The organism is Qipengyuania sp. CAU 1752 (genome assembly GCF_054482615.1).
Map to the genome: position 1 here is coordinate 1,744,141 of NZ_JBTLRE010000001.1, position 56,038 is coordinate 1,800,178.

The 56,038-nt window shown below is 61.2% G+C and carries 50 protein-coding genes, 3 tRNA genes and 1 other RNA gene (2 of these 54 running past the window's edge); 22 read left to right on the top strand and 32 right to left on the bottom strand.

What is annotated here, in order from left to right; all coding sequences use genetic code 11:
* Positions 1-409, bottom strand: the 5' portion of a protein-coding gene (gene efp, locus ACXYL9_RS08505) for an elongation factor P (RefSeq protein ID WP_459039148.1). Its footprint begins 155 nt before the window's first position; 409 of the gene's 564 nt are visible here — the first part of the coding sequence; it begins with the start codon at positions 407-409; its stop codon lies off the left edge, out of view.
* 156 nt (positions 410-565) lie between these two features.
* Between efp and ACXYL9_RS08510 the strand changes: the two genes are divergently transcribed.
* Positions 566-937: an elongation factor P gene (locus ACXYL9_RS08510; RefSeq protein WP_459039149.1), complete on the top strand. Its 372-nt coding sequence runs from the start codon at positions 566-568 to the stop codon at positions 935-937.
* A gap of 3 nt (positions 938-940) precedes the next feature.
* Here the strand turns inward: ACXYL9_RS08510 and ACXYL9_RS08515 are convergent, their stop codons facing one another.
* Both ACXYL9_RS08515 and thiE read right to left on the bottom strand, forming a co-directional pair.
* Complete coding sequence (locus ACXYL9_RS08515; RefSeq protein ID WP_459039150.1) at positions 941-1,642, bottom strand: M23 family metallopeptidase; 702 nt, start codon at positions 1,640-1,642, stop codon at positions 941-943.
* Positions 1,643-1,658: 16 nt separating this feature from the next.
* Positions 1,659-2,276, bottom strand: coding sequence for a thiamine phosphate synthase (gene thiE, locus ACXYL9_RS08520; RefSeq protein ID WP_459039151.1), 618 nt, complete (start codon positions 2,274-2,276; stop codon positions 1,659-1,661).
* A gap of 81 nt (positions 2,277-2,357) precedes the next feature.
* Here thiE and ACXYL9_RS08525 point away from each other — a divergent pair, with 81 nt between their 5' ends.
* Both ACXYL9_RS08525 and ACXYL9_RS08530 read left to right on the top strand, forming a co-directional pair.
* The gene (locus ACXYL9_RS08525) at positions 2,358-2,762 is read left to right on the top strand and encodes a hypothetical protein (protein ID WP_459039152.1); all 405 of its coding nucleotides are present in this window, start codon (positions 2,358-2,360) and stop codon (positions 2,760-2,762) included.
* Between the two features lie 106 nt (positions 2,763-2,868).
* Positions 2,869-3,237 carry a hypothetical protein gene (locus tag ACXYL9_RS08530; protein WP_459039153.1) on the top strand — a complete coding sequence of 123 codons (369 nt, stop codon included), beginning with the start codon at positions 2,869-2,871 and terminating at the stop codon, positions 3,235-3,237.
* A 6-nt stretch (positions 3,238-3,243) separates the two neighbouring features.
* Here ACXYL9_RS08530 and ACXYL9_RS08535 read toward each other — a convergent pair whose 3' ends face one another.
* The gene (locus tag ACXYL9_RS08535) at positions 3,244-4,137 is read right to left on the bottom strand and encodes a fructose bisphosphate aldolase (protein WP_459039154.1); all 894 of its coding nucleotides are present in this window, start codon (positions 4,135-4,137) and stop codon (positions 3,244-3,246) included.
* Positions 4,138-4,291: 154 nt separating this feature from the next.
* Between ACXYL9_RS08535 and ACXYL9_RS08540 the strand changes: the two genes are divergently transcribed.
* Positions 4,292-5,050: a flavodoxin family protein gene (locus ACXYL9_RS08540; RefSeq protein WP_459039155.1), complete on the top strand. Its 759-nt coding sequence runs from the start codon at positions 4,292-4,294 to the stop codon at positions 5,048-5,050.
* Between the two features lie 17 nt (positions 5,051-5,067).
* Here the strand turns inward: ACXYL9_RS08540 and ACXYL9_RS08545 are convergent, their stop codons facing one another.
* The 5 genes from ACXYL9_RS08545 to tkt are packed head-to-tail and all read right to left on the bottom strand — an operon-like array spanning position 5,068 to position 10,391.
* Positions 5,068-5,706 (bottom strand): 2OG-Fe(II) oxygenase family protein, encoded by a 639-nt coding sequence (locus ACXYL9_RS08545; protein WP_459039156.1) that lies wholly within the window; start codon positions 5,704-5,706, stop codon positions 5,068-5,070.
* Between the two features lie 2 nt (positions 5,707-5,708).
* Positions 5,709-6,170, bottom strand: coding sequence for a PaaI family thioesterase (locus tag ACXYL9_RS08550; RefSeq protein ID WP_459039157.1), 462 nt, complete (start codon positions 6,168-6,170; stop codon positions 5,709-5,711).
* Entirely contained in the window at positions 6,167-7,378 is a 1,212-nt protein-coding gene (locus ACXYL9_RS08555) for a phosphoglycerate kinase (protein WP_459039158.1), read from the bottom strand. The genes ACXYL9_RS08550 and ACXYL9_RS08555 overlap by 4 nt, the downstream gene beginning before the upstream one ends.
* Positions 7,379-7,388: 10 nt before the next feature.
* A complete protein-coding gene (gene gap, locus ACXYL9_RS08560; protein ID WP_459039159.1) occupies positions 7,389-8,396 on the bottom strand; it encodes a type I glyceraldehyde-3-phosphate dehydrogenase in 1,008 nt (335 codons plus the stop codon).
* A 15-nt stretch (positions 8,397-8,411) separates the two neighbouring features.
* Positions 8,412-10,391: a transketolase gene (gene tkt / locus ACXYL9_RS08565; protein WP_459039160.1), complete on the bottom strand. Its 1,980-nt coding sequence runs from the start codon at positions 10,389-10,391 to the stop codon at positions 8,412-8,414.
* Positions 10,392-10,613: 222 nt separating this feature from the next.
* Between tkt and ACXYL9_RS08570 the strand changes: the two genes are divergently transcribed.
* The 6 genes from ACXYL9_RS08570 (at position 10,614) to ACXYL9_RS08595 (ending at position 13,958) form a co-directional block, all read left to right on the top strand.
* Complete coding sequence (locus tag ACXYL9_RS08570; RefSeq protein WP_459039161.1) at positions 10,614-10,835, top strand: hypothetical protein; 222 nt, start codon at positions 10,614-10,616, stop codon at positions 10,833-10,835.
* Positions 10,832-11,470 (top strand): cell division protein ZapA, encoded by a 639-nt coding sequence (locus ACXYL9_RS08575; protein ID WP_459039162.1) that lies wholly within the window; start codon positions 10,832-10,834, stop codon positions 11,468-11,470. The genes ACXYL9_RS08570 and ACXYL9_RS08575 overlap by 4 nt, the downstream gene beginning before the upstream one ends.
* A 10-nt stretch (positions 11,471-11,480) precedes the next feature.
* A non-coding RNA gene (gene ssrS / locus ACXYL9_RS08580) (6S RNA) lies at positions 11,481-11,649 on the top strand.
* Between the two features lie 24 nt (positions 11,650-11,673).
* Entirely contained in the window at positions 11,674-12,249 is a 576-nt protein-coding gene (locus tag ACXYL9_RS08585) for a 5-formyltetrahydrofolate cyclo-ligase (RefSeq protein WP_459039163.1), read from the top strand.
* Positions 12,246-12,461, top strand: coding sequence for a DUF2842 domain-containing protein (locus tag ACXYL9_RS08590; protein WP_459039164.1), 216 nt, complete (start codon positions 12,246-12,248; stop codon positions 12,459-12,461). Before ACXYL9_RS08585 ends, ACXYL9_RS08590 begins: the two co-directional genes overlap by 4 nt.
* 15 nt (positions 12,462-12,476) lie before the next feature.
* Positions 12,477-13,958, top strand: a complete 1,482-nt coding sequence (locus ACXYL9_RS08595; RefSeq protein ID WP_459039165.1) for an MFS transporter — start codon at positions 12,477-12,479, stop codon at positions 13,956-13,958.
* On the opposite strand, the gene ACXYL9_RS08600 is transcribed toward ACXYL9_RS08595, so the two are convergent.
* Positions 13,955-14,929 (bottom strand): NAD(P)H-dependent flavin oxidoreductase, encoded by a 975-nt coding sequence (locus tag ACXYL9_RS08600; protein ID WP_459039166.1) that lies wholly within the window; start codon positions 14,927-14,929, stop codon positions 13,955-13,957. The two genes, ACXYL9_RS08595 and ACXYL9_RS08600, sit on opposite strands and share 4 nt — an antisense overlap.
* Before the next feature lie 101 nt (positions 14,930-15,030).
* Positions 15,031-15,107, bottom strand: a tRNA-Asp gene (locus ACXYL9_RS08605).
* Positions 15,108-15,282: 175 nt separating this feature from the next.
* Between ACXYL9_RS08605 and ACXYL9_RS08610 the strand changes: the two genes are divergently transcribed.
* Positions 15,283-15,732, top strand: a complete 450-nt coding sequence (locus tag ACXYL9_RS08610) for a hypothetical protein (protein WP_459039167.1) — start codon at positions 15,283-15,285, stop codon at positions 15,730-15,732.
* Positions 15,733-15,744: 12 nt separating this feature from the next.
* On the opposite strand, the gene ACXYL9_RS08615 is transcribed toward ACXYL9_RS08610, so the two are convergent.
* The 5 genes from ACXYL9_RS08615 to thyA form a co-directional block, all read right to left on the bottom strand.
* Entirely contained in the window at positions 15,745-16,317 is a 573-nt protein-coding gene (locus ACXYL9_RS08615) for a DUF1801 domain-containing protein (protein WP_459039168.1), read from the bottom strand.
* Positions 16,318-16,336: 19 nt separating this feature from the next.
* A complete protein-coding gene (locus ACXYL9_RS08620; protein ID WP_459039169.1) occupies positions 16,337-17,659 on the bottom strand; it encodes a dihydrolipoamide acetyltransferase family protein in 1,323 nt (440 codons plus the stop codon).
* 5 nt (positions 17,660-17,664) lie between these two features.
* The gene (locus tag ACXYL9_RS08625; protein WP_459039170.1) at positions 17,665-18,738 is read right to left on the bottom strand and encodes an alpha-ketoacid dehydrogenase subunit beta; all 1,074 of its coding nucleotides are present in this window, start codon (positions 18,736-18,738) and stop codon (positions 17,665-17,667) included.
* Positions 18,735-20,024 carry a thiamine pyrophosphate-dependent enzyme gene (locus ACXYL9_RS08630; protein WP_459039171.1) on the bottom strand — a complete coding sequence of 430 codons (1,290 nt, stop codon included), beginning with the start codon at positions 20,022-20,024 and terminating at the stop codon, positions 18,735-18,737. The genes ACXYL9_RS08625 and ACXYL9_RS08630 overlap by 4 nt, the downstream gene beginning before the upstream one ends.
* 102 nt (positions 20,025-20,126) lie before the next feature.
* Positions 20,127-21,074 carry a thymidylate synthase gene (thyA, locus tag ACXYL9_RS08635; RefSeq protein WP_459039172.1) on the bottom strand — a complete coding sequence of 316 codons (948 nt, stop codon included), beginning with the start codon at positions 21,072-21,074 and terminating at the stop codon, positions 20,127-20,129.
* A 110-nt stretch (positions 21,075-21,184) separates the two neighbouring features.
* Between thyA and ACXYL9_RS08640 the strand changes: the two genes are divergently transcribed.
* A tRNA-Pro gene (locus tag ACXYL9_RS08640) sits at positions 21,185-21,261 on the top strand.
* An 82-nt stretch (positions 21,262-21,343) separates the two neighbouring features.
* On the opposite strand, the gene ACXYL9_RS08645 is transcribed toward ACXYL9_RS08640, so the two are convergent.
* Positions 21,344-23,101 carry a DUF885 domain-containing protein gene (locus ACXYL9_RS08645; RefSeq protein ID WP_459039173.1) on the bottom strand — a complete coding sequence of 586 codons (1,758 nt, stop codon included), beginning with the start codon at positions 23,099-23,101 and terminating at the stop codon, positions 21,344-21,346.
* 65 nt (positions 23,102-23,166) lie between these two features.
* Between ACXYL9_RS08645 and ACXYL9_RS08650 the strand changes: the two genes are divergently transcribed.
* Together ACXYL9_RS08650 and ACXYL9_RS08655 are read left to right on the top strand one after the other, a co-directional pair.
* On the top strand, positions 23,167-23,640 hold the full coding sequence (locus ACXYL9_RS08650) for a low molecular weight protein-tyrosine-phosphatase (protein ID WP_459039174.1): 474 nt from the start codon (positions 23,167-23,169) through the stop codon (positions 23,638-23,640).
* A gap of 280 nt (positions 23,641-23,920) precedes the next feature.
* Positions 23,921-25,030 (top strand): GGDEF domain-containing protein, encoded by a 1,110-nt coding sequence (locus ACXYL9_RS08655; RefSeq protein ID WP_459039175.1) that lies wholly within the window; start codon positions 23,921-23,923, stop codon positions 25,028-25,030.
* Here the strand turns inward: ACXYL9_RS08655 and recG are convergent.
* Positions 25,027-27,090: an ATP-dependent DNA helicase RecG gene (recG, locus tag ACXYL9_RS08660; RefSeq protein ID WP_459039176.1), complete on the bottom strand. Its 2,064-nt coding sequence runs from the start codon at positions 27,088-27,090 to the stop codon at positions 25,027-25,029. The genes ACXYL9_RS08655 and recG overlap by 4 nt on opposite strands.
* 54 nt (positions 27,091-27,144) lie before the next feature.
* Between recG and ACXYL9_RS08665 the strand changes: the two genes are divergently transcribed.
* Positions 27,145-27,426: an FAD assembly factor SdhE gene (locus ACXYL9_RS08665; protein WP_459039177.1), complete on the top strand. Its 282-nt coding sequence runs from the start codon at positions 27,145-27,147 to the stop codon at positions 27,424-27,426.
* 129 nt (positions 27,427-27,555) lie between these two features.
* The gene (mfd, locus tag ACXYL9_RS08670; protein ID WP_459039178.1) at positions 27,556-31,044 is read left to right on the top strand and encodes a transcription-repair coupling factor; all 3,489 of its coding nucleotides are present in this window, start codon (positions 27,556-27,558) and stop codon (positions 31,042-31,044) included.
* Here mfd and ACXYL9_RS08675 read toward each other — a convergent pair.
* The gene (locus ACXYL9_RS08675) at positions 31,029-31,829 is read right to left on the bottom strand and encodes an EAL domain-containing protein (protein ID WP_459039179.1); all 801 of its coding nucleotides are present in this window, start codon (positions 31,827-31,829) and stop codon (positions 31,029-31,031) included. The genes mfd and ACXYL9_RS08675 overlap by 16 nt on opposite strands.
* A gap of 114 nt (positions 31,830-31,943) precedes the next feature.
* On the opposite strand from ACXYL9_RS08675, the gene ACXYL9_RS08680 reads away from it, so the two are divergent.
* Together ACXYL9_RS08680 and ACXYL9_RS08685 are read left to right on the top strand one after the other, a co-directional pair.
* On the top strand, positions 31,944-32,732 hold the full coding sequence (locus ACXYL9_RS08680; protein WP_459039180.1) for an NAD kinase: 789 nt from the start codon (positions 31,944-31,946) through the stop codon (positions 32,730-32,732).
* A 107-nt stretch (positions 32,733-32,839) separates the two neighbouring features.
* A tRNA-Asn gene (locus ACXYL9_RS08685) sits at positions 32,840-32,914 on the top strand.
* A gap of 6 nt (positions 32,915-32,920) precedes the next feature.
* Here ACXYL9_RS08685 and ACXYL9_RS08690 read toward each other — a convergent pair.
* From ACXYL9_RS08690 to ACXYL9_RS08700, 3 genes are all read right to left on the bottom strand, one after another.
* Positions 32,921-33,664 (bottom strand): sulfite exporter TauE/SafE family protein, encoded by a 744-nt coding sequence (locus ACXYL9_RS08690; RefSeq protein ID WP_459039181.1) that lies wholly within the window; start codon positions 33,662-33,664, stop codon positions 32,921-32,923.
* 26 nt (positions 33,665-33,690) lie between these two features.
* A complete protein-coding gene (gene secA, locus ACXYL9_RS08695) occupies positions 33,691-36,447 on the bottom strand; it encodes a preprotein translocase subunit SecA (protein ID WP_459039182.1) in 2,757 nt (918 codons plus the stop codon).
* An 89-nt stretch (positions 36,448-36,536) separates the two neighbouring features.
* Positions 36,537-36,809 carry a hypothetical protein gene (locus ACXYL9_RS08700; protein ID WP_459039183.1) on the bottom strand — a complete coding sequence of 91 codons (273 nt, stop codon included), beginning with the start codon at positions 36,807-36,809 and terminating at the stop codon, positions 36,537-36,539.
* Between the two features lie 76 nt (positions 36,810-36,885).
* Between ACXYL9_RS08700 and argJ the strand changes: the two genes are divergently transcribed.
* Positions 36,886-38,112 carry a bifunctional glutamate N-acetyltransferase/amino-acid acetyltransferase ArgJ gene (gene argJ, locus ACXYL9_RS08705; protein WP_459039184.1) on the top strand — a complete coding sequence of 409 codons (1,227 nt, stop codon included), beginning with the start codon at positions 36,886-36,888 and terminating at the stop codon, positions 38,110-38,112.
* 4 nt (positions 38,113-38,116) lie between these two features.
* The gene (locus tag ACXYL9_RS08710) at positions 38,117-38,923 is read left to right on the top strand and encodes an inositol monophosphatase family protein (protein WP_459039185.1); all 807 of its coding nucleotides are present in this window, start codon (positions 38,117-38,119) and stop codon (positions 38,921-38,923) included.
* Between the two features lie 14 nt (positions 38,924-38,937).
* On the opposite strand, the gene trxA is transcribed toward ACXYL9_RS08710, so the two are convergent.
* The 8 genes from trxA to ahcY form a co-directional block, all read right to left on the bottom strand.
* The gene (gene trxA / locus ACXYL9_RS08715; RefSeq protein ID WP_459039186.1) at positions 38,938-39,258 is read right to left on the bottom strand and encodes a thioredoxin; all 321 of its coding nucleotides are present in this window, start codon (positions 39,256-39,258) and stop codon (positions 38,938-38,940) included.
* A gap of 79 nt (positions 39,259-39,337) precedes the next feature.
* Positions 39,338-42,781, bottom strand: a complete 3,444-nt coding sequence (addA, locus tag ACXYL9_RS08720; RefSeq protein WP_459039187.1) for a double-strand break repair helicase AddA — start codon at positions 42,779-42,781, stop codon at positions 39,338-39,340.
* The gene (locus ACXYL9_RS08725; RefSeq protein WP_459039188.1) at positions 42,778-45,762 is read right to left on the bottom strand and encodes a PD-(D/E)XK nuclease family protein; all 2,985 of its coding nucleotides are present in this window, start codon (positions 45,760-45,762) and stop codon (positions 42,778-42,780) included. The genes addA and ACXYL9_RS08725 overlap by 4 nt, the downstream gene beginning before the upstream one ends.
* Positions 45,755-46,444: a nucleotidyltransferase family protein gene (locus ACXYL9_RS08730; RefSeq protein ID WP_459039883.1), complete on the bottom strand. Its 690-nt coding sequence runs from the start codon at positions 46,442-46,444 to the stop codon at positions 45,755-45,757. Before ACXYL9_RS08730 ends, ACXYL9_RS08725 begins: the two co-directional genes overlap by 8 nt.
* A gap of 23 nt (positions 46,445-46,467) precedes the next feature.
* Entirely contained in the window at positions 46,468-47,469 is a 1,002-nt protein-coding gene (locus ACXYL9_RS08735; RefSeq protein WP_459039189.1) for an aminoglycoside phosphotransferase family protein, read from the bottom strand.
* On the bottom strand, positions 47,466-47,903 hold the full coding sequence (gene tsaE, locus ACXYL9_RS08740; protein ID WP_459039190.1) for a tRNA (adenosine(37)-N6)-threonylcarbamoyltransferase complex ATPase subunit type 1 TsaE: 438 nt from the start codon (positions 47,901-47,903) through the stop codon (positions 47,466-47,468). The genes ACXYL9_RS08735 and tsaE overlap by 4 nt, the downstream gene beginning before the upstream one ends.
* Positions 47,900-50,242, bottom strand: a complete 2,343-nt coding sequence (locus ACXYL9_RS08745; protein WP_459039191.1) for a PAS domain-containing sensor histidine kinase — start codon at positions 50,240-50,242, stop codon at positions 47,900-47,902. The genes tsaE and ACXYL9_RS08745 overlap by 4 nt, the downstream gene beginning before the upstream one ends.
* Positions 50,243-50,345: 103 nt before the next feature.
* Positions 50,346-51,764, bottom strand: coding sequence for an adenosylhomocysteinase (gene ahcY / locus ACXYL9_RS08750; RefSeq protein ID WP_459039192.1), 1,419 nt, complete (start codon positions 51,762-51,764; stop codon positions 50,346-50,348).
* Positions 51,765-52,016: 252 nt separating this feature from the next.
* On the opposite strand from ahcY, the gene ACXYL9_RS08755 reads away from it, so the two are divergent.
* The gene (locus tag ACXYL9_RS08755; protein WP_459039193.1) at positions 52,017-52,496 is read left to right on the top strand and encodes a redoxin family protein; all 480 of its coding nucleotides are present in this window, start codon (positions 52,017-52,019) and stop codon (positions 52,494-52,496) included.
* 75 nt (positions 52,497-52,571) lie between these two features.
* On the opposite strand, the gene ACXYL9_RS08760 is transcribed toward ACXYL9_RS08755, so the two are convergent.
* On the bottom strand, positions 52,572-54,920 hold the full coding sequence (locus ACXYL9_RS08760) for a TonB-dependent receptor (RefSeq protein WP_459039194.1): 2,349 nt from the start codon (positions 54,918-54,920) through the stop codon (positions 52,572-52,574).
* A 100-nt stretch (positions 54,921-55,020) separates the two neighbouring features.
* Between ACXYL9_RS08760 and ACXYL9_RS08765 the strand changes: the two genes are divergently transcribed.
* Positions 55,021-55,641, top strand: coding sequence for a TetR/AcrR family transcriptional regulator (locus tag ACXYL9_RS08765; RefSeq protein ID WP_459039195.1), 621 nt, complete (start codon positions 55,021-55,023; stop codon positions 55,639-55,641).
* A 15-nt stretch (positions 55,642-55,656) separates the two neighbouring features.
* On the opposite strand, the gene folE is transcribed toward ACXYL9_RS08765, so the two are convergent.
* A protein-coding gene (gene folE / locus ACXYL9_RS08770) for a GTP cyclohydrolase I FolE (RefSeq protein WP_459039196.1) crosses the window boundary here: on the bottom strand, positions 55,657-56,038 show its 3' portion. It continues 230 nt past the right edge of the window; the window shows 382 of its 612 coding nt (coding positions 231-612); its start codon lies off the right edge, out of view; its stop codon occupies positions 55,657-55,659.

A 56,038-nucleotide genomic window follows, 5' to 3' on the forward strand; every position in this document is an offset into this window, starting at 1 on the left:
CTTCGACGATATCGGCTTCGATCTGCGACGGCAGCTGCACGCTGATGGGCTTTTCTTCCCACAGTTCGAGCTGCACCTGCATCCCGTCCTGGAGGAACGGGCGCGCATCGCCAAGAAGGTCGGACGGGAGCGTGATCTGCTCGTAGGTTTCCTGATCCATGAAAACCAGCATATCGCCGTCTTCATAAAGAAACTGGAATTCCGTGGTGTCGAGCCGCACCTTCTCGACCGTGTCGGCGCTGCGGAAGCGGACGTTGGTCTTGCGGCCATCCTGCAAGTTCTTCATCTCGACCTGCATGTAGGCCCCGCCCTTGCCGGGCTGGGTATGCTGGATCTTGGCGACCTTCCAGATGCCGCCTTCGTATTCGAGGATATTGCCGGGACGGATGTCCACGCCGCTGATTTTCATGTCGAAAGAGCCCTGCAGGTTGATATCGTTTATGGTTGGCGCCAAGCCGCCACAATAGGGTGCCGCGCCCGGATGCCTGTCTTCGCAGCGGCCTTTAGCTCGCCAGTCAGGTCCGGGCAAGGTCGGTGGAGCTAACCGGTCTGCCATGGTAGGGGCATGAAGGTGAAATACTCGGCAATCATACTGGCGGCTGGTGTGGGTGCGCTCATGGCGTCGCTGGCTGCGCATGCCGCGGGACCACTCAGCACCCTGCCGGTCGGTCGCTACGAATGCTCGTTGCCCGGGGATGCCGGTGGCGCCCCATGGATTCCCCTCGAGGACAAGAGGTTCTCGATAAAGAACGCCTCGCGCTACCTCAGCGCCGAAGGATCGGGGACCTACCTCCTCTCGGGTGATGATCTTGTATTCACGCGCGGACCGATGAAGGACGAGCGATACAGGCGGGTCGGGACGACCATGCTGCGTAGGTTGAACCCTGATGGTTCGCTTGACCGGATGCGTTGTGTCCGCACCGGTCCCCTGCAATAATATCTAGCGCTTAACTCCAGTCAGAAGCGGATAGGGATTGATCGCATTGGCCGGCTCCCACCACTCCGCGTCTGTAGTCGTTCGGAGTATGGCAAAATGCAGATGCGGCGAATCTGCGCTGGCATTGCCGGTGCTCCCGACAGAGCCGAGACGCTGCCCGCGCCGAACGCGCTGGCCTTCCCGCAGTCCCTCGGCATATTCGGACAAATGGGCGTAATAGTGGATTGTCCGCCGGTCAGGAGAGCGGACATAAATGGTCGTCCCTCCAGCGCCTGACTGAAACAGTTTCTCGATGGTCCCGGGCGCGGCTGCCCGCACCGTAGTGCCCTCGGGTGCCATGATATCGATCGCCTCATGCAGTTGCGAACTGCTGTCGCGCGAGGAAGTGAAGGTATCTGTCAGGTCGGCAGCCCTCACGTTGAGGACCGGGATAATGAGATTGGCTGAATCCTCTCCGCTAGGCTGCGAGGCGGTGTCGGTATCGAGCGCGCTGGCGACCTCGGTCGGCATTTCGGCAAGCGTTGCCGGAATTTCGCCTGGTGCCGCTTCAGGCTCGGGACTGGGTGCCGCGTCTGCCGGACGGACAATGTCGCGCTGGCTGTCGCTGGAAGCCATGTCCATCAGGCTGCCCCCGGCGACGATCCAGACCATTGAAGTCAATGTCGCTGTAACAACAATGGTCAGAAGGCGATCAAAGAATTTCATGAATTGTCCCTAGCACTTATCGTAAGACTTGCGCGAACTTCTTGATCGCTTCCACTTCGTCTCCACCCCATACCGATCCCGAGACTGCGAGGAAGTCAGCTCCGGCTTCGACCAGCGGCGTGCAGTTTTCCGGCGTGATTCCGCCAATGGCGACGCAGGGCAGTTCGAACAATGGCGCCCACCATTCGAGCAAATCCAGGCCAGCACGGTGCTCCGTTTCCTTGGTCGGCGAATCGAAGAAGGCACCGAAGGCGACGTAGTCAGCGCCAGCCTCCCCCGCAGCCATTGCCAAGTGACGCGAGGCCTTGCAGGTGACGCCGATCTGGGCCTCGCGGCCAAGCCGCTCGCGCGCCTCGGCAACAGTTCCATCTTCCTGGCCCAGATGGACACCATCGGCCTTCAGCCTGTCGGCTAGCGCAATGTCGTCATTCACGATGAAGCCGACCTCGCGCTCTGCACAGATGCTCTGCAGGGGGGCGGCGAGCTTGGCAGCCTCGTGCTGGTCGACATCCTTGACCCTGAACTGGAACGCAGTGGCAAGGCCCGGCCCGGCATCGAGTGCCCGGACGAGACGGTCGGGAAAGTCTCCGCCCACGTCGAGCGGCGATATGAGATAAAGTTGGCAATCAGTCATCGGCGCGCTTGGTAGTGCCAAACGAACCTCCCGTCGATATTCAGATTGCCGCAATCTACCGACGCGCTATTTTCGGGAACGATGATCCAAAGATTTCGCTTTATCGCCGCCATGCCCCTAGTCACGTTTGCCCTTGCCGGCTGCGCCGTCGTTCCTGATGCGCCCAATGTCGAAGGCACGCCGCGCACCGAGCTGACGCCGGTGGCGCTGGGCCAGCCCGTTTACGCCGGATCCGTCGTCGTCACTCCTCGGCGGGTCGTCGAAGACAGCCGATGCCCCATCAACGCTCGATGTGTCTGGGCAGGTCGATTGATCGTCGAAACACGGATCGACGGCGGCGGTTGGCGCAATACGGCGAATATCACGCTTGGCGAAACCTACGGCACACACGGACATGTCATTGCACTGACCGCGTCCTCGCCTGAAAAAACCACTCAAGACGACATCCAGCCTAGCCAATACCGCTTCGTCTACGAGGCTCGGTAAGACGCAATCACCAACCAAGGGGCCAGTGTCTGTAGTTGGGACAATGCGAACAGCCCGGATGCGGCGAACTGCTTTTCAGAACATAATGGCTTGAAGGAGTCATGCCATGTCATTCGCCCTGTTCCTCGCAAGCGCCATTGCCGGCGCTTCTCCACCGTTCACCACGGTCGAAGACGTTCCGATTTTTCGGCGAGTCCAGGTTACCCCCGAAATCAGCGTCGTAGCTTTCGGCGTCATCAAGGATTCGCGTTGCACAGACCCGACATTCTGTTTTCGCGACGACTCGCTGCGGGTCGCCGCGATAGTCTCATATCGCGGGAGGGAGCGTGAAATCGTACTCGACTGGGATAGCCCGGTCCAGGTGGGGACGGGCGAACTTTATCTGATGTCGGCGGGTACGCCTGCCAATCCGAACGGGGCAATCCGGCTCGAGAAATACCGCCTCAAGCTCGGATATCGCCCGTTCGTCTCATAGCGCGGTTCAGCCCGCCATCGAAGCAGCAAAAATACGGTCGATCGCCTTGCCGAGGACGGCATCGAACTCGGCATCGCTCTGGCTCTTGCGCAGGTCTTGCAACAATCCACGGCTGAAGCTGGCAATCATACCCTTGTTCTTAGCCAGTTCCTCGCACGCTTCGCCGGTCGAATAACCGCCCGAAAGCGCCACTACGCGCAAGACCCTGGGGTGCTCGATTAGTGGAAGGTAGAGATTGGCCTCAACCGGAATCGTCAGCTTCCAGATTACCTTCTGGCCTTCGGGCACCCGCTCAAGCTGTTCGAGGGCATTTGCGAGCAGCATTTTCTCGGCCTCCGCGCGCGAACCGCTTTTGAGGCTCGCTTCGGGCTCGAGGATCGGTACGAGTCCGTTGCCAAGTATCTGCAGGCCGAAATCCATCTGTTGCGAGACGTTCTGGGCCACGCCCTTTTCGTTGGCTTCGTGGATCACAGAGCGCATCTTGGTGCCGAAAACGCCCAATTCCTTCGCCCGTGCGCATGTCGCGTCGAGTTCGGGCATGTCTTTCATCAACTGAACGCCATCGGCTTGATCATGCATGCCCTTGTCGACCTTCAGGAATGGCACAACGCCCTTGGAGCGCAGCCGCTCCGGGATCGGCATCCCGTCCGGGTTGCAGCCCTCCATGGTCTTTTCGAACAGGATTGCGCCGACGATCTTGTCGCCGTTGAAGGCAGGGCTTTCGACGATGCGGCAACGCATGTCGTGGATCATGGCGAACATTTCATCGTCGCCTGACCACTCGCTGTCTTCGACACCATAGCCTTGCAGAGCCTTGGGGGTCGAACCGCCCGACTGGTCCAGCGCGGCAATGAAGCCGTCAGCGTTGGCGATCTTGGCGGTCATCTCGTCAAAGTTCATGGGTGTTCTCGTCCTGTCGTCATGGATGCAGCGTGCATACGAATGCAGGCGCACTTACCGAGCACTGCGGCAGCTCGCAACATCGCATCGGTCCCGTTTGCCGGTTTCACGTGTTGAACTCGTACTATGCCCAGCAAATCCCGAAGGCGGCCTCATGCTAGATGAAACCCAAGAACGACTTTGCAGCGACAACACAACGGACTTCAGCGATTTGAAGGTGGTGACAGTCAACTGTACGCTCAAACCTTCACCACAGGGTTCTCACACGGACAAGCTGCTCGGGATTGTCGAGGCGATCATGGTTCGCAACGGCGTGTCACTCGACCAGATTAGGCTAGTCGATCACACCATCGCGCCTGGCGTATATCCGGACATGACCGAGCATGGCTTTGACCGCGATGATTGGCCGCAATTATGGCCGCGTATCCGCGATGCCGATATCCTGGTGGTCGGAACGCCGATCTGGCTGGGCGAGAAAAGCTCGGTCTGCCAGGCGCTGATCGAGAAGCTCTATGCGCATTCTGGCGAGACCAACGACAAGGGACAATACATTTTCTACGGCAAGGTCGGCGGTGTCATTGTCACCGGCAACGAGGATGGCATCAAGCATGTCGCCATGGGCACGCTCTATTCGCTGCAGCATGTCGGTTACACCATTCCGCCACAGGCCGATGCTGGCTGGATCGGCGAGGCAGGCCCGGGTCCAAGCTATGGCGATGCCAAGGAAGACGGCAGCGGATATGTCGGCTTCGACAATAATTTCACCCGCCGCAACACCACGTTCGCGACCTGGAACATGCTGCACTTCGCGCGCATGCTGAAGGACGCGGGGGGAATTCCCTCGCATGGCAATTCCAAGGACTTGTGGAACAAGGGGCATCGCTTCGATGCGCCCAATCCGGACTACCGCTAGCCGCTAGCCGCTAGCCGCTAACTCGACTTGAGCGCGGCCACCAAGTTGATGGCGATGGAAATGCGCGTGCCGCTGCCATGGAATGGGCGCACCGCGTGTTGTAACCAGCTTGGGAAGATCACAATCATGCCGGTCCTGGGGCGAACCGAGATCTCGTTCTGCTGCTGTTGGCCATCCCGATCAAGCATTCGCAAGTCGGGGGCAGTCATGCGCACCATTGGCATTCGCGGGTCGAGCAGTTGCAATTCCCCGCCAAGCGACGCGTCCTCGCTGCCGTCATAACCATCATCGATATAGGCGACGGCCGACCAGAAACTGCCAGGATGGAAGTGATACTGGTTGGCACTGCCGACTTGGGAAACATTGGCCCACATCTCGGGCACCCAGCCAAAGCGGCTTGCCTGCGGGCTCTTCGAATCGACCGTCAGCGCGTCTGCCATCTGCATCGCCTTGAAGGCGAGAGCGCGAGCGGCCTCCCCACCCCAGTCGAGCATCTGCGTGTTCGAGTGCCATCCACCGATATTGGAAATCGTAACGCCCTGCACGTCGCGCGCGTGCTCTGCCTCGATCGCTGTACGCAGCGCAGCGATGCCGGCGGCGCTTTGCAGGATTTCGGTGGCAAAAGGCGTCGCGAACAGGTGGCGCGTCTCGGCCATGATTAGCTTTTCCTTGGTCCGACCTTGCGGATAATGCCGGTGAAACTGAGCACCGGCTGGCCATCGGCAGTGACGATCCCCCGCACATAGATGGTCTTGCCGCCACCGCGAGTGACCTCCCCGCGTGCTTCGATCATTTGCCCTTCGCGCGCTGCGTCGAGAAAATCCCCCGACAGGTTCATGGTAACACCATGCGCCCCGGCCATTTCATCGGACGCGATGGTGAAGATCGCACTGTCGGCGAATGTCATCAGGCACCCGCCATGCATGAATCCTGCGCCATTCATGTGCCGCGCTTCGGCCCGGAAGGCGGTTACCCGCCTGCCATCTTCCCCACGCTTTTCATAGAATGGCCCGGCACGCTGTTCGAAAGCGTCGCCACGCCATGTCGACCATCCGGCCCACTCGCCCTCGGTGACTGCAACCAGCCCGCCGCTCGAGCCTACGGCTTCGTCCTCGCTCATGCGGAGAGCGCCTTGACCCCCGGAAGGTCCTTGCCTTCCATCCACTCGAGGAACGCGCCCCCGGCGGTGGAGACATAGGTCACGTCCTTGGTGACCCCGGCATGGGCGAGCGCGGCGACGGTATCCCCGCCCCCGGCGACCGACACCAACGAGCCATCCTGGGTCAGCGCGGCAGCCGTGCGGGCCAGCGATACCGTCGCCTGGTCGAACGGTTCGATTTCGAACGCGCCGAGCGGGCCGTTCCAGACAAGTGTGCGACAGGTCTTGAGCACATCGGCCAATGCCTCGACCGCCTGCGGGCCGATATCGAGGATCATCTCGTCGGCGCGCACTTCGTGGACATTGCAAGTCCGCACGCTGGGCGGATTGGCTGCAAACTCGGTCGCCACGACGACGTCATAGGGCAGATGCACCGTGCAGCCGGCATGGTCGGCCTCGTCCATGATCGCATTAGCGGTATCGGTCAGATCGTGCTCGCACAGGCTCTTGCCGACATCGACCCCGCGCGCGGCAAGGAAGGTGTTGGCCATGCCGCCGCCGATGATCAGGTGCTGCACCCGCCCGACAAGGTTCTTGAGCACGTCGAGCTTGGTCGAGACCTTGGCCCCGCCGACGACTGCCGCCACCGGCGTCTCCGGCTTACCAAGCGCGGCGTCAAGAGCCTTCAGCTCCTTCTCCATCGCCCGGCCCGCATAGGCTGGCAATTGGTGCGCCAGCCCTTCGGTAGAGGCGTGGGCGCGGTGCGCTGCGGAGAAGGCATCGTTGACGTAGAAATCGCCGTGCGCAGCGATCCCGGCGGCAAATTCCGGGTCGTTGGCTTCTTCGCCCGGCCAGAAACGAACATTGTCGAGCAGGCCGATATCGCCATTGCCGAGAATGCCGATCGACTGTTCCACCACCGGGCCCATGACCTCCGGGATGAACATGATTTCCTTGCCCAGGACCTCTTCAACGTCGCCTTGGACGAAGCTGGTGCTCATGGTGGAATGGCGCTGACCATTGGGACGGCCATAATGCGCAAGCAGCAATACTTTCGCACCGCGTTCCGTCAGTTCCAGGATCGTCGGCTTGACCGCTTCGACACGCGTCAGGTCAGTCGCCGACCCGCCTTTCATCGGCAGGTTCAGGTCGACGCGAACCAACGCGATCTTACCGGTGATGTCGCCAAAATCGGCGCTCAGATCGTCAAGGGTCTTGAACTGCGCCACGATGTTTTCCTCAGAGCAATCCCGCGACCACACCCGAAGTGTCGATCATGCGGTTGGAGAAGCCCCATTCATTGTCATACCAGCTGACCACGCGGGCCAGCTTGCCTTCCATCACGGCGGTTTCGAGGCTGTCGACCGTCGAGCTGGCGGGGTGGTGATTGAAATCGCTGCTGACGAGCGGCTGGTCGGTATAGTCGAGCACGCCCTTCATCACGCCATCGGAGGCTGCCTTGAGCGCGGCATTGAGTTCATCGACCGAGGTGTCCCGGCCCGGCTGGAACACCAGGTCGACGAGGCTGACATTGGGGGTCGGTACGCGAACCGACGAACCGTCGAGCTTGCCGTTGAGTTCGGGCAGAACCAGGCCGACAGCACGTGCGGCGCCGGTGGTGGTCGGGATCATGTTCTGCGCACCGCCACGGGCACGACGCATGTCGCCATGCATCTGGTCGAGCATCCGCTGGTCGTTGGTGTAGCTGTGGATCGTGGTCATGAAGCCACGCTCGATGCCGACAGTATCGTTGAGTACCTTGGCCACCGGTGCGAGGCAGTTGGTGGTGCAGCTGGCGTTGGAGATGATGTCATCATCCGCCGTCAGCGTGTCGTGATTGACGCCATACACGATGGTCTTCGACACGCCCTTCGCCGGGGCCGAGATGACGACGCGCTTGGCGCCAGCTGTAATGTGCGGCCGGGCAGCCTCGTCGCTCTGGAAAAAACCGGTGCATTCGAGCACGATTTCCACGCCCATCTCGCCATGCGGCAGATTGCCGGGATCGCGCTCGCTGGTGACCTTGATGGCTTTGCCGTTCACCGTGATGGTGTCGCCATCGACCTCGACCGTGCCAGGGAAGCGGCCGTGGGTGGAATCATACTGAAACAGCAGGGCGTTGGACTTGGCATCAGCGAGATCGTTGATCGCCACCAGGTCGAGATCGTGATCATCACGTTCGAGAAGTGCGCGCGCGACAAGACGGCCGATGCGCCCGAAACCGTTGATTGCAACTTTCGTCGCCATGAAACTACTCCTGCCTTAAGCTTTGAGGGTATCGAGGATTTGCGGAACGATAGCATCCGCAGTGAAACCGAACTTTTCGAACAATTTTTCTGCCGGGGCCGAAGCGCCGAAGCGGTCGAGGCCGATTTTCAGACCGTCGGAACCGACATAGCGATCCCACCCGAAGGTAGTGCCAGCCTCGATCGAGACCTTGAGCGCATCAGTTGGCAGCAGGTCGTCGCGATAGGCCGCATCCTGCTCATCAAAAAGTTCGGTGCAGACCATCGATACAACATCGGCACCGATGCCCTGCTCTTCAAGCCTGGCGGCGCATTCGGCCGCGACGTGCAATTCCGAACCGGTTGCTACCAGCACAACTTCGCGTCGACCGTTGGCTGCCTTAACCCGATATGCGCCGTTGGCGCTGGCATTGCCGTCGGTAGCCTGCAAGCGCATCTGCGGTAGGCCCTGGCGGCTCAGTGCAAGAACCGTGGGACGGTCGGTCTGGCGCAGCGCAATTTCCCAGCATTCGGCGGTTTCGACGGTATCGGCCGGTCGCATGACCAGCAAGTTGGGCATCGCCCGCAGCGAAGCCAGATGCTCTATCGGCTGGTGGGTCGGCCCATCTTCCCCCAGCCCTATGCTGTCATGGGTCATGACGTAAATAACGCGCGCTTGCTGCAATGCCGAGACGCGGATGGCGCCACGGGCATAGTCGGTGAAAACGAGGAAGGTGCCGCCATAGGGGATGATCCCCCCATGCAGCGCCATGCCGTTCATCGCCGCCGCCATTCCGAATTCGCGGATACCGTAATAGACGTAGCGCCCGCCGTAATTGTCGGCGGTCAGTGCTTCGATCCCGCCGGCCTTGGTGTTGTTCGAACCGGTCAAATCGGCACTGCCGCCGATGGTTTCGGGCAGCTGCGCGTTGATCGTACCCAGTGCCAACTCGCTCGACTTGCGAGTGGCGACCTTGGCCGGTTCGGCCAGCGCCTGGGCGATAAAATCATCGAGCGACCAATTTGCGGGTAACTCGCCTGCCATCCGGCGCTCGAACTCCGCCCGCTGATCGCTGCCGTTAAGTCGGCTCGACCAGGCACCATGCGCGTCGCTGCCTGCGGCGCCGGTGGCACGCCAGTTCGCCAGGATTTCATCTGGAATTACAAAAGGTTCAGCAGTCCACCCCAGTTCCTGTCGAGCGGCGGCGATTTCTTCAAGTCCAAGCGGGGCGCCATGAGTGGCGCTGGTACCCTGCTTGGTCGGGGCACCCTTGCCGATGATCGTCTTGCAGGCAATCAGCGAAGGGCGCTCATCGGCCTGAGCCTCGTCGATTGCGCGGGCGATATCGGCATAATCGTGCCCGTCGCATTCGGTCACGTGCCATCCGGTCGCCTCGTAGCGGGCGCGGATATTCTCACTTGTCGATAGGTCGGTCGGCCCGTCGATGGTGATGGCGTTATCGTCCCATAGAACATTGAGACGACCGAGCTTGAGATGACCGGCGAGCCCGATCGCTTCGTGGTTGATACCCTCCATCAGGCATCCGTCGCCCGCTATCGCCCAGGTACTGTGGTCGACCAACCCGTCGCCGAACTCGGCGTTTAGGTGGCGCTCGGCCATGGCCATGCCGACTGCCATCGCCAGTCCCTGACCCAGCGGGCCGGTGGTGCATTCGACCGCATCAAGCAGGAAGTTTTCCGGATGGCCGGCACACGGGCTGCCGAGCTGGCGAAAATTGCGGATGTCTTCGATGGTCGGTCGAGCATAGCCCGATAGGTGCAGCAGGCTGTAGATCAGCATCGAGCCATGACCCGCGCTGAGTATGAAGCGGTCACGGTCGGCCCAATCAGGAGCGGCAGGATCAAACTTAAGATACTGCGACCACAGCACGGTTGCCACGTCCGCCATTCCCATCGGCATCCCGGGATGACCAGAGTTCGCCACTTGAACCGCGTCCATGGAGAGCGCCCTGATGGCATTGGCCATCGGGGTAAGGCGGACGGGATCGACGCTCATGGGCAACAGGCTCCGGCAGGACGTAAAAGGGGGCGATTCGTAAGGCATCGAACCCTTCGCGGAGCGACCCCATAAGGTCAAGACAGCCCATGCCTTCTCCACCGCAGCCATATTCCACGCGAGCAGTTCCGAGCAGTTATCAACAGCCCCCGCCAAGGCTTTGCCCGATCAAGGCAATCGTTCTAGATTGGGATCAGTCAAACGTGCTGTTGGAAAGCGCCCATGAAAGACCAGCGTATCGAAATGGCTGTCCAGCGTATCGAAGGCGCGCTGTCGCGCATCGCCGAGATCGCCGAACGCGAACCAGCCCCCGCCACCCATGGCGCGCCGAACATGGCTGCGACCAATGTCTCGCAACTGGTGGTCCGACACGAGGAGATGCGCGAAACCGTGCTCGCCGAGATCAAGCGGCTCGACGCCATAATCGAAAGGCTGGAGAAATGAGCCAGATCTCCATCAAGATCGGCGGGCGCAGTTTTGCCATTGCCTGCCAGCCCGGTGACGAAGAGCATGTTCACAAGCTCGCAGAGTGGATAGACGCGAAATTTCAGAATCTTGCGCCGCGCTATTCGCAGAACCTGCTGTTCGCCACTTTGCAGGTTGCTGATGATTTACACCGGGCGCGCGAAGACGCAGCCAATGCGCGCGACGAAGCGGACAAGACGCGACAGAGTGTCGAAGACAGCAATCGCGAGGCCGAACTCGCTCGCGGACAGCGGGAACAGCTTCAGGCGCGAATTCGCGAGCTGGAAGAAGAGCTCGATAGCCTGCGGACATTCGTCCAACAGGATAGCAACAAGAATGACGAGCTTCTCGCCGACAACGAGCGCTTCAAGGCGGCGGCGATGGAAGCCGACAACGAAAACACGCGCTTGAAGGGCGAGTTGACCGCCATGCGTCGCGAACGTGATGCTTTCGAGCACCAGTTGAACGAATCCCAGACAAAACTAGACCAGGCCAGCTTTGTCGATCCATCGGCCTCGCCATCTGATCCGGACCTTGCCCCGTCACTGGAGCGATTCGCCGACCTGCTGGAAAATTGCGTGAACAAGCTTGAGGGTGCGACGACAAGTTCCTAGATAAGTCACGGCGGGACTGCCCGGCACGAGCCGACGAATATCCCTGAGGCTATAAGCAATCCTAGGGAGCTGTCCCTGCCCCGGTTAACGGGTTCGTCCTGGGGACCAGGGCATACGGCGCCCACCTGACGTTTTGGCGTCAGTGGATTTCACTGGCACCGACCCATGGTGGTTCCGTCACTTGATAAAATGAAGTGTGAGACGTGCAGGAAAAGGCCGAACTGAGAAAGACGCTTCGAGCCGCCCGCCGCGAGCATGTTGCCGCGCAGTCTCCCTCGATCCGCTCCCTGTTGTTCAATCGCCCCCCGGCGCCGCTGCTCGACATGGTCGATGCCGGTGCGGTCATTGGACTGTATCACGCCACCGGCAACGAAGCGCCGACTACATCCTATGCCAAGTTTTTCTACGAGCGCGGCCACCGCGTCGCCCTCCCTCGTTTCGCAACTTCCAAAAGCGCGATGAGCTTCGCAGAGTTCACCGATCCATTTGGCGAAAGCGACCTTGTAGATGGCGCATTTGGCATGAAGCAGCCTGACATCAGCGCAGAGGCGCTGGTGCCTGACGTTCTCTTCGTTCCCTTGATCGGCTTTACCGCCTGTGGAGATCGCCTGGGACAGGGCGGCGGCCATTACGACCGGTGGTTGACCGAGCATGCTGGCAAGACCGCCATCGGTCTCGCCTGGGACGTGCAACTGGTGGAAGACCTGCCGGAAGAGGGGCACGATCATCCCCTGAACGCCGTGGTTACGCCGACCAGGCTTTACGGACCCTTCGCATGAACCATCAGCCCAATTGGCGGATACCTTTCGGCATCCTGCTCCTGCTCATTGTGCTGACCGCATATGCCCTGATCATTGCCCGTTACCTTCCTGAAATTATAGGCGAATGGCACATCTTGGTGCAAACCTTGATCTATCTCCTGCTTGGCGTGGCATGGCTGCCACCGCTGCGACGATTCCTCATCTGGATGGAGGCCGGGCGTGGCAAGTGATTGACGCGAGGCGGCATGCGTCTAACCCTTGGAAAGGGGAGAGAACTGCTGGCAACATCATCGACACCCGCACCCACGGCGCCGGTCTCGCCGCCAGGGGTCGGCACCCGGCTAGCCTACGGGTTCGGTTCGGTGGCGTTCGGGGTGAAGGACGGCGGCTTCAACTACTTCTTGCTGTTGTTCTACGGTACGGTGGTTGGGTTGGAACCGGGGTTGGTCGGCCTGGCCATACTTTTCGCTCTGGTGCTCGATGCCATCAGCGATCCGCTGGTCGGGTATTGGTCTGACAATCTGCGCTCGCGCTGGGGCCGTCGGCATCCTTTCATGTACGCAGCAGCCGTGCCTGTGGCAGCGAGCTATTACCTGCTGTGGAATCCGCCAGACTGGAGCCAGCCTGCGCTGTTTGCCTATCTGATCGGGCTGGCGGTGCTGATCCGCACCTTCATCACCTTCTACGAAACGCCCAGTTCCGCACTGCTGCCCGAACTGAGCGAAGATTATGAAAAGCGTACCAAGCTGCAAGCCTATCGCCTGTTTTTTGGCTGGAGCGGCGGCAATGCGATGACGGTGCTGATGTTCGGCGTGCTGCTCGTTCCGACAGCGAGCTATTCGACCGGCATCCTGAATCGCGAAGGCTATGCCACCTACGGAATTATCGCTTCGCTGCTTATGTTCGCTGCGATCATGATTTCTTCGCTGGCGACGCACCACCGGATACCCACTTTGCGAGAGCCCCCTGCAAAACGCGCCTTTTCGCTGCGAATGCTGTTCTCGGAAATGTTCGACACCCTGCGCGAGAAGAGCTTTCTTTCGCTGTTCTGGGCCACCATTTTCGGCTCGGTCGCCTCGGGCCTTGCGGCGGCACTTGCCTTCGTCATGCTGACTTACTTCTGGGGCTTTTCGAGTTTCCAGCAGTTCCTGTGGACCGCGCTGGTGTTTTTCTCGGCGCTGTTTGGTTTCCTGATTGCACCGTTTGCTGTGCGGCGTCTGGGCAAGAAAAAGGCCGTGGTCGTTCTCGGCTTGATTGCCTTCACCATGGCACCCATGCCGGTGATCCTGCGCCTGTTCGGCCTGATGCCCGAGAACGGCGATCCGATACTGTTTCCGCTGGTCGCGGCTATCAATACGGTAGACCTGTCGCTGATCATCGCACTGCAAGCCGTGCTCTATTCGATGATTGCCGACCTGGTCGAAAGCAGCGAATTGCGGACCGGTCGACGGTCGGAGGGCGTTTTCTATGCCGCGGTCACCTTTACCCGCAAATGCACCGTCGGGCTCGGATCGCTCGCGGCCGGCATCATCCTGTCGGTAATCGCCTTTCCACAAGGAGCCGATTCGGCCGCTGTCGCCGATGAAACCCTGTGGCGCCTCGGCGCATTCTACGCCCCCAGCCTATTGGCACTATGGATGGCGATGATCTTTGCGATCAGCCGCTATCGGATCGGCAAGGGCGAGCACGAGGCGAACCTCGCCCGGCTCGCCGCCACGCGGCTTTAGCCCGCCTGCATCCTGTTCATCCGGGCAAGGATTTCCTCGGCCTGCTGCATCGTCCGATCGATCAGCTCCTTGCAGGTGGGAATATCATCAATCAGTCCGGCGACCATGCCGCAGCTCCAGGCGCCGGCATCCATGTCGCCTTCCATCATGATCCTGGGATAAACCCCGGCCACTTCCTCGACGATGTCCTCAAACTTGAGATCGTCGCCTAGCTCGCGTTCCTTCTCGAGCAGGCGCTCGACAGCTGCGTTGGTCATCACCCGCTCGGTATTACGAAGTGGACGCATGACGAGACGGGTGTCGAGTTCGCTGGCGGCGACGATCGCCTTCTTCACGTTCTCGTGGACCGGCGCTTCCCTGGTGGCGATGAAGCGTGTGCCCATGTTCATGCCCTCTGCACCCATCGCGAGGCTGGCGACGAGGCTACGGCCATCAGCCATGCCGCCGGACGAGACGAACGGTATATCAAGCTCATCCGCCGCCCGGGGGAGCAGGATGAAATTGGGAATATCGTCCTCGCCGGGGTGCCCGCCACATTCGAATCCATCGACCGACACCGCATCACAACCGATGTCCTGCGCTTTCAGCGAATGGCGCACGCTGGTGCACTTGTGGATGACCTTGATCCCGGCACCTTTGAGTGCCGGCAGGACCTGTTGCGGATTGCGCCCCGCAGTTTCGACCACCTTGACCCCGGCCTTGATAATGACTTCGACCAGGCCCGGGTAATCGGGCGGCGTCAGGCTGGGCAGGAAAGTCAGGTTTACGCCGAACGGCTTGTCGGTCATGTCCTTGCAGCGGTCGATTTCGTTGGCCAACTTCTCCGGTGTACCCAGGGTCAGGCCGGTGATGATGCCAAGCCCGCCAGCGTTGGAAACTGCAGCCGCCATTTCGGCAAACCCGACAAAGTGCATGCCCCCCTGGATGATGGGATGCTTGATGCCGAACATTTCGGTGATGGCGGTTTTCATAATGGCAGTCTCCCTGTCGAATATGCGCGTGACCCTTGCCGCGCGAACGGCAAAGCTCAACCGATTTTTCCTTGGGGAGGATGCCGCTTCCATAAAGGAAGTGGCGCGAGTGACGGGACTCGAACCCGCGACCTCCGGCGTGACAGGCCGGCGCTCTAACCAACTGAGCTACACCCGCACAAACACAGCAGTGCTGCGTGGGAGCGGCGCAGTTAGGGCAGGCTCGGAAGGCTGTCAATAACAGTTGAACGCAAATTTCACGCAGCCGAAACATCTTGCCGCGTTAACCATATTTTCGGAGCTTTCGGCCAAGTCTGCAAGCGATGAAAATCGCTCGCGATGGGAGGGGCGTCATGCGTTCAATGGGTATCCTAGCCAGCCTGACGCTGTTGTGCACAGCCAGCCTTGCGGCACAGTCTGCGCCGTCTATCGCCATCGAACGATCGGTTTATATCGAGCGCATCGAACGCATCGGCGGACGCGTTGTCCGCGAGTTGCAGCCCGCCGCTGAATTGCGCCGCGGCGATTCGGTCGTACTGATGCTGGAATGGAATGCACCGGGGGCCGGCAACGGCTTCGTAGTTTCGAGCCGGATCCCCAATGACCTCGCCTATCAGAAAAGCGGCGCGCACATCCCCCTCGTATCCGTAGATGGCGCGCGGACCTGGGGCCTCCTCGCCGACTTGCGCATCGGAGCGAGGCGAGCAAGTCCGGAAGATGTAACGCATTTGCGCTGGCAAGTTGACGAAGACCGCGCAGCGCGCGGAAGAGGGCTGCTCAGCTACAGCGCGATCGTACGCTGATCCTGGCCGGCCTCAGCACTTCTCGTATTTCCAGTTTCGCTTCTTGCCCTCGCCAATCCATTCGGTGGCAGTGGCGATGCGTTTCTCACGCGTCTCCTCGCGCTTGGCGCTGATGATCCATTCGAGGTAGTCGCGCCGCTGGGCATCGGTGAACCGGTCGAAAAAAGACTGCGCTGCGGAGGACGCCGCCAGCGATGCTGCAAAATCGTCCGGCATCGGGATCGCGAGCTTCGAACTTGGCTTCGGCGGCTTTTCGACCCGGCCCTGTGCCGCCTCAGCCGAGTTCTGAATCCTGACGATCAGTTCGTTTTCATCTGGCAAGTCATCGAGGCTGGTGATCTTGCCGAAATTCCCCATCCCCTCACCCGCGGAAATGTCGCTGCAAAGAGTGACTGCGGCGTGTTTTTTGAAGGCCGCCATGCCGACCGCATTCTTACCGTTCACCACGAAATATGGCATGCCCCACTTGATCGCTTCCTCAACACCGGGAAGCGCGCGATGGACCAGTCGGCGCACGTGGCGCAGGATCGGTCGCGCAAAGGGCTGCGCCTTGTTGATATAGGCGTCGACCCTGTCTGCGCTCATCCTGCTACTCCCGCTGAATTCAGTCGGAAAGTAGCAGAACCGGTGTCTCGATCAATTTCTTGAGAGCCTGGACAAAACTGGCCGCATCGTAGCCGTCGACTACGCGGTGATCACAGCTGATCGAGATGTTCATCAGCTTGCGCTTCTCGATCCTTTCGCCGCCCTGCCCATCGGGCACGAACATCGGCCGTTCGATGATGCGGTTGGGACCGATGATGGCGACTTCGGGGCGATTGATCACCGGTGTGGTTGCCACCCCGCCGAGCGGGCCAAGCGAAGTCACCGTCAGTGTGCCGCCCGACAGTTCTTCGGACTTGGCCTTGCCCGTCCGGGCGGCCTCGGCAAGGCGACCGATCTCGTTGGCAAGTTGCCACAGGTTCTTCGACTGCGCGTTGCGGATTACGGGGACCATCAGGCCGGCATCGGTCTGGGTCGCCATGCCCAGGTGCACAGCACCGTGGCGGGTCACCACACCACCCTGCCCGTTGTCGTCATCATAGCGAGCGTTTATCATGGGGAAATCGGGCAACGTCTTGCAGATCGCCGTGATCAGCAACGGCAAAATGGTCAGCTTGGGCCGGTCGCCCCTGCTGGTGTTAAGCTGGGCACGCATGGTTTCCAGATCGGTGACATCGATTTCCTCGACATAGGAGAAGTGCGGGATATTGCGCTTGGAAGCAGCCATGTTCTCGGCGATGCGCCGGCGCATGCCGATGACTTTGCGTTCTTCGTCGTCACGCGTCTTCGCCGCGGCCGCAAAGCCGCCGGTATAGGAAAGATACGCGTCGAGATCGCCGTGCCGGATGCGACCATCCTCGGCAGCTTTGACGTCGGCCAGGTCTATCCCGAGTTCCCTGGCACGGCTCCGGACCGCCGGGCTGGCAAGCACCTTGGACTTTTCGGTCGGTGCCGGGGCAGGTTCGCTCGGCTGAGCAGGTGCCGGCTCAGGATCAGCCGCCATTGCGTCATCGGCGTCGGACGCATCGGGGTTTTCTACCTCGATCCGTTCCTCGACCACGTCGGCCTTGGGAGCAGTAGCCATGTCAGCCGAGGCATCGGTGCCGGTATCGCCTTCTTCCTCGATATCGTCGGCCACTTCGCCTTCGACCTCGATCACCAAGAGCATGGCTCCGACCGAAACAATGTCGCCGGGCTCGCCTGCGATTTCGAGGACTTTGCCGTCGACCGGGCTTTCGATGTCGATCGTCGCCTTGTCGGTCATGACGTCGACCAGGTGCTGGTCTTCCTTGACCGTGTCGCCGACCTTGATGTGCCAGTCGACGATTTCCGCTTCGGCAACGCCTTCGCCTACGTCGGGCATGTTGAACGTGAACTTGGCCATGGGTCTTACTCGCTCAAAAGTCGGTCGATTGCCTCACCGAGGCGGACAGGGCCGGGGAAATAGGCCCATTCGAGGCTGTGCGGATAGGGTGTGTCGAAGCCGGTCACGCGTTCGATCGGGGCTTCGAGATGATAGAAACAGCGTTCCTGTACCAGCGCGGAAAGCTCCGCCCCGAATCCGGACGTGCGGGTCGCCTCGTGGACGATCATGCACTTGCCGGTTTTCTTGATCGATTCCTCGATCGCTTCGATATCGAGCGGAACGATGGTGCGCAGGTCGAGGATGTCAGCCTCGACGCCTTTTTCACGGCACACGGCTTCGGCGACATGAACCATCGTGCCATAGGCCAGAACGGTCAGCTGCTCGCCTTCGGTGACATGGCGCGCCTTGCCCAGCGGGATCTTGTAATAGCCCTCCGGCACCACCGAATCCTTGTGCTTCTTCCAAGGTTCGACCGGCTTGTCGTAATAGCCCGAAAACGGACCGTTATAGATTCGCTTCGGCTCGAAGAAGATGACCGGGTCATTGTCCTCGATACAGCTGATCAGCAGCCCCTTGGCATCATGGGGGGTAGAGGGAATGACCGTCTTGAGGCCGGAGACATGGCTAAAGATTGCCTCCGGGCTCTGGCTATGGGTCTGTCCGCCGAAGATGCCGCCGCCGAAGGGCGAGCGGACCGTCATCGGGGCGATGTAGTCGCAAGCCGAACGATAGCGCAGCCGCGCGGCTTCCGAGATAAGCTGGTCGAGGCCGGGATAGATATAATCCGCAAACTGGATTTCGGGCACCGGACGCAGGCCATAGGCGCCCATGCCCACGGCCACGCCGATAATGCCGCACTCGCTGATCGGAGTGTCGAATACCCTCGTCCGGCCATGCTTTTCCTGCAGCCCCGCGGTGCAACGAAACACACCGCCAAAATAGCCGACATCCTCGCCCATGATGATCACATCGGGATCGCGTTCGAGCATGATGTCGAGCGCTTCGTTGATCGCTTCGATCATATTGATGCGGCGTTCGACCTGGCCCTCGCCCGCTTTCTCGCCTTCGGGAGCGGATTTCAATGTGCTCTCGCTCATTTGCTTGGCCTCCCTTCGGGCCACTTGATCTTGCGCTCTCGTGTCGCCTGCTCGGCCTGCTCTTCCAGGTGCCAGGGCAGTTCCTCGAACACATCTTCGAACATGGTGTGGAAGGGATGATGCAGGCCGTGGCCCAGGATCCCATTTTTCTCGGCCTCCTTGGTGGTCGCCTTCACCTTCTCGGCCGCATCAAGGTCCATCTTCTCCTGCCGCTCCTCGTCCCACTCGCCTAGCGCGATGAGATGGTTCTTGAGCCGCATGACCGGATCACCCAGCGGCCATTCCTCGCGCTCCTGCGCGCTGCGATAGCCACTCGGGTCATCGGATGTGGAATGCCCTTCTGCACGGTAGGTGAAGAACTCGATTAGTGTCGGCCCCATGTTCGCGCGGGCGCGGTTGGCGGCCCACTGCTCGGCAGCGTAAACAGCGAGCGGATCGTTGCCATCCACCCGAAGGCCGGCAAGGCCATACCCCAGCGCGCGCGCGGCGAAGGTCGTACGCTCCGCCCCGGCGAAGCCCGAGAAGCTGGAAATCGCCCACTGGTTGTTGACAACATTGAGGATAACCGGGGCATTGTAGACCGCCGCAAAGGTGCAGGCGCTGTGGAAATCGCCCTCTGCTGTCGAACCTTCCCCAACCCAGGTAGCCGCGATACGGCTGTCGTTCTTGATCGCGCTGGCCATAGCCCAGCCCACCGCTTGCGGCGTTTGCGTAGCGAGGTTGCCCGAGATCGAGAAGAAGCTGTGCTCGCGGCTCGAGTACATGATCGGCAGCTGGCGACCCTTCAGCTTGTCCCCTTTGTTCGAATAGATCTGGTTGATCATCTCGATCATAGGGTATCCCCGCGCGAGGAGAATGCCCTGCTGGCGATAGCTGGGGAACACCATATCGTCGCTAGCCAGCGCCATGGCGGCGGAGATGCTGGTCGCCTCTTCGCCGGTGCATTTCATGTAAAAGCTGGTCTTGCCCTGCCGCTGGCCACGAAACATGCGTTCGTCAAAGGCGCGAACCTGAGCGAAATGGCTCAGCATGGTGCGCAAAGTGTCGGGATCGAGCTTGGGGTCCCAGGGACCATGTGCCTTGTTGTCCTCACCCAGGACACGGATCAAATCGTAGCAGAGCGGCAAGGTGTCCTTGGCTCCGCAAGCCTCGTCAGGACGCGCCTGCGCTCCGGCTTCCCCAATTTCGATATGCGAAAAATCGGCTTGGTCGCCCGGACGGAACTTGGGTTCCGGGACGTGTAGCTCGAGGCTCGGCTTGTTATGCCCTTTTGGCCGGTCGGCCATACAGCGCTCTCCCCTGCTGCCGAACGTGGCAGTTGCAATCTTACAATCTCGCGCACGTTTATTGCGCTAGCCTCGTCCGGTCAAGCCACGGCACACGAGGGTCTATACGGCCACCGGCGCCTTGATCGCCCCCAGCGGCGAGTAATCGTGCACCACGAAGTCCTCGATCCGGTAATCGAAGATGCTTGGCGGACACCTTACCATCTCAAGGCGCGGGTGTCCCTGTGGTTCCCGCTGCAACTGTTCCTCGATCAGGTGCGCGTGGTTGAGATAAAGATGCGTATCACCACCGGTCCATACCAGCTCGCCCGCCTCCAGCCCGGTCTGTTGGGCCATCATGCGCTGTAACAGCGCCGCCGACCACAGGTTGAACGGCAGGCCCAGCGCCACATCGCAGCTGCGCTGGTATAGAAGGCAGTTGAGACGCCCCTCGGCGACATGGAACTGGTAGGTCTTGTGACAGGGCGGCAGCGCCATCCGGTCGAGTTCTGCGACATTCCAGCCCTCGATGATATGGCGCCGACTTCCGGGGTTGTGCTTGAGGCTCGCGACCACTTCGGCCACCTGGTTGATCCCGTCGCCGCGCTCGAAAAGCCCGTCCTTGCGATAGCGATACGTGGGCCAGTCGACCCATTGCTTGCCGTACACCGGCCCCAGATCACCCCAGCGCTCTGCGAAATCGGCCTCCTCGGCGATACGCTCGACAAATGCCTCCAGCGCGATATCGTCGCCGGTTTCCTGCACGTAACGGGCATGCGGCCACTCGTTCCAGATTTTGACACCCTGCAACACCAGCGGTCGGATATTTGTATCCCCGGTCAGAAACCACAGCATCTCGCGCGTGGCGGTCTTCCAATAGACGCGCTTGGTAGTCAGCAGCGGCATTGCACCACCAGACAGATCGAACCGCAACTGCGCCCCGAATACCGAGCGCGTGCCGATCCCGGTGCGGTCGACCCGTTCGTCGCCAAACTCCCAGACGTGACGCATCAGGTCGAGGTACTGCTGCTCGGGATGGTGAGAATCGCTTGATGTAGGGGCTGTAGCCATGCGAATTTCCTAGCCGCGCAATTGCCCGCTTGCCACCCCGCCTGTCGACACCTATAGGGCGCGCCTTGCCTCGACCCGCCTCAGGCTTCTGCCCGGCGGGACGACACGGTCGGGGAGTAGCTCAGCCTGGTAGAGCACTGTCTTCGGGAGGCAGGGGCCGGAGGTTCGAATCCTCTCTCCCCGACCAATTTCTAGCCATTAGCGGCACGTAGCACTCGCCAATACGGTTGGCATGCCTCGCGGGCATTGAGAGTGCCCGCGAGGAGCGCTTAGCCTTCGCCTGCCTTCTCAATCCAGCGGTCGATATGGGCTTCGAGCACGTCGAGCGGTACCGCGCCGTTTTCCAGCACGGCATCGTGGAATGCTCGCAGGTCGAAATCGGCTCCCAATGCGTCACTTGCGCGCTGGCGCAACTCTCGAATCTTGAGCTCGCCGATCTTGTACGCCAAAGCTTGGCCTGGCCGGGTGATGTAGCGATTGACCTCGGCATCGATATTGGCCTCGGTCAGGGCGGTGTTATCGAGCATGTAGTCGACCGCGCGCTGCTTGCTCCACCCCTTGGCATGAAGGCCCGTGTCGACGACCAAACGCGTGGCACGCCACATCTCGTAGCTTAACCGTCCCATCTGCTTGGCGGGCGTATCGTACAATCCCATTTCGATGCCGAGCCGTTCGGAATAGAGTCCCCAGCCCTCGACGAAAGCAGTGAAAAAGGTGCCGTTGGCGCGCAGCGGATGGATGTCCAATTCCTGTTGCAAGGCAATCTGGTGGTGGTGCCCTGGCACCGCCTCATGCACCCCCAGTGCGGGCAGTTCCCACAAGGGACGCTGGTCGAGCGCAGTTGTGTTGACGCGGTATATGCCCGGTTGGCCGGTTTCGAGCGAGCCACGCTCGTAATAGGCGGTGGTGTTGCCCGGCGCGAGCGCCGCGGGGATTGGCGAAACCGTATAGGGCTGGCGCGGCAGCGTGCCGAACAGCTTGGGCATCCAGCCATCGATCTGCTTGGCCAACGCGCTGGCGGCATTGATGAGTTCCTCTGGCGTTTCGGCATAGTATTTCGGATTGGTCCGCAAGTCCTCGATGAACGCTTCACGGCTTTCGAAGCCGGCTTCGCGCGCCACTTTCACCATTTCCGCCCGGATCCGTGCGACTTCGCGCAGGCCGAGCTCATGGATCGCCTCGTCGGTCAGGTCGGTGGTGGTGTAGGACCGAACGAGGTGATCGTAATAGGCATCGCCCCCAGGTGTCTGCGAGATGCCAGGCGCGCCGTCACGGCAGGCGGGCGCGTATTCGCTCGCGTAGTAGTCGACAAAGGAGCGATAGGCAGGAAAGACATCGTTTGCGATGGCTAGCTGAGCACGTTCCTTCAGCGCCTTCCAGTCCGATTCCGAGATCGTCCCGGGGCGTTCGCCCGCGAATGGAGACCACAGCGGCGACTGCGCGTAATCATCGTGTATCTGCTCTGATAGCCGATCGCCGAATCCTTCCATCGGCTCGCACGCCTGGGTCAGGCCACGCGCTACTGCTTCTCGGGTGCGGGCGATCCCATCGGCGTTGACCTGCGGATAGGCCTCCATCCGACCGATGTAGCTCTCGTAATCGGCCTTGGTGAACAGCGGCGAACGGTGCGGAAGCGACGAGAGGTAAGAGAACCAGCCCCCGCGATTGGTGAACAGGACATAGAGATCGTGCTCGTGCTTTGCTGCCTCGATGGCATCGACCAGGCTGCTCCTGATGATCGATAAGTCGACGGCCAGGTCCTGCGGCAAGGCAGTGCGGTCGATGCCGTCGATCCGTGCGACGAAAGCCTTTGCCTCTTCCACCGTTTGCAAATGCGCCGAAAGCGACCAGTCGCCCAGTTCACCATCTCCGCGGCGATCCCCGATACTGGTTGCTAACCCGGGATTGTTATCGAGCCGCCATTGCCAGATCTCTTCGCGCAATTCGCGGTAGTCCCCTTCGGGATGGGCAACAGCCGGTGCGACAATTGCGGTTGCAAGGGCCAGCGCGGCGACGAAGTGACGCATTGTTTTCTCTCCTATTCGCAGCCGGTCTATTGTGCCGACCCTGCCCGGTCCAGTAGGCTGTCAAAATGATTACGCCCGCTGTCCTGTTCGTATGCCTCGGCAACATCTGCCGCTCGCCCTTGGCCGAGGCAGCCTTTCGCAAGGCTGCGGCAGAGGCCGGGCTCGATGCTATTGCCGATAGTGCAGGCACCGCCGCCTATCATATCGGCGCTGCGCCTGATGACCGAGCGATCCGAACCGCCGCGCAATACGGCATTGACATTTCTGGTTATAGCGGGCGCCAGATCGAGCAACGCGACTACACGCGGTTCACCCACATATTCGCGCTCGATCACGACAATCTCGCCCACATCGAACGCTTCGCCCCGCCCGACGCCATGGCGCGCGTGGGACTGTTGCTGGATGCTGTTCCCGGTCGCGAAGGTGCAGCTGTGGCCGACCCGTATTACGGCGGAGAGGAGAATTTCGCCGACACCTGGGAAGACGTCTGGGTCGCCGCCAACGCACTAGTTGCCAAGCTGTCCGGCAAGACCCGCTGACACCTCTGCCAATTGGCTGATCGTCCCGCCAACGCTGGATATTCTTGAGGCCTATTTTTTCTCAGGGAACAACGCACGGACACTGTTCCTGCCAGTTCCGGCCAAAACCACCCCATGTCTGCCCCGGTTGGCAAAATTTTAACCGCAATTCTTTAGGTTGCGAGGTGCAAAAATATCGGGAGCGCCACCTATGTGGCTGGTTGGGGCTGTGGCCCGTGGTAGCAGGACGTCAAGCTGGCGAGGTCAAGCACTACTCGCCTGTATCGGCGTGCTCGCCCTCATGCTTATCGGATCAAGCTGGTTTGCGCGCCAGGCTGAAGCTGAGCGCATCCGCGCCGAAGCCAGCAAGGATCATGCTATCGCGGTGCTCAATACCGTGCAGGAAATCGAGATCGCGGCCCTCAACGCCTTGCGGGGTGAACGCGGATTTCTGCTGACGAGCGATCCCAGCTATCTCGAACCCTTGGACGTTTCCGGGCAATCTGGGCTGGCGTTGACCCGTGAACTCACAAGCTTGGTAGCAGAAGATTCCAAACAGCTGGTGGTGGCACATTCTGTAGAGCAGGATTTTCAAAAAATGCTCACACTGCTCCAATCTATCGTGCAGGCCCACAAGGACGGGGCAAAAGAAAAGGCCCTCACGATGGTGCGAAGCGGGGAAGGTCGGCTCGCTCTGAAAACCATCAGTGCCAAACTCGCGCTGGTGGCTGAGCGTGAGACCACCTTGCTTCGGCAGCAGAGTGCGCTCGCCCGCGATCGCGCCGAAGCCAGCGAAGCCTATCAGTATGTGTTGTCGGGTGCCGGACTGGCGCTCATGCTGCTGGCGGGCCTTGCGGTCGGTGCCGTTCGCCGTGCCGTAGCAGCGGAAGCCCGTGTCCGAACCGAATTGCGGCGCCATGCGATGACAGACGAGCTTACCGGGTTGGCAAATCGACGTGAGTTTATGGCATCGCTGGACCGCGCAATTGCGTCTGCGAAGCGGAACGGGACGCCGTTGGCCCTCGCCCTGCTCGATATTGATCATTTCAAGCGCATCAATGATACTTATGGCCACCCGGCAGGGGACGCAGTGATACGCGCAATTGCTACGACTTCGGTGGACGTCATGCGCGGACAGGATACCGTCGGGCGTCTCGGCGGAGAGGAATTTGCCATTATCCTGCCCGACTGCAGCCCCGGTGATGCCTTTGTCTGCTGCGAACGCCTGCGCATGGCGATCAGCACGCTCGACCTCGAGATGGAAACGGGTGAGCCGATCTGCGTGACCGTAAGCACGGGGCTTGCGACTTATGTCCCAGGGGATTCTGCCGAGGCGATGATCGCACGCGCTGACGCCGCTCTTTATGACGCAAAGCACGCCGGGCGCGACCGAGTGCTGTTGGCGGCTTAGCCCCCGCGGAGCAACTGAACACCCCAGTCACGCTCGAACAAATAGAGCAGGATGCGGGCCGCTTCGCCTCGCGGCGATTCCAATCCACCGTCCCGTTCAATCAGCAACCGTGCATCATCATGCGCGATCGGCAACAAGCGCTGGATCTGTTCCAGATCGGCGATCCGGAACGGCGTATCGCCCGATTGGCGCGTGCCGAGCAATTCGCCGCCGCCACGCAGTTCCAGGTCTTCCTCTGCAATGCGGAATCCATCCTGCGTCTCGCGCATCAAGGCAAGGCGTTTGCGACCTGTCTCCGATAGCGCCTCACCGCGCAGGAGGAGGCAAACGGATTTGTCGGCACCGCGGCCCACGCGCCCACGCAACTGGTGCAGCTGAGCGAGCCCGAAGCGTTCCGCTTGCTCGATCACCATCAGTGTCGCCGCTGGCACGTCGACCCCGACTTCGATGACAGTCGTCGCCACCAGCAACTTGGCTTCACCACTTGCGAAACGCGCCATTGCCGCGTCTTTTGCTACTCCATCAAGTTGCCCGTGCACGAGAACCACAGTGTCGCCGAATTGCTCCTTGAGTGCCGCGTAACGCGCTTCGGCTGCAGCAATGTCAGTGCTTTCGTTGTCGTGCACCATTGGACAGACCCAATATGCCTGCCGCCCCGCGCCGATATGGCGTCCGACACCCTCGACCACTTCGCCGAGCCTTTCTTGACCGACGACGCGAGTATCGATGGCCTGCCTTCCCGGAGGAAGTTCGTCCAACCGGCTGACGTCCATCTCGCCATATTGCGCCAGCGTCAGCGTACGCGGGATCGGGGTCGCAGTCATCGACAAGGTGTGCGGAGTTCGCTTGCCCTTGCGGGTCAACATCAGCCGCTGGGCGACGCCAAAGCGGTGCTGCTCATCAATCACTACCAGGCCGAGATCGCGATACTGCACCGCGTCCTGAAAAATCGCATGGGTGCCCACGACGATATCTATCGAGCCGTCCAGAAGCCCCATCAAGAGGCTCTCGCGCGCTCGGCCCTTGTCCCGGCCTGTCAGAAGGGCAATTTCTACTCCAGTAGGGCGCAGCATCTGCCGCAAGGTCTCGTAGTGCTGGCGGGCGAGGATTTCGGTCGGCGCCAGCAGCGCCGCTTGCGCCCCTGCCTCTACCGCCACCAGCATGGACTCGAGCGCCACTACAGTCTTGCCGGCTCCGACATCGCCTTGCAGCAATCGCAGCATTGGAGCTTCCTGCGCCAGATCCTCTTCGATCTCGCGGATCGATCGCTGCTGCGCGCCTGTGAGCGGGAACGGCAGGTCGAGTTTAGAACGACGCGATTGATCGCCCTTCAGTGCCCTTCCCCTGCGCAGCCGGTTGTCGGCACGCACCAGCAAAAGGGCGAGACTGTTGGCCAGCAATTCATCATAGGCGAGCCGATCCCGCGCACTCGCGTTCTCCCCCCTGTGGGCGAGCTTGAGCGCGTCCGACCAAGCGGGCCACCCGTTCTTGTCGAACTGGCCCGGCTCAATCCATTCGGGCAGTCGGGGAAGCTTACTGAGCGCCTGTTCAGCCAGCCCCGCTAGCTTGGGCTGGGTCAGTCCCTCGGACAGGGAATAGACAGGCTCGCACAGCCGCTGCAGGCTCTCCCCGCCTTGCTCCAGAACGTGATCGGGGTGAACAATCTGGAGCATGTCGCCATAGCGTTCGAGCTTGCCAGCCACCCAGCGCGTCTCGTCTACAGGCAGTTGCTTCTTGGCGGTGTAGCTTGCTCGCCCAAAATAAGTCAGCGCACAGATATTCCCCGCAGCATCCTGCGCGTACACGCGATAGGGTCCGCGGCCCTGCATTCGCGGGGCGCGGTGCTCTGTTGGCGTCAGTTGGATGACGATCTGTTCGCCCTCGCCTGCCTCGTCCAGACCGCCTACGGCACGCCGCGTCACGAAGCGTTCGGGCAGATGATAGGCGACATCCCGCACCCTGGTAAGCCCGAGTTTGTCGAGCGGCTTCTTCAACTTCGGCCCGACACCGTCGAGTGTGTCGATCTCGGCAAATAACGGGTTGAGGATATCAGGGCGCATGGCCGCATCTATAGCCGCTTGCGCCGCCAAGGCGAGTGCCGTAACCGCCCGACAATGCCAGACCAAGACCCCGCATTTTCAGTTCGCCTGGCCCGCGCCAAGTTTCGCGGCTGGCATCGCGGCACACGCGAGGCCGACTTCATGATCGGCGGGTTCTTCGACCGTTATTCGGATGACTGGGGCGAGAGCGAGTTGGCGTGGTTCGAGATGCTGCTCGACGAGGACGATGTCGATATCATGGCCTGGGCGCTGGGAACGCAGGCAATCCCGGACCACTTTGCAGGCGAGCAGATGGAGCTGATGTGCCGGCTCGACTATGTCGATATTCCGCGCTGAAAACGCGCTGGCCCTGAACCCGAACGCACGGTAACGCCACATTTCGACACGATGCGCCCCCTCCCGCTTGCGGCAGGGGGTTATCGCGCATGACCGGAACGCTTCGAACGCAGGATCGCTAAAGCCACGATGCCCAACCTTTCCCGTATCCTGAACGCCCGTGAACCGCTGACGCTGGCCTCGGTTGCCCGTGGTGCGCAACCGCTTGTGATGAGCGACCTGGCCCGCGCGGCGAAGGGCCGCGCCGTGTTCATCGCGCCGGACGAATCGGCAATGCACGCCATTGCCGAAGCCGCTCATTATTTTGCGCCCGAACTCGAAGTGATCGAGTTTCCTGCCTGGGACTGCTTGCCCTATGATCGCGCCAGCCCTGCACTGGCGGTCAGCGCACGGCGGCTGTCGGCATTGCACCGCCTGCAGATAGGCAAGGCCGGTTCGCAGCTGCTCGTCACTACCGTCAACGCCGCCATGCAGCGCGTGTTGACCCCGTTCCGGATCCGCGAAAGTGTGCGCGAATTCGCGCCGGGGTCAGAGATCGGGATGGAGAGCCTGTCCGCTCTATTGCGCCGACAGGGTTACACCCGCACCGATACCGTGGTGGACAGTGGCGAATATGCCATCCGCGGCTCGATCGTCGATATCTTTCCTTCCGGCCTCGAACAGGGCTTGCGGCTCGATTTTTTTGGCGATGAGCTCGAAAGCCTGCGATTGTTCGATCCTTCGACGCAGATGAGCACGCAGGTCATCAAGTCCCACCTGCTGCTGCCGGCGAGCGAGGCCTTGCTCGACGAGGACAGCATCAAGCGGTTCCGGGGCCGCTATCGCGAACAGTTCGGGGCGGCAGCGACACAGGACCCGCTGTACGAGGCGGTTAGCGAAGGTCGGCGGCTGGCCGGGATGGAGCATTGGCTCCCGCTTTTTGAAGACCGGCTGGTGACGCTGTTTGAACATCTCGACGAGAACGACTTGGTGGTGATGGATGCCACTGGCGCCAATTCGGTCGACGAGCGGCTGAAGGACATCTCCGATTATCGCGAGGCCCGCCGCAATGCGACCGGACAAGCCAAGGGTGGCTACCGGCCGTTGGCCGAGGACGCGCTCTATCTCTCGTCGGATGAATGGCAGCGACACCTCGCTGCCGCGCCGGCGCATCGCAGTGTCATTTTTTCCGAGCCAGAAGGCGAGCGTGTCGTGGACTTCGGCTTCACCTCGGCGCGCGATTTTGCCCCCGAACGGGCGCGTGGCGACAATGTCTACGAAACTGCAGCCAAGCATCTGAAAGGCTTGGCAAACCAGGGCAAAAAACCCCTGCTGGCAGCATACTCCGAGGGCAGCCGCAGCCGCATTGCCTCGATCCTGTCCGAAGCGGGGTGCGCAACGCGCCTGGCGGACGGCTGGCAGGAGGCGCTCGGCCTCGCAGCGAAAGGCACTCCAGTTGCGCTGGTCCTGCCAGTAGAAACCGGTTTCGCCAATGACCAGATGGAACTGCTGACCGAGCAGGACCTGCTCGGCGACCGGCTGGTGCGGCGGCACAAGAAACGCAAGGATTCCGACGCCTTTCTTGCTGAACTTCAAACCCTTAACCGCGGCGACCTTGTGGTCCATGTCGAGCATGGCATCGGCAAGTATCTTGGCTTGGAGCCGATTGCCGTCGGCAAGAGCCAGCACGATTGCGTCATGCTCGAATATCGCGGCGGCGACAAACTCTACATCCCGGTCGAAAACATCGACGTGCTGTCGCGCTATGGCTCGTCGGAAGAATCGGTGATGCTTGATCGGCTGGGCGGCGAAGCCTGGCAGAAGCGCCGCGCACAACTGCGCGAACGCATCCGCGAGATTGCTGGCGAACTGATGAAAACCGCCGCCGCGCGAGCGCTACGCAAAGCCCCAGTACTCGACGTGGAGGAAGCCTCCTACAACCAATTCGTCGACCGCTTTCAGTGGGAAGAAACCGACGACCAGGATCGCGCCATTGCGGATGTCCTGCGCGACCTCGAAAGCGGGCGGCCGATGGACCGACTGGTGTGCGGCGATGTTGGCTTCGGCAAAACCGAGGTGGCACTTCGCGCTGCCTTTGTAGCTGCCATGAACGGCCAGCAGGTTGCCGTTGTCGCCCCCACCACCCTGCTGGCACGCCAGCATTTCGAGAATTTCTCTGCCCGCTTCAACGGCTTTCCGCTCAAGGTAGGCCGGTTGAGCCGGCTGGTGCCATCCAAGGAAATGAGCGATACGCGTGATGGCCTCGCCAGCGGCGATATCGACATCGTTGTCGGTACGCACGCAATCCTGTCGAAATCCACCAGCTTCAAAAACCTGGGCCTGGTCATCGTCGACGAGGAGCAGCGTTTCGGTGTCAGCCACAAGGAAAAGCTCAAGCAATTGCGTGCCGATGTGCACATGCTGACCCTGACCGCGACCCCCATTCCGCGCACCTTGCAGATGGCCATGACCGGCCTGCGCGAACTCTCCACTATCCAGACCCCCCCAGTCGACCGGCTGGCGGTCCGCACTTACGTAATGGAATGGGACGACATGGTGATGCGCGAGGCACTGCTGCGCGAACATCATCGCGGCGGACAGAGTTTTATCGTGGTACCGCGCATTTCCGACATGGAAAACGTTGAGCAATGGCTTCGCGACAACGTCCCCGAAGTAAAGGCGGTGACCGCACACGGACAGATGAGCCCGGTCGAGATCGAAAAGCGTATGAGCGCGTTCTACGAGGGCAAATACGAGGTTCTGCTGTCGACCACCATCGTCGAAAGCGGGCTCGATCTGCCCAGCGCCAATACAATCATCATCCACCGCGCCGATATCTTCGGCCTCGCCCAGCTCTACCAGCTCCGCGGCCGCGTGGGTCGGGCCAAGCTGCGCGCCTACGCCTACCTCACTTATGCCGAGGACTCGCAACTGAGCGAGGTGGCAGAGAAACGCCTCAAGGTGCTGGGTGATCTCGATTCGCTTGGTGCAGGCTTCCAGCTCGCCAGCCACGATCTCGATATTCGCGGTGCCGGCAATTTGCTGGGCGACGAACAGTCGGGCCATATCCGCGAGGTCGGGTTCGAACTGTACCAGTCGATGCTGGAGGACGCCATTCTTGCAGCCAAGGCTGGTGAGGCAGGCCTTACCGAGGACCGCGAGCCGCTCAGCCCGCAGATAACGGTCGATGCGCCGATCATGATCCCCGAAGAATACATTCCGGACCTGGCCGTGCGGATGGCGCTATATCGCCGCCTCAACCAGGCCGAAGGCAAGGCCGAGATCGAGGCGCTGGCAGCCGAGATGATCGATCGTTTCGGACCACTGCCCGATGCTACCGCCAATCTAGTGCGCCTGATAGAAATCAAGCACCAGGCGATCGAGGCCAATATCGCCAAGATCGATGTCGGCGCGCGCGGAACGCTGGTGGCCTTCCACCAGGACGATTTCCCCGACGGCCCCGGCCTCATCGCCTACGTCGACAGGCTCAAGGGTACGGCCAAGCTGCGCCCCGACATGAAACTGGTCATAAACCGCGCGTGGGTCGACCCGCAGAGTCGTCTCAACGGCCTTTACCAGCTTACCAAGGGGTTAGGCGGCGTCGCCCGGCGCTATCGCAAGGGTCAAAAAGCCGCCTGAGCAAGCGCCAACTGGCGAAAGGAGGTCGCATCCACCGGCGCTGACCGCAGGAAGCCCTGATAGGCCTTGCAACCTTCTGCGGCGACAATAGCGCGTTGCGCTTCGCGCTCGATACCTTCAGCGATCACATCAAGGCCAAGTGCATCCGCCATCGTGGCGATGCCCCGCAGTATCGCCAGATCGCGATGATCGGTGGCGATCCCTTCGACCATGGACCGGTCTAGCTTGAGGTAATCCAGCGGGAGGACCTTGAGATAGCCGAAGTTGCAGAACCCTGCCCCGAAGTCGTCGAGCGCGATGGCTACGCCTGCATCGCGCAAGGAACCCAGAGCAAGGGCGGCGCTGCGCAAGTCACCGAGCAGCACGTCCTCGGTAATCTCGACCGTCAATCGTTCCGGATCAACTCGACTTTCGCGCACGCGTGCCAGGAAACGCAAGGCGAAATCATTCGCCGATATTTCTTGCGGGAGGATGTTGACCGACAAACGCAGGTGCCCGGGCCAGGTTGCGAACTGCGCCAGCGCAGCATCGACAACATGTTCCGACAATCTAACCGCCGCATCCTGGTCCTCGGCAATGGCGAATGTAGTTTGAGCGCCGATCGTGCCAAGCACCGGATGGTGCCAGCGCGCCAGCGCCTCGCCTCCGACCAAAGCGTCGTCGTCGAGCGCGAACTGCGGCTGGTAGACTGTCTCGATCTGGTCCTGCGCGATAGACCCGATCAAGTCAGGGGCATGCGCCGAGACGCGCGCCAGTTCGAGTTGGAGGTAATCGCTGGAAGCCATATCCTCCCCCTAGCCTGCTCCATTGGCGAAATCCCGGCGCAAGTGCATTGCGTTGCCAAATGGCACGGTCCTTCATACAGCATACTCAGCGCGCACAGCCGGGAGGGACGCCGTTTGCCCCAGAATAACGGGTTTGAAACGCTGGCATTGCTGGCGACCGATACGGACAGGGCGCAGGAAGCCCATGCCGAGCTTTCCGAACAGTTCAACTTCGTCCCGATTGACGAGGCGGATGCCGTGGTCGTTCTCGGGGGCGACGGCTACATGCTCCATGCCCTGCACAAGATGCTCGAAGAGGGCTCTCTGAAGCCAGCCTATGGCATTAATATGGGCACGGTCGGCTTCATGATGAACCGGTCGCGCAAGCGCCCCGATCTTCTTGCCACACTCAATCGGGCCTCAACGCGCATAGTCGCTCCGCTGCGCATGGACGCGATTGACCAGAATGGCGCCGAATACTCCGCCAGCGCCATCAACGAGGTCTCCCTGCTGCGTGAAACGCGCCAGACCGCCAAGATTGAGGTGACGGTCGGCGGCAAGGTCCGAATCGCCGAGCTGGTCTGCGACGGCGTATTGGTTTCGACCCCGGTGGGTTCGACCGCCTACAACTTGTCGGCAAATGGCCCGATTCTGCCGCTCGATTCGCAATTGCTGGCACTCACCCCGATCAGCCCGTTCCGCCCCCGGCGGTGGCGAGGCGCGATCCTGCCCGAATATTCCGACATCAAGATGCGGGTTCTGGAGCCCAGCAAGCGTCCCGTGGCCGTGGTCGCCGACCAACACGAATTCCGCGACATTGCCGAGGTTTCGGTCGCGATCGACCGCAGCGCGGAACTGGTCCTGCTGTTCGATCCGGGCCATTCACTCGATGAAAGAATCGTGGCCGAGCAGTTTTTGACCTGACCGGTTGGTGCCTTGTCAGGGGTAGAGCTCGCCTTTTGTTGAAATCTCCCCCTTGCAAATCGATTTCGCCCCCCATATACGCGCGGCTCGCTCGCAAGACGGGCTGCTCCCCGATAGCTCAGCGGTAGAGTAGGTGACTGTTAATCACTTGGTCGTTGGTTCGAATCCAACTCGGGGAGCCACTTTTCCTACAGGCCTAGAAGCAGCCGCGATCCCACCCAGATCGTGAGCGCTGCGGTCAGCCAGCGGATGATCCGCGCAGGCAGGACCTTGAGCGCCAGCAGGCTGCCGATCTGCCCCCCGATTACCACCGCGATCATCAATGGCAGTCCGAAGGTCACCGCAGAACCGAGCGTGTCCGGCCCGCTCTTGAGCAATTGCCCGGTCAGTCCGAACAGTGAATTCACCAGGATGAAAAGACTCGCGGTGGCTGCAATGCCGCGCGCATCGTTCCAGCGGGTGAGATGTAGCAGCGGCGCGAGGAATATTCCGCCGCCGATCCCGACGAGACCCGACAGATAGCCAATCGGGGCCGCGACGAAGGGCATTGCCCTTGCAAGACGGTTGCTGTCCCCCTCTCCAGCGCCTTGCGGGATGAACAACGCCAATCCTGCCAGCACCAGGCTAGCTCCAAGCAGCGAGAAGAATGTCCCTTCGGCGATCGGAGTCAGGCCACCCAGCAAAGCTGCCGGGGCGGCGATGACCGTGAGTATCAAGGCCTTGCGCCATGGGGTCACCCCGGCCCGCCCGAAGCGGATGCTACTACCGGCAACCACCGCGACGTTGCACACTAAGGAAAGCACCGGCAGGAGACGGTAGTCGAACCCGGCCAGCGCCAACAGCGCGCTATATGTCGATCCCCCGCCGAACCCGACACTGGCATAAAGCAGTGCGGTGGCGGCAAAAGCGGCCGCGAGAGCGTAAATACCCATCTCGCCGCGCTGCTACAGGACCAGGATCAACCCGACGCCCCGTGGCAGTGCTTGTACTTGCTGCCCGAACCGCAGGGGCACGGCGCATTGCGGCTGATTTCCTGATTGGCATAGGGATTGTCGGCCGGACCGGCAGCGCCGCCCGGCCCGAAGGCCGCGCGCGAGGAACCAGCCAGCGCACCGAACAGTTCGGCTCGCCCGGCCGAACCGTCGCCATCGTTTGAATTCTCGAGCCCAGTTAGCGGATCGATATGGCCGGTCAGGAAATCCGGCAAGTCAGGTAACTCGGCCTGCGATTGAGGCGGAGCCATGCGCAACTCGCTCTTGATCAGGATCGAGGTGATATCCTCACGCAGCTTGTCGAGCATACTCTCGAACAGGCCAAAAGCTTCCTGCTTGTACTCGTTGATAGGCTGCTTTTGCGCGTAAGCACGCAGGAAAACCACCTGACGCAGCGCATCGAGCGTCGCGAGGTGTTCTTTCCAGTGATGGTCAAGCCGGTCCAGCAGGATACCCTTCTCGACCCGGCGCCACACCGCCGGGTCGGTGGCGGCGATCTTGGCGTCCATCTGGGCATCGGCCTCGGTCCGGATTCGCTCCTCGAACTTATCGGGCTCGATCGAATCCTCTTCCATCCACTGGTCGATCGGCGGAGTCATACCCAGCACTTCTTCGACCCGCTCCTTCAGGCCAGCAACATCCCATTGCTCGGGATAGGATCCCGGCGGGCAGGACTGGGTCACGATCGCGTTGATGGTGTCATGACGCATATCGATCACGACATCATCGACTGCTTCGCTGTCCATGATTTCGGCGCGCTGTTCGTAGATGACCTTGCGCTGGTCATTCATCACGTCGTCGAATTCAACGACCTGCTTGCGCACATCGTAGTTGCGCGCCTCGACCTTCTTCTGAGCGGTCTCGATGGCCTTCGAGAGCCATTTCGAGCCGATAGCTTCACCGTCCTCGAGGTTCGAATTCATCATCCGCGCAAACAGGGTGTCCGGGCCGAAAATGCGCAGCAAATCGTCCTCGAGGCAGAGGTAGAAACGGCTGAGGCCGGGGTCGCCCTGGCGGCCCGAACGGCCGCGCAACTGGTTATCGATCCGTCGGCTCTCGTGCCGCTCGGTACCGAGGACGAACAAGCCGCCGGCTTCCTTGACCTTCTGCCTTTCGGCCTCGACCTCGGCCTTGATCTTCGCGACTGCCGCATCGCGCTCGGGTCCATCTTCCATCTCGCTCAGCTCGTCGTTGATGCGAAACTCGATATTGCCGCCGAGCTGGATGTCAGTACCGCGGCCAGCCATGTTGGTAGCAATGGTCACCGCGCCCAGGCGACCGGCCTGCGCCACGATATGCGCTTCGCTTTCGTGGAAGCGGGCATTGAGGACGGCGTGCTTGACGCCTTCCTTTTCGAGGAACTGGCTGAGCAGCTCTGACTTCTCGATCGAGACCGTGCCGACGAGCACCGGCTGGCCGATCTCGTTCTTTTCCTTGATCGCCTTGGCAATGGCACCGAACTTGTCGAGCGTGTTCTTGTAGAACTCGTCTTCCTCGTCCATCCGCTGGACTGGCACGTTGGTCGGTATCTCGACCACGTTCATCTTGTAGATGTCCCAGAATTCAGACGCCTCGGTGGAGGCCGTGCCGGTCATGCCTGAAAGCTTGGGATACATACGGAAATAATTCTGGAAGGTGATCGACGCCAGGGTCTGGTTCTCGGGCTCGATCTTAACGCCTTCCTTGGCTTCGACAGCCTGGTGCAGGCCGTTCGACCAGCGCCGACCATCCATCATGCGCCCGGTGAATTCGTCGATGATGACGATCTTGTCGTCCTTGACGATGTAATCGGTATCACGCTTGAACATGATGTTGGCCTTGAGAGCCTGGTCCAGGTGGTGAACGACCTGGGTGTTTTCGACATCATAAAGATTATCGGTTTCAAGCAGGCCGGCATCCTTGAGCAATTGCTCGATCTTCTCGTTGCCGTCCTCGGTCCAGGTAATGTTCTTGGTCTTCTCGTCAGCTTCGTACCACTCGGGATCGACCCGCTTCACCACCTCGTCGACGGTCACGTAAAGGTCGGTCTTGTCCTCGGTCGGGCCGGAGATGATCAACGGCGTACGCGCCTCGTCAATCAGGATAGAATCGACCTCGTCGACGATTGCGAAGTTGAATGGACGCTGCGCCATGGCGCGGCGCTCGTGCTTCATGTTGTCGCGCAGGTAATCAAAGCCAAATTCGTTATTCGTGCCGTAGGTGATGTCAGCGTTATAAGCGTCGCGCTTTTCCATCTCGTTCATGTTGGGAACCGCAACCCCGACCGTCAGGCCGAGCCACGTGTAGAGCTGTCCCATCCATTCAGCGTCGCGTCGTGCGAGATAATCGTTTACGGTGACGACGTGAACGCCCTTGCCTTCAATGGCGTTGAGATAGGTGGCCAGCGTTGCGACCAGCGTCTTGCCCTCGCCCGTCTTCATTTCGGCAATCTCGCCGCGATGGAGAACCACGCCGCCGACCAACTGGACGTCGAAGTGTCGCATGCCCAGCACGCGGACCGAGGCTTCACGTACCGTAGCAAAGGCTTCGGGGAGGATATCGTCGAGCGACGCGCCGGCAGCAATCTGTTCGCGGAATTTTTGGGTCTGAGCCTGCAGTTCCGTGTCGGAAAGCGCCTTGATTTGGTCTTCTAGCGCATTGATCTGGTCGACGATCTTGCCGATCGACTTGACGTAGCGATCATTCGACGAGCCGAAGACCGATTTCATGATATTGTTGAGCATGGGAGAGTGCCTGACGCAAATGTAATGGGATTAGCGCCCCCGCATCTTGCGCGAGAGCGATCAAAAGTCGGAATATGTGCGGTGCGCAGCTATTCGAGCGAGATGTCGCTGCCGAGCATGACTGTCGGCAGATGCACAGCAGCCTTCCGCCGCGGGATGCAATCCACAATTGTGCTGCATCGTGCCGGGCTGTGCTCGACACTCTTGCGCTGGCGACATTCCGCTCCGCGCTCCTCGTCGCTCGTCTGCGAGCCGGACTGGACCTGCGACCCGAACATCTCGCCCATGGCAGCATTGGCCGGCGTGCCGATGGCGGCAAGTCCGGTCAGGAGCGCAAGAAGGGTCAGCAATTGGCGACGCATAGGCGGCCCAGATAGGCATTAAAGCACGCTGCGTCCAGTTGCGAGGAACCGCGTTTGCACTTATGCGCGCCACTCTATGGAACTTGCCCCCTCACCCCTCGCCCGGCCCTTTCCCGAAATGCCCGAAATTGCAGGCATGACCCTGCGTAGCGTGCGCGCCGGGTACAAGGAGTGGGACCGCGCCGACCTGACCCTGGTCGAGCTGGAGGAAGGGACCAGCATCGCAGGTGTTTTTACCCGCAGCGCCTGTGCCTCGAGCGAAGTGGAATTCGGCCGCGCATCAATTGCTCAAGGGTTGGCCCGGGCGCTGGTGGTCAACGCCGGTAATTCCAATGCTTTCACCGGCTATCGCGGGCGCGAGGCGGTCGAACGGATCATCGCCAAGGTCGCGCAACACTTCAACTGTCCGACTGAGCAGGTCTTCGTGTCCTCGACCGGCGTCATCGGGGTGCCCCTGCCGGCCGACATCGCCGATGCCGGACTTGATGCTGCTTTCGAGGCCGCACCTTGCTCCTGGGAAGCAGCCACCCACGCTATCGGCACGACCGATACCTTCCCCAAGGCAGCCCGTGCTTCTGCCATGATTAACGGAAAGCGCGTCGAACTGTGCGGCATCATCAAGGGTAGCGGCATGATTGCGCCAGACATGGCGACCATGCTCGGCTACATTTTCACTGACGCCGCTATCGCGCCCGGGCTGTTGCAGCAAATGCTCGAACACGCCAACGCCGGGACATTCTCTTGCATCACGGTCGATGGTGACACCTCTACCAGTGACACTGTCCTCGCCTTTGCCACGGGCAAGGCTGACCATCCCGTGTTGACCACGTTCGACGATCCGGGGGCGGATGCCTTCGCCGCAGCGTTAGTGGACGTGTGCCGCCAGCTTGCGCAACTGGTCGTGCGCGACGGAGAAGGGGCAAGCAAGTTCATCGAAATTCGGGTCGTGGGGGCTGCCTCGGACGACAGCGCCCGGCGGATCGCTCTTTCGATCGCCAATTCGCCGCTGGTAAAGACCGCCATTGCCGGCGAGGATGCCAATTGGGGTCGGGTGGTGATGGCTGTTGGCAAGGCCGGCGAACCGGCCGACCGCGACAAGCTGTCTATCGGGTTCGGAGGGCACTGGGCGGCGCGCAACGGACAACCGCTGGCCGAATTCGACGAACGACCTGTAGCCGAACATCTCAAGGGCGACGAAATCGTCGTCGATGTCGACCTCGATATGGGAGCGGGCCACGCCGTTGTCTGGACCTGCGACCTGACCCACGGTTACATCGAAATCAACGCCGACTACCGTTCCTGAGCGTATGCCCGGCAACACACTCGATCAGCGTATTCGCGCCCTGATGGAGCAGGTGACCGACAGCATTATCCTGCCGCGTTATCGCAATCTGTCGAAGCGCGAGATCGTCGAGAAGGCCACGGACGACCTCGTCACAATAGCCGACCGCGAAGCCGAAGATGCACTCTACGAGGGGCTGGCGCGACTGGAGCCCGGGCTCACGATCGTGGGCGAAGAAGCCGCCTTTGCCGATCCGGGCGTGCTGGAGGACTTGTCCGGAGATTGCTGGATTATTGATCCCATCGACGGCACACATAATTTTGCCAGCGGCAAGGCACCCTTCGGAATCTTGCTGGCGCAGGCATCGGGCGGTGTTTGCCGATCGGGCTGGATCTACGACTGTCTTAGCCGCCGATTCTGCAGCGCCCATCGCGGCAAGGGGGCGAAGATCGATGAAGATCGTGTCACCGCACGCTCCACTGGGGCAAAGAAACCAATCGCCGCTATTTCAACTCTTTACCTCAATGCCAAACAGAAGGCGGTTGTCGAGCGTGTCATCGAGCCAGCCTTCGACCTCGTGGACATCCCGCGCTGCGCTGCCGAACAATATCCACGTCTCGCGCTAGGACAGAACGATATTTCCACCTTCCAGCGAACGCTCGCGTGGGACCACGCCGCCGGGGTGCTATGGCTCAACGAGGCAGGCGGCATGGCCGCCCGTTTCGATGGCAGCGCCTATCGTGTGGATGATGGCGGCACACCGGGACTTGTCGGTGCGTCGTCACCTGCCATCTGGATCGATTTTGTTGAGCGGCTGACAGCCCGGTTATAGCAGCCGACCCAAGTTCAAAGCTGCTGTTCGAGCCACTGCTTGAGCTGGTTCTTTGGCGCAGCGCCGGTCATTTCGGCGATCTTTTCACCACCCTTGTAAAGAGCGAGATAGGGAATGCCGCGCACGCCCAGCTTGCTCGGGGTGTCGGTGTTGGCCATGATATCAAGCTTGGCGATTGTCACCTTGTCGGACAGTTCATCGCTGATTTCTTCAAGCGCCGGGGCAATCTGCTTGCATGGACCGCACCACTCGGCCCAGAAATCGACCAACACGGGCTTGTCGGCTTCCAGCACGTCGCTCTGCCAGCTGCTATCGGTAATGTTTACGGTGGCCATCGAGTATATCTCCTGTTGTTGCGTCCAATCTAGGCGGTCGATCCGCCCGGTCAAAGGGGGTCCGACCAAAGCTTTGCTGCTAGCTTTGCAACGCGGCTTTGTGCGGAGCTAGCATGGCATCGGGCAGCGCGAAGATCTGCGGCGCATGCGTGTAGAGAACCGCCGCCTTTACGCTGCGTTCCGGATAAATGCATTCAAGCGCGGCTACATAGGCAGCCATCTGCCGCACAACTCCGTCGGGAACGGCTTCGAGACTTCCGGGCGGGCGCCGCGTGGTCTTGAAATCCACTACCGTCACCTCGGTCGGGCAGACCAGGAGTCGGTCGGCCGTACCGGCAATGACCTGTCCTCTGACCGTAGCCGCCAGAGGTGCCTCGGCAAGTGCATCTGGGCCAAATATCCCGGCGAAGTCGGAGTGATCAAGCACTGCAATTGCGCTGGCGACGATTTCGTTTCGGTCGATCGCGTCCAGGTCTTGCGCATTACGTTCCAGCCATTGGGTTGCGGCGGCCTTGCGCAAGTCGCTCCCCACCTCGGGCATCCGCTCGAGCAATTTGTGGATCAGTACGCCCCGCCGAGCCGCGATTGCTCCCTCCTCTGACGGGAGCGGGGGAGTCGCGCTGCGATCTTCACCCGCCGAACTGGGCGCCAAGGGCCGCGGCGGACGTGGCTCCGGGCCCACAGGGGTAGTGGCCCATTCCGGTCTGCTTGCCTTCTGAGCACGGGCAGTGTCCGCATTGGGGACCACAGGATCTGGCAGGCGGCCTATTTCCCGCCTCCCTCCCCAGATCGGGTCGGCCAGCTCCGGGTCGGCGAACAAGGGGGCAAGCCGGGCGTACCAGCTATCTTCCGCCGGCTCTTTCTCTTTCAACCCAAGCGCGCCGCCAACATAAAGCGCCTCTTCGGCGCGGGTCATGGCGACATAGAGCAGACGCCAATGTTCTTGCCTCTCGAGCCGCTTGAACTCTTCTTGCGCGGCGGCCACCGGACCATGCCGCTCAGCGGTCGGGATGGCTGGTATGGGCACCGCCTGCCCGGATGTTTCCTCGGTCACCATAAGATCGCTGGCGCGCGTGCGGTCAGGATTGCCAGTGGCATCGGCCAGGATGATGATCGGTGCCTGCAAACCCTTCGACCCATGCACCGTCATGACGCGGACCACCCCGTCGTCGCCGCCCGGTTCACGCTTCAACTCGCCGTCCCCGGCATCGAACCACTGGATAAAACCCTGCAAACTCGCCGTAGCGACGGACGAATAGGCGAAAGCCGCGTTGACCAACTCGTCAATCGGATCGTTCGCCTCATGGCCAAGCCGCGCGACCAGCTTGCGCCGACCCTGCCAGGGCCCGGTCAGTATCCAGTGAAGCATCGCTTCGGGTGGCTCGAAGTCGACCCGCTCTAACAACAAGCGGAGCCGCGCAACCGTAGACTGGGAGAATGGCTCATCGGAGCAGCGCAGGTGATCCCACAAGGTTACATTCGCCTCGCGATAGCCATACTGCAGCAGGTCTTCCTGCGACCAACCGCCAAGAGGCGAGACGAGCAGTCCGGCGAGGCTGAGATCATCGAAAGGCTGCGCGGCAAAACGCAACGCCGCCATCAAGTCCTTTACCGCCAGCGGCGCGCCCAACCGCAGCCGGTCGACGCCCGCGACCGGGACACCCGCGGCATGCAGGCGCGCGACGATCAGACCGGCCAATTCCTTGCGCTTGCGCACCAATATCATGATGTCGCCGGCCTCCGCACGGCGGTGTTCACCCTTGGCCAACGGATGCCCCGGACCGTTCGGGTCGAGCCATTCCTTGACCTGCGCGGCGATCCGGTCGGCCATCGCCCGCTCGGGGCCACCTAGCCAACTGTCATCATCAGTGTCGTCTTCTGACGGTGCCGCAACAACTGGATGCCACAATCCGACCAAGCCAGGACGCTTCGCGTCACCGACATGCGGTTCGGGCGGCGTATCCAGACCGATAGCCTCCGCCCCGATTGCGGCAATTGCCCGATCAACGAAATCGAGAACGTCCTGTGCTGTGCGATAGCTGCGGCCCAGCCCCAGCACCTGTAATTCGCGCAAGCTGACAAGCGGCACCGAACGGGTCTCGTCCGCAAGCTGCCGGGCATTGGTGATCGCGGTCTCGATTTCCTCGCGGTAAACTTCCTTCTGGCGCGCAAAATTTTGCGGACTGGTGCCTTGGAAGCCGAAAATGGCCTGCTTGTAATCGCCTACCACAAAGATCGTTCGCAACTTGGCGTCGCGTTGGCCGAGACCGGTGAAGAACTCGCTCGTGAGTGCGCGGATGATGTCCCACTGCGCCTCATTGGTGTCCTGCGCTTCGTCGACAAGGACATGATCGAATTGCCGGTCGAGCTTGTAGGCAATCCAGCGTCCAAGCCCCTCGTCGCGAAGAAGGCGCGCCGCGTGGCGGATCTGGTCATCAAAATCGATTAGTCCGTCGCGCTGTTTTCGCTCATGCCATGCAAGCGCGAATTTGCGCCCGAGAGTCAGTGCCGGCTCAAGGTACTCGGCCAACGCCAGTTGCGCCATCTGGAGGTTAATCGCCGATATTCGTTCACCCACACGGGCATGCGCGGCCGAAAATGCATCGTCGGCATTTTTCGGTAGCTTGGGATTCCCGTTCTTGTGAAAGAACGCGTTCGCCAGATCTCTGATAGTGCCGAGCCGGTCACGCGGGGTGAGACCAAGCCATTGTCCCACAGCAGCAACCGCATCCCCGCCGGCCTTCGCCTTCCACTGACCATAGAAATCGAGGCACTGACGCAGCGACCCGACGTCGAACGTGTCATCGCTGCATAGGGCAGCGACCATCTCCTCATCGCAATCCGGGGGCAGGCCAAGCAGTTGCAACACCCGCTCGCGCATGGGTGGCTGCCAACCGCTGGGTCCGGTCCACAGGTCGATCGCATCGGCGCAACGCATTAGCCAGGATCGCGCGCCATCGGGACCGTGACGGATCGAGAGCATGGCGAGCGCGTCCCGGTCCTCCTGGGTGGCATTGGCGACAAGTTCAGACAGGACTTCCCGCGCCAGAAGCGCCCGCTCACGATCGTCGATTGCCCTCGTGCCCGGCAGAAGATCCGCCTCTTGCGGAAACGCCGCCAGCAGCCATTGCGAAAAAGCATGGATCGTGTCGATCCGCAGGCCGCCGCCCGGACAATCGAGAACCTTGGCGAACAGCGTCCTCGCCCGCGCCTGAGTGGCCGGATCGTGCCGCGCTCCGATGGCCTTCAGATCCTGCGCCAGATCGGCCGCATCCAAGCGCACCCAGCGCGCCAGGACCTGATGGACGCGGGTCGCCATCTCGGCGGCGCCGGCCTTGGTGAAGGTGAGGCACAACAGGCTTTCGGGTCCGACGCCATCCTGCAACAGCAGTCGCAGGACACGGGCGGAAAGAACCTGTGTCTTGCCGGTTCCGGCGCTCGCCGAAAGCCAGACGCTGGCGCCGGGATCGACCGCCTCGGCCTGTTCGCCTTTCAAGGGATGGACCAGCGTCTTGCCGCTCATGATATCTGCTCCCCGGGATCGGGCGGATACCATTCATCTAACCGCATGAGTTGATCATAGGTGTGATACTGCTTCGCATCGGGCTGCACCTCGGCGGTGAAGGGTTCATCGCCAAGGATCCAGCGCGAAAGCGCGTCATCAAGGAACCGCAGCGCCTCGGGCAAAAAATCCTCGGGCGGAATGCCACTCCTCTTGCGACCGGTCCGCAGCGGTGTTTCGATGTAGCCAAAACCCGTATCATGGTCGTCTGACTTGGCCTTGGCCAAAGACCAGTATTCGAACGCCGTGGCCTCCCCCTCAATCCCGCATTCGCTGAAACCTCCAGCATTCACCATCAGGCCCAGCGTGCCGAGCTGCAGCGCAAAGCCGGCCTCGACTTCCTTGCCGCTGGGCGGCCCTCCGGTCTTGTAGTCGACCACTGCGAAACCACCGCTGTCGAGCTTGTCCAACCGGTCGATCCTCCCGTGTATCGTAACGCCGTGGCGGTCGAACTCTCCCTTTGCTTCGGCCAGTACAGGCGTTCTGCCGGGATCGCCGTCGATCTCGCTCTTGACCCACTCAAGCGCCTTGCGCAGGCGCGGCTCCCACAGGGCGCGGGTCAGCGGGTGATGATCCATTTCGGCCAGCACCGCGTCTGATATGGCGAACAGGTCGCCCCCGTCCTTGTGCCAGCGTTCTAGGATAGTGTGCGCCAGCTCGCCCTGCCATTGCGGGGTGGCGTCCGCGTCGAGCTGTTCCAACTCGCGTAGCCGTAGGATTGCGTTGGCATAATACTGGAACGGATCAGATCGCAGCTTGTCGAGCGCGGTCACGCTGATTTTCTGTCGGCGTTGCTCGGGAGCAGGCCGAGGGGTCGGGCGGGGATAGGCGGGCGCTGGCGGCGCGGCATCAAGTTCCCTCGCTAGGGCGCGAATGTCATTCTGTTCATAGCGACCGACCATTTCGCCCAAAAGCGCCCTGACGCGTAAAAGGAAGCGCGAGGCGATGGCCGGCCCTTCGGAATCCCGCTCCGACCGGCTGAGCACCACTTTGGGTGCGCCAAGGGCACCGGCAAGATCATGCGCGGCAAGCCCTATGCGGAAGTCGGCACCCGGAATGCCCAGTGCGCGCAGGACTGTCGGAGCCAGCAAGGGATCAACCGAGGGCCTGGCCGGCCAACTCCCCTCGTTGAGACCGGCACAAATCACCAGGTCCGCCCGGGTCATCCGCGCTTCGAGCAATCCGTAGATGGCGATGCGAGGATGTCCGCCATACGGCGGACGCACAGAGATCTGCTCCATCGCGTCGCGCAACAGGCCATGCAGGTCCTGCGGCTCGATCATGGTGTGCGTGGCGCGGGCATTGAGAACAAGGTCGTCGATGAAATCGGCCAGCGCGCGGCCATCTTCCTGTGCCCACAACTCCTCCCCGCACAACTGCTCGCCAGTGTGCGCCAGCGTTGCCAGCAAGTCGGCAAGGCCAGTCGGTTCTGCGATTCCCAGCAGCGGCGAGAGAACCGCCTCGGCTGCCTGCCACCAATCGTCCACCCGCGCCTTGCTGGCGCGTTCGCGCAATGCGGCGAGGCCGGGCGCGGGCCGCGGGCCGCGCAATTCCCGCTCGAACCGGCGCAGGTTTCGCAGCCAGTCGCGGCGCTCCTCGCCGCGTTTCACCAGTGGATGGCCAAGAAGCGATACCAGCGAAACGGGCGCTGCATTGTCTGCCAGGGTCTCGGCCAACAGCAACAGCAATCGGCCTGCTGTCGTATCCGAAAGCGCACGCCCGGCGGAATCATCCGCTTCGATGTTCCAGCGTCGCAGATGGTGGACGATCCGGCGTGCCAGCCCGCGGTCGGGGGTGACGATGGCGACCCGCTGCTCCGGTGTCTCGATTCCCTCGCGGGCGAGCAAGGCAACCGCCTGCGCCTCGGCTTCGGGGTTGCGTGTCTCCAGCAGGCTAACCCCGGCAAGGTGACGCTTTTCCGACGGAAGATCGACCCACACCTTGCTGGCTTCCGGGGGGAGGAAGACCGCACTGACGGCGTGCGACCTTTCTGGTCGCGCAGCGCCTACCCCCTTGCGGTGCCAGGAACGAACCTCCCCGCGGGCAATGCCCATCCGATTGAGCAGCAGTTTGAGATGGTATTGCGGATGGGTAACCGCGTCACCTTTACCGAAGACTTCGCCGCCGGGCTCTGCAGCATGGCCCGCCTGTCCCAACTCTTCCCAGACATCGTCCGCCATCGCGAGGTCGAGGTCGGGGAGCACAACTGCGCCCGCCGGGAGGTCGGCGACCACCCGCAGCAGGCGCGCGAGTGCCGGGGCGGCGCTGGTTACGCCGGCGGCAACAATCGGCGAAGAAGGGGGCTCGGATCTCCACCGCCGGGCGGCATGTTCGAACAGGAGATTGCGACGGGTCGCTGCATCGACCCAGCCACCGCCGTCCAGTTCTGCCAACCACATCGCCTGAACTTTCGCGAAGCGGCGGAGCGACTTCTGCCAATGTTCAGCCAGATCGCCCAAGAGGTCGAGAACGGGTTCGCTGCGCAAGTCTTCGGGCTTCGCGTCCTCTACCAGCAGGCGATCCATCGTCCGTCCGGTTTCCCGCGCTAGCTTGAACAGCGCAGCCCCCTTCGGAGCATCCTTCTGCATCACTTCCCGCAACAGGCCGGCCAGGCGCAGCCAACGCCAGGTCGGGTCGACCGCCAAGGGAATATCGGCCGCGCCCAGTGGATCGAGCAGGCTCCCCAATGTCTCGTCGAGATCGAGATCACCAACAACCGCCATACGCGGTAGCAACATGCCGGGCCGGTCGAGATCGCCCAGATGACGAACAAAAGCCTCGGTCACGGTGCGCATGGCGCGCGTGCTGGGCAACAGCAAGGTCAGGCGCGCGAGACCTACGTCATCTTCGTAATACCGCGGAACCAGACCTGCCACCAACGCATCGGCAAAGCCTCGGTGGGCGGCGATCGAGTAGACTTCGGGCTCGCGCCGTTCAGCCATCCGCGAGCGCTTCCTCGGTCGGTCCGATCGCCTCAGGCGTACCAACTTCGAACCACAAGCCATTGAAAGACAACCCGAACAGACGGCCTTCCTCGAGCGCACGATTCCACAGGATATTAGTCGAGAACTTGCCCTCGGGCGCGTCGCGCAGCAAGCGATGAGAGACAAGCTGGATGCCGGTATAAATAAAGGGTGCGATACGACCCGGCTTGCGCCTGCTTACCCGCCCCTCTGCATCGAGATGGAAATCGCCTTCGCCGCGAAAGTTGAACGCACGGGCGTGCGGAACGAGGAGCAACAGCGCATCCATCGTCTCTGTGTCCCACCTGGACGACATCTCATGGAATGCATTGCCTGGCCCGTCGAGCCAGATGTTGTCGGAGTTTAGACAGAAGAACGGATCGGGCAACTGGCCTTGCGCCTTGACCATCCCGCCGCCTGTTTCGAGGAGTTGGTCGCGCTCGTCCGAAATGACAATTTGGGGTTGCTGTCGCGCGCTCAGATGCGCTTCGAGAGCGTCGGCAAGATAATGCACATTGATGATCGCCCGCGTCACCCCCGCTTCCACAAGCCGATCGAGCGTATGGTCAATCAAGGGCTTTCCGGCGACCCGCACCAGAGGCTTCGGCTGGGTTGCCGTCAACGGCCGCATCCTCTTGCCCATGCCTGCCGCCATCACCATCGCGGTGTTCGAAGCCAGCCTGGTCACAAAATCCGCCCCCCGCGTTGTTCGCGCAAGTGGACAGGGATATTGGCATCGAACCAACGTGCTACCGGGTCCAGCGCAGGATGACGCAGATCGCGCTCCATCGCCTCCCAGACCCGCGGTACGAAATCGAGATAGCGTGGCTTCCCATCGCGGCGGAACAGCCGTGTAAAGATGCCGACGATCTTGGCGTTCCGTTGCGCTCCGAGCAGCGCGTAGTCGGCGTCAAACGTGTCGTGGATGTCGGCTTGGGCCTTATATCGCTCCAGCATCTGCGCTTCGAGCGCAGGGTCAACGTCGCGCCGAGCATCCTGCAAAAGCGATACCAGGTCATAGGCGGGGTGTCCGGCCAGCGCGTCCTGGAAGTCTATGATGCCCTGCTCACCCGAGCCATCGGGTGATGGATTCAACAGCATGATATTCTCGGCATGGTAGTCGCGCAGGACTGTTACTCCCACTCCCTGCCGCTCCAGCAGCGGCGCGAGCGCCGCTGCCCAGGCCGCATCATACCCGGCGCTGTCGATTTCAAGCGCCATGGCCGGCGTATACCATTCGACTAGCAGCCGCGCCTCGCGCAAATAGGTTTCCATATCGTAGGGATCAAACGGGCCAGCCTTCGTACGATGCAGGGGGACCAGTGCGTCGATTGCAGCGCAGTAAGCACCCTGCTCGCCTTGTGGATTGTGGTCGAGCCAATCACGCATTCGATTATCGCCGAAATCTTCGGTCAGGACCCATCCTCGCGCCACATCCTGCGCCAGGATCGTCGGAGCGCGCGCGCCGGCCTGCGTCAGCCACGAGGCTACCAAAATGAATGGTCGCGGGTCTTCATGCGGAGGCGGCGCGTGCATCAGGATCGCGCGATCGCCCTCCTTCAAGAGACGAAAGTAGCGCCGGAAACTGGCGTCACCGGGAATGGGATTAACCAAGCACCCTGCCCAGCCTGCCGCGTCGAGAAATTGCTGGCCGCCTTCCGGCAGCACTTCGGTGCCTTCACTCATGGCATCCGTCCTAGCCAACTGGCACCACCCTCCGCAATCGCCGAGCGCCCCTCATCGGCGGTTTTCAGCATGATCGAGAGACAGGCTGGCTCGTGCGCAAATCCTCCCGCCTTGTCGGGCCATTCGGCAAGCAGCACTGCGCCCTCGCGATAATCGTCCAGACCAATTTCCTGGGCCTCTGCCGGAGCTTCGAGGCGATAGAAATCGGCGTGGACGACCGGAGGAACGAGCGCTTCGTAGCTTTCGATAATTGTGAAGGTGGGCGATGGCACTTCGCCGTTATGCCCGAGTGCAGACAGGATGGCCCTCGCCAGCGTAGTCTTGCCCGTACCAAGGCCGCCCGACAGTGCCACCACGTCACCGGGCAACAGCTCGGCGGCGATCCGCGCGCCATACGCTTCCATCGCCGAAAGGTCGGGTAGATGCACAATCATGGCAGGATAATCGTAGCGCTGGTGCCGAGATTCTCGCGCGACTGGATGTCAAGCTGACCGCCATGCGCCTCCACCAATTGCCGCGCCAGCGGGATGCCGAGGCCCTGGCGGCGCTCCATCCCCTTGCCGTCGACACTGGGTCGCAGGCCCTCGAGAGCACGGCGAAGAGCCTCGGGCGACATTCCGCAACCGTCGTCCGAAATGACGATCCGTGTACCCTCGGGCTTGCGCGCCAGATCGACCAGGATCTTCCCGTTACTGGCAGTGGCCCCAATGGCATTGTCGACCAGATGGCCGATTGCGCGCGCCAATTGACGGCTATCGGCCATGACCTTGAGATTGGCGCCGCCGCGCAGATCAAGGGACAGACCCCTCGCTTTGATGTCCTGTTCGCGTTCCCGCACGATGCGGGTGACGAACGGAAGCAGCGCGAATTTCTCCTTCCGTATTGGCAACAGGCCGGCCTCGCTTTGCGAGAGATCCAGCACGTCCTCGACCTGATCGGTCAGCCGCGCGACCGATTCGATAATCGCCGCCACATACTCTCGAGCCTGATCCGAAAGTTCCCCTGCAACTCCGCTATCGAGCATTTCAGCAAAGCCGCCGATCGATGTTAGCGGGGTGCGGAATTCGTATGACATGTTGGCCAGAAAACGGGTTTTGACCTCGTCAGCCTGTTCGAGTGCCTGATTGCGCTCGCGTAACGCCGTTTCGGCCTGCTCGTTGGCGGTCACGTCAAGCGTGGTCAGCAGACCATTGCCATCGGGCAAGGGGACGCCCGCAAATTCGAGCGTTCGGCCGTCAGCAAGCGAAACCCTGCCAGCCTGTTCCTTGCGATCGAGCGTGGCTGCGCGAATGACCTCCCCGATGACCTTGGCCCGCTTCGGCTTGGCAAGGTGGGCAGAAATCTCGGTCAACAAAGCGTCCACCGATGGATGGGTGTCGAGCAGTTCCGCCTCGACCCCCCAAGTCCCTGCGAAACTTCGGTTCCAGAGCTGCAGATGTCCGTCAGGCGCAAACACACCCAGCGCTTCGAACAGGCTATCGAGCGTAGCAGTACGCGTCCGAAGAAGCGTGTCGCGGGTGGCGGAAAGTGCCAGTTGCTCGGTGCGATCTTCGGCGATCAGCGCAAGGCCGCCATCTGGCATGGGCTGCGCAAATACTCGCAAGTGCGTGCCGTCCGACAGCGGCCACGCCTCTTCCTGCGGCTCGCCAGCTTCGAACCAATCGACATGCTCTGTACGCCAGGCCGGGAAGTCCCGCACTTCGGGAATCCGACCCTTGTCTCGCGCATCGCTGAGTAGACGTTCGAAGGTCAGGCCATCGCCACCCAGACCCAGCGGCAGAGCGAAGATTCGGCGGAATGGCTGGTTGGCGAAGGTGAGCTTGCGAGCCGAGTCGAATTGCGCAACGCCGACGGACAAGCGATCCATCATCGATCTTTGAGCCTCGGCATAGGCCCTGTGCGCCCGCGCCTGTTCTTCGAGTTCCTGGATGTCGACGGCGTAGCCTGCGACGCCTTCATCTCCGAGCGGCAGATCCGACACCCGCAAGGCACGACGCTCGCCCGCGATTGTCGCCTGGACAATCCGCTCGACCGGACGGTTCTGCTGCGAAGCCTGTGCTGCGACCTGTGCTGCCGTCAGGCCATCGACCGATTCGATCAGTTCGACCTGCTCCTTCACCAACGTGTCGGCATCTTTCGCCCCGACTGCCTCGACATAGGCACTGTTGACGAGCCGCAGCTTTGCATCGGGTCCCCGGAACCACATCGGCATGGGCGCAGCTTCGATAAGACCCACCAACGCGGCGAAGTCACCCTTGGCGCGAGCCGATTCCGCGCGCATCCGGCTCAGCTCGGTGGCGCTTTCGCTGAAGTCAAACACCCATACCAGTGCGGCCCCGCCCGGTGACACCTGCGGATCGGCCAACTGACCGCGCAGGGCCAGGCTGCGTTGGGAACCGGGCACGGTGATATTCATCCGGAAAGGCGCAGCCGATTTCTGGGCGCGGCGAACCTTGTCGGTCAGTTGCTCAAGCTGTTCTCGTGACAGCCCGCGATCCTCTCCCGCGCCGAGTTCACTGAGATATTGCGGCAAGCGATCGAAGCCGAGCCAGTGCGCGAGCCGTTCCGAGCCTTCGATCCGCCCATCGGCACGCACCAGCAGCGGGATCGCCGGCGCCTCGTCCAGCATCCGCGCCATCCGCCGCGCAGCCTGTCGGCTTTTGTCAGCGCCCCGGGCTTTGCTTCCGGCGCGGATCATCAGCCACGCCGCACCCGCCGTCCAGGCGGCGAGCAGCACGCCGAGCAAAGCCATGAGGGTCGGAGAAAGTTCCATCGAATGTTGCAGCTATGCCGCCACCGCGCCCGATGCAACACGCACCAAAAGGAAAAGCCCCCGCAATCGCGAGGGCTTGTCCTTTTTTACCGTTTGTCGAGGATCAGTAACGGTAGTGATCAGGCTTGAACGGACCTTCAACCGGCACACCGATGTAGTCGGCCTGGACCTTGCTCAGCGTGGTCAGCTTGACGCCCAGCTTGTCGAGGTGGAGCGCGGCGACCTTCTCGTCGAGGTGCTTGGGCAGGACGTAGACGTCGTTCTTGTACTCATCGCCCTTTGTCCAAAGCTCGATCTGGGCCAGCGTCTGGTTGGTGAAGCTGAAGCTCATCACGAAGCTGGGGTGACCAGTGGCGCAGGCCAGGTTCACGAGTCGACCCTGGCCAAGGATGATGATTTCCTTGCCGTCGGGGAATTTCACCAGATCGGTGCCCGGCTTCAACTCGTTCCACTCGTAATTGTCGAGCGCCGAGATCTGGATCTCGCTGTCGAAATGGCCGATGTTGCAGACGATCGCCTTGTCCTTCATCGCCTTCATGTGTTCGGCGGTGATGACGTGCTCATTGCCCGTCGCGGTTACGAAGATGTCGGCGGTCTTGACCGCGTCTTCCATAGTGACGACCTCGAACCCGTCCATTGCCGCCTGAAGGGCGCAAATCGGATCGATCTCAGTCACCAGCACGCGGGCCCCGCCATTGCGCAGCGACTGCGCCGAACCCTTGCCGACATCGCCAAAACCGGCGACGACAGCGACCTTGCCCGACAGCATGACGTCGGTGGCGCGGCGAATGGCGTCGACCAACGATTCGCGACAGCCGTAAAGGTTGTCGAATTTCGACTTGGTGACGCTGTCATTCACGTTGATGGCCGGGAACGGCAGCTTGCCCTGCTTGGCCAGGTGATACAGGCGATGGACACCGGTAGTGGTTTCTTCCGAAACGCCGACAATATTCTTGACCGAGCGGGTCAGGTAGCCGGGACGATCCTTGAGGAATGCATTGAGCGCGCGCTGGAATTCGATTTCCTCGGCGTTCTGCGGTTCGGGCAGTTCTTCACCGGCTTCGACGCGTGCGCCCCACAGTGCGAACATGGTCGCGTCGCCGCCATCGTCGAGGATGATATTGGCGGTCTGGTCGGCATCGTCTTCGGTCGCCCAGTCGAAAATGCGACCGACATAATCCCAGTAATCGGCCAAGGTCTCACCCTTGACCGCGAAGACGGGGATACCCTTTTCCGCGATTGCAGCAGCAGCATGGTCCTGGGTGGAGAAGATGTTGCAGGTGGCCCAGCGCACATTGGCACCGAGGGCTACCAGTGTCTCGATAAGGACGGCAGTCTGAATGGTCATGTGCAGCGAACCGGTAATACGCGCACCCTTGAGCGGCTGGCTTTCGCCATATTCCTCGCGCAGGGCCATCAGGCCCGGCATTTCGGTCTCAGCGATTGCGATTTCATCCCTGCCGTATTTGGCAAGTGCGATGTCCTTGATGACGTATTCGGTGTCTTTGGCGAGCGTAGCCATGTCGATGCTCCTAGCGATGCGAACGCACCCTGCATGTACGGCAAAGGTGCGCGAAATAATGTCCCGCGCGCCTTAGCGACCTGCTCGCCGCGGGGCAAATCAAATATAAGGATATCTTTATATGCTGATGCCCGCACCTTCAATTTTAGAGCCTGAAGAACCTACTCGGACCACAATCTAGCCATTGCACCGAGCCGATTGCCGCCTATCTGGAATTGCAGATAACCCGAGAGCAAAAAAGGAATAGCCGATATGACCATCTCCAAGGGCGACAGCCTCCCCGATGCGACCCTCGCCAAGCCAACCGAATCCGGCCCCGAACAGGTCAAGGCGGCCGACTATTTCGCCGGCAAGAAAGTGGCACTGTTTGCCGTTCCCGGCGCCTTTACCCCGACCTGCTCGGCCAAGCACCTGCCGGGGTTCGTCGAAAAGGCTGCCGAGTTGAAAGCCAAGGGTGTCGACGAGATCGTGTGCACCTCGGTCAATGATCCGTTCGTGATGGGCGCGTGGCAGCAGGCCAATGGGTCCGAGGACATCACCTTCTTGGCCGACGGTAATGGCGAATTTGCCGAAAAGCTCGGTCTGACAATGGACGGCAGCGGCTTCGGCCTTGGCACCCGCAGCCAGCGTTATTCGATGATCGTTGAAGACGGCAAGGTCACCGAATTGAATGTCGAGCAGCCGGGCGATTTCTCGGTTTCCAGTGCAGAGCATTTGCTCGGCCAGCTTTGATCGCTTAAGCCTGAACTCAACAAAAAGGGGCGCCCCGCAAAGGGCGCCCCTTCTCGTTTCCAGCGGTCGCTGGTCCTAGAAGCGCACTTCAGCAGTCACGAAAACGCGCCGCGGGTCGCCGTAGAATCCCGTCAGCGTGCCCTCGCGGCCCAGTGTCGGGGTGAAAGGCTGCCCATTGGTCCCGCCACTCACGAAGTTGTACCCGGCGACGATGTAGCGTTTGTCGAGGATGTTCTTGGCATGGACCCCGATCGTGAAAAGGTCGCTGTCAGCTGTGTAAACCAGCCCGGCATCCACCAGGGCAAAGCCATCCTGGTCGAGAAACGCATTGGGTGCCTCGAACTGGCTGGCATCGCTGCGATAGGAAACCGAACCGAGCAGGTCGACCATGCCCGAAGCTGCCGGCACGCCCAGCACGAAGCCGGCATGGACGGTCATCTCCGGCGTGTTCTGGAACACCCGCTGGTCGGCCACGTCATTGCCGAAAGCATCGATGAACGTGTTGTAGTCGGCATCGAGGAAGCCCAGCGCCCAGTTGACATTGAACCGGCTGCCTTCTCCGGCGAAATCGCGGCCGACCAGTGCATTTGCTTCGAATTCGAAGCCGTTGACGTTGGCTGCACCGGCATTGGAGGTAACGCCGATGAAACTGTCGTTTACCCCGTCGCCATTGGTATCGATACCCACCGAACCCGGGATCTGTACGTCGCTGTAATCGCCCAGGAAGCCAGCAACGCTGACATTCAGGCGATTATCCAGCAGCGATGCCTTCCAGCCCAACTCGTAGCTGTCGACGGTTTCCGGCGCAAAGCGCAGGAAAGCGAACTGATCGTCGTAATCACGGTCGCCATCGCCATCCAGATCAGGCGCGGCGGTTGATTGGCCACGCGGGTCGAAACCGCCTCCCTTGAATCCGCGCGAATAGGTGAAATAGATGTTGTTGTTCTCGTCCGGCTTGAAGCTGATCGAGGCGCGCGGGGTAAACTCCTTGAACGTCTCGCTGCCGACAAAATCCGATGTCACAGCAATCGGAATGGCGGTGGAAGGCGGAAACAGGTCGGAAAATCCACCAATAAAGGTGGTACGAAGGATGCGGCTGGATCGCTTGTCACTGGTGTAACGACCACCCACCGAGACGCTCAGGCGGTCGCTGATGTCATAGGTAAAGTCACCAAATACCGACCAGGTCTTGGTCCCGACATCGCCCAAAGTCTGCGCATTGAGGCCCGGCAGCCTGATTAGGTCGCCAATGGTAAACAGCGCCACGTCGAACGCAGTGAAGGCATTGGCATCGAGGTAATAGGCTCCCAGCACGCCGCTCAACCGATCGCTTTCATACAGGAGCTGGAATTCCTGGCTCAGCTGGTCGTTTTCATAGATGGCCGGGACATCGAGATCGGAAGACGGCAGGCTGTCGAAATCGATCGGCGAAGTCGACTTGTCTTCGCGATATCCGGTGATCGACTTGAGAGTGATGGTATCGGACACTTCAAGTGCAATCGACAGCGCGCCGCCATAGGCCTCGACCTTTTGCTCGACGACATCGAGTCCAGCGCGGGTGTCATAGACATCGTCAAGGACCGGGGCACCGGTCAGCAGGCCGGGGATCAGTCTGGTGCCCTGTCGGGGATCGCTCTCGTCCTTCACGTAATCACCTGAAAGGCGGACAAAGAGGGGACCACTGTCGAATTCGATCGTTCCGCGCGCGGCCCATACATCCTTGTTGTAGTTCTCGACCCCTGGCTGAACCAGATTGTCGCCGAAACCACCCCTGCTCAGCCGCGCACCGCTCGCCCCGATTCGCAGGTTGGAGGAAATCGGCGTTGAAGCGGTGACGATCAGGTCGGCCTGATCATATGATCCGTAAGTCCCGCGAATCTTGACACTGGGATCATCGGGCAGGCGCGCGGTAACGTATTTTATCGCCCCGCCGATGGTGTTGCGGCCGTAAAGCGTGCCCTGCGGCCCACGCAGCACCTCGATCCGCTCGACTTCATAAACATCAAGCACTGCTGCTTGCGGACGGTTCAAGTAAACATCATCGACGTAGAGGCCGACGCCCGCCTCGAAACCAGCAACCGGGTCCTGCTGACCCACGCCGCGGATGAAGGCAGTAAGCGTGGTGTTGGTTCCGCGAGAGACTTCCAGCGTGAGGTTGGGTACCTCTTTCGCGATTTCGGTCAGATCCTGCGTTCCGCTGCGCTCGAGTTGCTCGCCCGAAATGGCGGTAATCGACAGCGGAACGTCGACGATGCTTTCCTCACGGCGGCGGGCAGTCACGACAATCGGCTGGCCATAGCCCCCGCTTGTCGCGGCAGTATCAGTCTGCCCCTGGTCATCCTGCGCCATGGCGGGAACAGCATAAGCGAATGAACCTGCAACCCCGGCCAACAAGGCCATTTTCAACCCAGAAATCTTGGACATCGAACTCTCCCACGTGGAATCTGGACACCTCGATATTGAAAGTTGAACCAACTTTCAAGTTCTGCTTGTGGAACGGATTGCCGATACCTAGGATAACCCCATGAGACAGGGCGAAACCGCGAGCGAAAAAAACCCGACCGAACCGGTTACCGCGCGGGGGCGGCGCACGCGCAGAAAACTGCTCGACGCGGCAACTTTGGAGTTCGGAGCAAGGGGTTTTCACGAAGCTTCCGTTAGCGGCATCACCCGCCGCGCAGGTTGCGCACTCGGCAGTTTCTACACCTATTTCGAATCGAAGGAGGCGATCTTCCAAGCCCTCGTACGAGACTTCAGCGACGGGGTCCGCACAACCGCCGCCAAGGGCATCGCTGGCAGCGTCAGCGCACTCGAAATCGAACGCGACGCCCTCGCCGCGTTCCTTGTCTTCGCGCAGGAGAACAAGGAAATCTATCGCATCATCGACGAAGCCGAATTCGTCGACCCCGCCAGTTATCGCGCCCATTATGAAAATACGGCTGCGCGCATTCAGGACCGTCTGCAGGCCGGCTCGGACAAAGGCGAATTTCGCGACGACCTCGGCGAGACCGAGGCTTGGGCGATCATGGGAATGAACGTATTTCTTGGCCTGCGTTATGCAGTCTGGAGCCAAGGCGGCGACGACATCGAACAAGTCGCCGAACGTGCTCGCAACATTCTGAAGGGCGGCATCGCCAAGCGGTAGTCCAACTCAACGATTTCAGCCGTAGCCCATCAAGCTCAACACTTCCTTGCGGCTGCGCGGATCATCGAGAAAACAGCCACGCAGACGGCTTGTAATCATGCTTACGCCCGGTGTGCGCACGCCGCGCCCCGTCATGCAGCCATGCTGCGCCTCGATGACTACGGCGACGCCGTGCGGATCGAGATTATCCCAGATGCAGTCCGCGACTTGGGCCGTCAGCCGCTCCTGGATCTGCAAACGACGGGCATAGCCATGCAGCACGCGTGCCAGCTTCGAGATACCGACCACCTTGTTCTTGGGCAGATAGGCGATAGCCGCCTTGCCGGTGATCGGAGCCATGTGATGTTCGCAATGACTCTGGAACGGGATGTCCTTGAGCAGCACGATCTCGTCATAG

Excerpts from the sequence above, each read along its gene's own strand:
- addA (WP_459039187.1), bottom strand. The coding sequence starts at position 42,781 with ATGAGCGGCAAGACGCTGGTCCATCCCTTGAAAGGCGAACAGGCCGAG.
- ACXYL9_RS08620 (WP_459039169.1), bottom strand. The coding sequence starts at position 17,659 with ATGGCCAAGTTCACGTTCAACATGCCCGACGTAGGCGAAGGCGTTGCC.
- ACXYL9_RS08760 (WP_459039194.1), bottom strand. The coding sequence starts at position 54,920 with ATGTCCAAGATTTCTGGGTTGAAAATGGCCTTGTTGGCCGGGGTTGCA.
- ACXYL9_RS08525 (WP_459039152.1), top strand. The coding sequence starts at position 2,358 with ATGATCCAAAGATTTCGCTTTATCGCCGCCATGCCCCTAGTCACGTTT.
- ACXYL9_RS08725 (WP_459039188.1), bottom strand. The coding sequence starts at position 45,762 with ATGGCTGAACGGCGCGAGCCCGAAGTCTACTCGATCGCCGCCCACCGA.
- ahcY (WP_459039192.1), bottom strand. The coding sequence starts at position 51,764 with ATGGCTACGCTCGCCAAAGACACCGAATACGTCATCAAGGACATCGCA.
- ACXYL9_RS08600 (WP_459039166.1), bottom strand. The coding sequence starts at position 14,929 with ATGAAAACCGCCATCACCGAAATGTTCGGCATCAAGCATCCCATCATC.
- ACXYL9_RS08730 (WP_459039883.1), bottom strand. The coding sequence starts at position 46,444 with ATGGTGATGGCGGCAGGCATGGGCAAGAGGATGCGGCCGTTGACGGCA.
- secA (WP_459039182.1), bottom strand. The coding sequence starts at position 36,447 with ATGCTCAACAATATCATGAAATCGGTCTTCGGCTCGTCGAATGATCGC.
- ACXYL9_RS08765 (WP_459039195.1), top strand. The coding sequence starts at position 55,021 with ATGAGACAGGGCGAAACCGCGAGCGAAAAAAACCCGACCGAACCGGTT.
- ACXYL9_RS08510 (WP_459039149.1), top strand. The coding sequence starts at position 566 with ATGAAGGTGAAATACTCGGCAATCATACTGGCGGCTGGTGTGGGTGCG.
- thiE (WP_459039151.1), bottom strand. The coding sequence starts at position 2,276 with ATGACTGATTGCCAACTTTATCTCATATCGCCGCTCGACGTGGGCGGA.
- ACXYL9_RS08545 (WP_459039156.1), bottom strand. The coding sequence starts at position 5,706 with ATGGCCGAGACGCGCCACCTGTTCGCGACGCCTTTTGCCACCGAAATC.
- ACXYL9_RS08650 (WP_459039174.1), top strand. The coding sequence starts at position 23,167 with ATGATTACGCCCGCTGTCCTGTTCGTATGCCTCGGCAACATCTGCCGC.
- tsaE (WP_459039190.1), bottom strand. The coding sequence starts at position 47,903 with ATGATTGTGCATCTACCCGACCTTTCGGCGATGGAAGCGTATGGCGCG.
- argJ (WP_459039184.1), top strand. The coding sequence starts at position 36,886 with ATGGAACTTGCCCCCTCACCCCTCGCCCGGCCCTTTCCCGAAATGCCC.
- trxA (WP_459039186.1), bottom strand. The coding sequence starts at position 39,258 with ATGGCCACCGTAAACATTACCGATAGCAGCTGGCAGAGCGACGTGCTG.
- ACXYL9_RS08630 (WP_459039171.1), bottom strand. The coding sequence starts at position 20,024 with ATGGCCGACCGGCCAAAAGGGCATAACAAGCCGAGCCTCGAGCTACAC.
- ACXYL9_RS08700 (WP_459039183.1), bottom strand. The coding sequence starts at position 36,809 with ATGCGTCGCCAATTGCTGACCCTTCTTGCGCTCCTGACCGGACTTGCC.
- ACXYL9_RS08755 (WP_459039193.1), top strand. The coding sequence starts at position 52,017 with ATGACCATCTCCAAGGGCGACAGCCTCCCCGATGCGACCCTCGCCAAG.
- recG (WP_459039176.1), bottom strand. The coding sequence starts at position 27,090 with ATGCGCCCTGATATCCTCAACCCGTTATTTGCCGAGATCGACACACTC.
- ACXYL9_RS08625 (WP_459039170.1), bottom strand. The coding sequence starts at position 18,738 with ATGAGCGAGAGCACATTGAAATCCGCTCCCGAAGGCGAGAAAGCGGGC.
- ACXYL9_RS08610 (WP_459039167.1), top strand. The coding sequence starts at position 15,283 with ATGCGTTCAATGGGTATCCTAGCCAGCCTGACGCTGTTGTGCACAGCC.
- ACXYL9_RS08540 (WP_459039155.1), top strand. The coding sequence starts at position 4,292 with ATGCTAGATGAAACCCAAGAACGACTTTGCAGCGACAACACAACGGAC.
- ACXYL9_RS08655 (WP_459039175.1), top strand. The coding sequence starts at position 23,921 with ATGCTTATCGGATCAAGCTGGTTTGCGCGCCAGGCTGAAGCTGAGCGC.
- mfd (WP_459039178.1), top strand. The coding sequence starts at position 27,556 with ATGCCCAACCTTTCCCGTATCCTGAACGCCCGTGAACCGCTGACGCTG.
- ACXYL9_RS08550 (WP_459039157.1), bottom strand. The coding sequence starts at position 6,170 with ATGAGCGAGGACGAAGCCGTAGGCTCGAGCGGCGGGCTGGTTGCAGTC.
- ACXYL9_RS08615 (WP_459039168.1), bottom strand. The coding sequence starts at position 16,317 with ATGAGCGCAGACAGGGTCGACGCCTATATCAACAAGGCGCAGCCCTTT.
- tkt (WP_459039160.1), bottom strand. The coding sequence starts at position 10,391 with ATGAGCGTCGATCCCGTCCGCCTTACCCCGATGGCCAATGCCATCAGG.
- gap (WP_459039159.1), bottom strand. The coding sequence starts at position 8,396 with ATGGCGACGAAAGTTGCAATCAACGGTTTCGGGCGCATCGGCCGTCTT.
- ACXYL9_RS08570 (WP_459039161.1), top strand. The coding sequence starts at position 10,614 with ATGAAAGACCAGCGTATCGAAATGGCTGTCCAGCGTATCGAAGGCGCG.
- ACXYL9_RS08735 (WP_459039189.1), bottom strand. The coding sequence starts at position 47,469 with ATGAGTGAAGGCACCGAAGTGCTGCCGGAAGGCGGCCAGCAATTTCTC.
- ACXYL9_RS08595 (WP_459039165.1), top strand. The coding sequence starts at position 12,477 with ATGCGTCTAACCCTTGGAAAGGGGAGAGAACTGCTGGCAACATCATCG.
- ACXYL9_RS08535 (WP_459039154.1), bottom strand. The coding sequence starts at position 4,137 with ATGAACTTTGACGAGATGACCGCCAAGATCGCCAACGCTGACGGCTTC.
- ACXYL9_RS08530 (WP_459039153.1), top strand. The coding sequence starts at position 2,869 with ATGTCATTCGCCCTGTTCCTCGCAAGCGCCATTGCCGGCGCTTCTCCA.
- ACXYL9_RS08665 (WP_459039177.1), top strand. The coding sequence starts at position 27,145 with ATGCCAGACCAAGACCCCGCATTTTCAGTTCGCCTGGCCCGCGCCAAG.
- ACXYL9_RS08710 (WP_459039185.1), top strand. The coding sequence starts at position 38,117 with ATGCCCGGCAACACACTCGATCAGCGTATTCGCGCCCTGATGGAGCAG.
- ACXYL9_RS08675 (WP_459039179.1), bottom strand. The coding sequence starts at position 31,829 with ATGGCTTCCAGCGATTACCTCCAACTCGAACTGGCGCGCGTCTCGGCG.
- ACXYL9_RS08575 (WP_459039162.1), top strand. The coding sequence starts at position 10,832 with ATGAGCCAGATCTCCATCAAGATCGGCGGGCGCAGTTTTGCCATTGCC.
- ACXYL9_RS08645 (WP_459039173.1), bottom strand. The coding sequence starts at position 23,101 with ATGCGTCACTTCGTCGCCGCGCTGGCCCTTGCAACCGCAATTGTCGCA.
- ACXYL9_RS08745 (WP_459039191.1), bottom strand. The coding sequence starts at position 50,242 with ATGGAACTTTCTCCGACCCTCATGGCTTTGCTCGGCGTGCTGCTCGCC.
- ACXYL9_RS08590 (WP_459039164.1), top strand. The coding sequence starts at position 12,246 with ATGAACCATCAGCCCAATTGGCGGATACCTTTCGGCATCCTGCTCCTG.
- ACXYL9_RS08690 (WP_459039181.1), bottom strand. The coding sequence starts at position 33,664 with ATGGGTATTTACGCTCTCGCGGCCGCTTTTGCCGCCACCGCACTGCTT.
- ACXYL9_RS08515 (WP_459039150.1), bottom strand. The coding sequence starts at position 1,642 with ATGAAATTCTTTGATCGCCTTCTGACCATTGTTGTTACAGCGACATTG.
- thyA (WP_459039172.1), bottom strand. The coding sequence starts at position 21,074 with ATGGCTACAGCCCCTACATCAAGCGATTCTCACCATCCCGAGCAGCAG.